At 66.4% G+C, this 53,571-nt stretch carries 55 protein-coding genes and 1 tRNA gene (1 of these 56 running past the window's edge); 44 read left to right on the top strand and 12 right to left on the bottom strand.

What is annotated here, in order from left to right; translation table 11 throughout:
• Positions 1–147: 147 nt before the first annotated feature.
• Positions 148–1,074 (bottom strand): IS110 family RNA-guided transposase, encoded by a 927-nt coding sequence (locus AAIO73_RS03570; RefSeq protein WP_345876282.1) that lies wholly within the window; start codon positions 1,072–1,074, stop codon positions 148–150.
• A 227-nt stretch (positions 1,075–1,301) separates the two neighbouring features.
• Between AAIO73_RS03570 and AAIO73_RS03565 the strand changes: the two genes are divergently transcribed.
• Genes AAIO73_RS03565 through AAIO73_RS03555 form a run of 3 tightly spaced genes read left to right on the top strand, consistent with a single transcriptional unit; the run spans position 1,302 to position 3,213 of the window.
• Positions 1,302–2,045, top strand: a complete 744-nt coding sequence (locus tag AAIO73_RS03565; RefSeq protein ID WP_345876280.1) for a hypothetical protein — start codon at positions 1,302–1,304, stop codon at positions 2,043–2,045.
• Positions 2,042–2,614 (top strand): papain-like cysteine protease family protein, encoded by a 573-nt coding sequence (locus tag AAIO73_RS03560; protein WP_345876279.1) that lies wholly within the window; start codon positions 2,042–2,044, stop codon positions 2,612–2,614. Before AAIO73_RS03565 ends, AAIO73_RS03560 begins: the two co-directional genes overlap by 4 nt.
• Positions 2,614–3,213 (top strand): hypothetical protein, encoded by a 600-nt coding sequence (locus tag AAIO73_RS03555; RefSeq protein WP_345876278.1) that lies wholly within the window; start codon positions 2,614–2,616, stop codon positions 3,211–3,213. The genes AAIO73_RS03560 and AAIO73_RS03555 overlap by 1 nt, the downstream gene beginning before the upstream one ends.
• 12 nt (positions 3,214–3,225) lie before the next feature.
• Here the strand turns inward: AAIO73_RS03555 and AAIO73_RS03550 are convergent, their stop codons facing one another.
• From AAIO73_RS03550 to recJ, 4 genes are all read right to left on the bottom strand, one after another.
• The gene (locus tag AAIO73_RS03550; protein WP_345876277.1) at positions 3,226–3,456 is read right to left on the bottom strand and encodes a hypothetical protein; all 231 of its coding nucleotides are present in this window, start codon (positions 3,454–3,456) and stop codon (positions 3,226–3,228) included.
• Between the two features lie 54 nt (positions 3,457–3,510).
• Positions 3,511–5,328 carry a DUF6538 domain-containing protein gene (locus AAIO73_RS03545; protein ID WP_345876345.1) on the bottom strand — a complete coding sequence of 606 codons (1,818 nt, stop codon included), beginning with the start codon at positions 5,326–5,328 and terminating at the stop codon, positions 3,511–3,513.
• Positions 5,329–5,422: 94 nt separating this feature from the next.
• Positions 5,423–5,497, bottom strand: a tRNA-Glu gene (locus AAIO73_RS03540).
• A 65-nt stretch (positions 5,498–5,562) separates the two neighbouring features.
• Positions 5,563–7,326: a single-stranded-DNA-specific exonuclease RecJ gene (gene recJ / locus AAIO73_RS03535; RefSeq protein WP_345876275.1), complete on the bottom strand. Its 1,764-nt coding sequence runs from the start codon at positions 7,324–7,326 to the stop codon at positions 5,563–5,565.
• 88 nt (positions 7,327–7,414) lie between these two features.
• Between recJ and AAIO73_RS03530 the strand changes: the two genes are divergently transcribed.
• From AAIO73_RS03530 to ftsZ, 22 genes are all read left to right on the top strand, one after another.
• Positions 7,415–8,623: a trans-sulfuration enzyme family protein gene (locus tag AAIO73_RS03530; RefSeq protein WP_345876274.1), complete on the top strand. Its 1,209-nt coding sequence runs from the start codon at positions 7,415–7,417 to the stop codon at positions 8,621–8,623.
• Positions 8,620–9,018 (top strand): Co2+/Mg2+ efflux facilitator ApaG/CorD, encoded by a 399-nt coding sequence (gene apaG, locus AAIO73_RS03525; RefSeq protein WP_345876272.1) that lies wholly within the window; start codon positions 8,620–8,622, stop codon positions 9,016–9,018. Before AAIO73_RS03530 ends, apaG begins: the two co-directional genes overlap by 4 nt.
• Positions 9,015–9,806: a LysR family transcriptional regulator gene (locus AAIO73_RS03520; RefSeq protein ID WP_345876270.1), complete on the top strand. Its 792-nt coding sequence runs from the start codon at positions 9,015–9,017 to the stop codon at positions 9,804–9,806. The genes apaG and AAIO73_RS03520 overlap by 4 nt, the downstream gene beginning before the upstream one ends.
• Positions 9,807–9,890: 84 nt before the next feature.
• Positions 9,891–10,883, top strand: coding sequence for a cysteine synthase A (locus tag AAIO73_RS03515; protein WP_345876268.1), 993 nt, complete (start codon positions 9,891–9,893; stop codon positions 10,881–10,883).
• A gap of 11 nt (positions 10,884–10,894) precedes the next feature.
• Entirely contained in the window at positions 10,895–11,173 is a 279-nt protein-coding gene (locus tag AAIO73_RS03510; protein WP_242115868.1) for a hypothetical protein, read from the top strand.
• 357 nt (positions 11,174–11,530) lie between these two features.
• Positions 11,531–12,001, top strand: a complete 471-nt coding sequence (locus AAIO73_RS03505; RefSeq protein WP_345876266.1) for a division/cell wall cluster transcriptional repressor MraZ — start codon at positions 11,531–11,533, stop codon at positions 11,999–12,001.
• Positions 11,998–12,948 carry a 16S rRNA (cytosine(1402)-N(4))-methyltransferase RsmH gene (gene rsmH, locus AAIO73_RS03500; protein ID WP_345876264.1) on the top strand — a complete coding sequence of 317 codons (951 nt, stop codon included), beginning with the start codon at positions 11,998–12,000 and terminating at the stop codon, positions 12,946–12,948. The genes AAIO73_RS03505 and rsmH overlap by 4 nt, the downstream gene beginning before the upstream one ends.
• The gene (locus AAIO73_RS03495) at positions 12,921–13,529 is read left to right on the top strand and encodes a hypothetical protein (protein ID WP_345876263.1); all 609 of its coding nucleotides are present in this window, start codon (positions 12,921–12,923) and stop codon (positions 13,527–13,529) included. Before rsmH ends, AAIO73_RS03495 begins: the two co-directional genes overlap by 28 nt.
• The gene (locus AAIO73_RS03490; RefSeq protein WP_345876261.1) at positions 13,526–15,241 is read left to right on the top strand and encodes a peptidoglycan D,D-transpeptidase FtsI family protein; all 1,716 of its coding nucleotides are present in this window, start codon (positions 13,526–13,528) and stop codon (positions 15,239–15,241) included. The genes AAIO73_RS03495 and AAIO73_RS03490 overlap by 4 nt, the downstream gene beginning before the upstream one ends.
• Complete coding sequence (locus AAIO73_RS03485; RefSeq protein WP_345876260.1) at positions 15,238–16,653, top strand: UDP-N-acetylmuramoyl-L-alanyl-D-glutamate--2,6-diaminopimelate ligase; 1,416 nt, start codon at positions 15,238–15,240, stop codon at positions 16,651–16,653. The genes AAIO73_RS03490 and AAIO73_RS03485 overlap by 4 nt, the downstream gene beginning before the upstream one ends.
• The gene (locus AAIO73_RS03480; protein WP_345876258.1) at positions 16,637–18,031 is read left to right on the top strand and encodes a UDP-N-acetylmuramoyl-tripeptide--D-alanyl-D-alanine ligase; all 1,395 of its coding nucleotides are present in this window, start codon (positions 16,637–16,639) and stop codon (positions 18,029–18,031) included. The genes AAIO73_RS03485 and AAIO73_RS03480 overlap by 17 nt, the downstream gene beginning before the upstream one ends.
• Positions 18,031–19,101 (top strand): phospho-N-acetylmuramoyl-pentapeptide-transferase, encoded by a 1,071-nt coding sequence (gene mraY, locus AAIO73_RS03475; protein ID WP_345876256.1) that lies wholly within the window; start codon positions 18,031–18,033, stop codon positions 19,099–19,101. Before AAIO73_RS03480 ends, mraY begins: the two co-directional genes overlap by 1 nt.
• Positions 19,098–20,462 carry a UDP-N-acetylmuramoyl-L-alanine--D-glutamate ligase gene (gene murD / locus AAIO73_RS03470; RefSeq protein WP_345876254.1) on the top strand — a complete coding sequence of 455 codons (1,365 nt, stop codon included), beginning with the start codon at positions 19,098–19,100 and terminating at the stop codon, positions 20,460–20,462. Before mraY ends, murD begins: the two co-directional genes overlap by 4 nt.
• A complete protein-coding gene (locus tag AAIO73_RS03465) occupies positions 20,459–21,691 on the top strand; it encodes an FtsW/RodA/SpoVE family cell cycle protein (RefSeq protein WP_345876252.1) in 1,233 nt (410 codons plus the stop codon). Before murD ends, AAIO73_RS03465 begins: the two co-directional genes overlap by 4 nt.
• Positions 21,688–22,833, top strand: a complete 1,146-nt coding sequence (gene murG / locus AAIO73_RS03460; protein WP_345876250.1) for an undecaprenyldiphospho-muramoylpentapeptide beta-N-acetylglucosaminyltransferase — start codon at positions 21,688–21,690, stop codon at positions 22,831–22,833. Before AAIO73_RS03465 ends, murG begins: the two co-directional genes overlap by 4 nt.
• A complete protein-coding gene (murC, locus tag AAIO73_RS03455) occupies positions 22,830–24,236 on the top strand; it encodes a UDP-N-acetylmuramate--L-alanine ligase (protein WP_345876248.1) in 1,407 nt (468 codons plus the stop codon). The genes murG and murC overlap by 4 nt, the downstream gene beginning before the upstream one ends.
• The gene (locus AAIO73_RS03450; RefSeq protein WP_345876247.1) at positions 24,233–24,427 is read left to right on the top strand and encodes a hypothetical protein; all 195 of its coding nucleotides are present in this window, start codon (positions 24,233–24,235) and stop codon (positions 24,425–24,427) included. The genes murC and AAIO73_RS03450 overlap by 4 nt, the downstream gene beginning before the upstream one ends.
• 2 nt (positions 24,428–24,429) lie before the next feature.
• Positions 24,430–25,305, top strand: coding sequence for a UDP-N-acetylmuramate dehydrogenase (gene murB / locus AAIO73_RS03445; RefSeq protein WP_345876343.1), 876 nt, complete (start codon positions 24,430–24,432; stop codon positions 25,303–25,305).
• 181 nt (positions 25,306–25,486) lie between these two features.
• Positions 25,487–26,410, top strand: coding sequence for a D-alanine--D-alanine ligase (locus tag AAIO73_RS03440; RefSeq protein WP_345876246.1), 924 nt, complete (start codon positions 25,487–25,489; stop codon positions 26,408–26,410).
• Positions 26,407–27,336 (top strand): cell division protein FtsQ/DivIB, encoded by a 930-nt coding sequence (locus tag AAIO73_RS03435; protein ID WP_345876243.1) that lies wholly within the window; start codon positions 26,407–26,409, stop codon positions 27,334–27,336. Before AAIO73_RS03440 ends, AAIO73_RS03435 begins: the two co-directional genes overlap by 4 nt.
• Positions 27,337–27,348: 12 nt before the next feature.
• Positions 27,349–28,608, top strand: coding sequence for a cell division protein FtsA (gene ftsA / locus AAIO73_RS03430; RefSeq protein ID WP_242115853.1), 1,260 nt, complete (start codon positions 27,349–27,351; stop codon positions 28,606–28,608).
• A 104-nt stretch (positions 28,609–28,712) separates the two neighbouring features.
• Positions 28,713–30,233: a cell division protein FtsZ gene (gene ftsZ, locus AAIO73_RS03425; protein WP_345876240.1), complete on the top strand. Its 1,521-nt coding sequence runs from the start codon at positions 28,713–28,715 to the stop codon at positions 30,231–30,233.
• Between the two features lie 203 nt (positions 30,234–30,436).
• On the opposite strand, the gene AAIO73_RS03420 is transcribed toward ftsZ, so the two are convergent.
• Entirely contained in the window at positions 30,437–30,562 is a 126-nt protein-coding gene (locus AAIO73_RS03420) for a hypothetical protein (protein ID WP_345876239.1), read from the bottom strand.
• 18 nt (positions 30,563–30,580) lie between these two features.
• On the opposite strand from AAIO73_RS03420, the gene AAIO73_RS03415 reads away from it, so the two are divergent.
• From AAIO73_RS03415 to tatC, 11 genes are all read left to right on the top strand, one after another.
• A complete protein-coding gene (locus AAIO73_RS03415) occupies positions 30,581–32,470 on the top strand; it encodes an SPOR domain-containing protein (RefSeq protein ID WP_345876238.1) in 1,890 nt (629 codons plus the stop codon).
• Entirely contained in the window at positions 32,467–33,627 is a 1,161-nt protein-coding gene (locus AAIO73_RS03410; RefSeq protein WP_345876236.1) for a deoxyguanosinetriphosphate triphosphohydrolase, read from the top strand. Before AAIO73_RS03415 ends, AAIO73_RS03410 begins: the two co-directional genes overlap by 4 nt.
• A gap of 73 nt (positions 33,628–33,700) precedes the next feature.
• Entirely contained in the window at positions 33,701–35,428 is a 1,728-nt protein-coding gene (gene argS, locus AAIO73_RS03405; protein ID WP_345876234.1) for an arginine--tRNA ligase, read from the top strand.
• The gene (locus AAIO73_RS03400) at positions 35,428–36,159 is read left to right on the top strand and encodes an SPOR domain-containing protein (RefSeq protein ID WP_345876232.1); all 732 of its coding nucleotides are present in this window, start codon (positions 35,428–35,430) and stop codon (positions 36,157–36,159) included. The genes argS and AAIO73_RS03400 overlap by 1 nt, the downstream gene beginning before the upstream one ends.
• 59 nt (positions 36,160–36,218) lie before the next feature.
• Positions 36,219–37,223 carry a beta-N-acetylhexosaminidase gene (gene nagZ / locus AAIO73_RS03395; protein WP_345876230.1) on the top strand — a complete coding sequence of 335 codons (1,005 nt, stop codon included), beginning with the start codon at positions 36,219–36,221 and terminating at the stop codon, positions 37,221–37,223.
• A gap of 29 nt (positions 37,224–37,252) precedes the next feature.
• Positions 37,253–37,720, top strand: coding sequence for a PAS domain-containing protein (locus tag AAIO73_RS03390; RefSeq protein ID WP_345876228.1), 468 nt, complete (start codon positions 37,253–37,255; stop codon positions 37,718–37,720).
• 33 nt (positions 37,721–37,753) lie between these two features.
• Entirely contained in the window at positions 37,754–38,485 is a 732-nt protein-coding gene (locus AAIO73_RS03385; RefSeq protein ID WP_345876226.1) for a segregation and condensation protein A, read from the top strand.
• Complete coding sequence (gene scpB, locus AAIO73_RS03380) at positions 38,482–39,048, top strand: SMC-Scp complex subunit ScpB (protein ID WP_345876224.1); 567 nt, start codon at positions 38,482–38,484, stop codon at positions 39,046–39,048. The genes AAIO73_RS03385 and scpB overlap by 4 nt, the downstream gene beginning before the upstream one ends.
• Positions 39,049–39,086: 38 nt before the next feature.
• A complete protein-coding gene (locus tag AAIO73_RS03375; RefSeq protein ID WP_345876222.1) occupies positions 39,087–39,371 on the top strand; it encodes a twin-arginine translocase TatA/TatE family subunit in 285 nt (94 codons plus the stop codon).
• Between the two features lie 47 nt (positions 39,372–39,418).
• The gene (gene tatB / locus AAIO73_RS03370; protein WP_345876219.1) at positions 39,419–39,820 is read left to right on the top strand and encodes a Sec-independent protein translocase protein TatB; all 402 of its coding nucleotides are present in this window, start codon (positions 39,419–39,421) and stop codon (positions 39,818–39,820) included.
• Positions 39,817–40,593 carry a twin-arginine translocase subunit TatC gene (gene tatC / locus AAIO73_RS03365; protein ID WP_345876217.1) on the top strand — a complete coding sequence of 259 codons (777 nt, stop codon included), beginning with the start codon at positions 39,817–39,819 and terminating at the stop codon, positions 40,591–40,593. The genes tatB and tatC overlap by 4 nt, the downstream gene beginning before the upstream one ends.
• Before the next feature lie 270 nt (positions 40,594–40,863).
• Here tatC and AAIO73_RS03360 read toward each other — a convergent pair whose 3' ends face one another.
• From AAIO73_RS03360 to lipB, 4 genes are all read right to left on the bottom strand, one after another.
• Positions 40,864–40,998, bottom strand: coding sequence for an entericidin A/B family lipoprotein (locus tag AAIO73_RS03360; protein ID WP_056452423.1), 135 nt, complete (start codon positions 40,996–40,998; stop codon positions 40,864–40,866).
• 320 nt (positions 40,999–41,318) lie between these two features.
• Positions 41,319–41,993 (bottom strand): hypothetical protein, encoded by a 675-nt coding sequence (locus tag AAIO73_RS03355; protein WP_345876214.1) that lies wholly within the window; start codon positions 41,991–41,993, stop codon positions 41,319–41,321.
• A gap of 203 nt (positions 41,994–42,196) precedes the next feature.
• Positions 42,197–42,466, bottom strand: a complete 270-nt coding sequence (locus tag AAIO73_RS03350; protein WP_242115838.1) for a hypothetical protein — start codon at positions 42,464–42,466, stop codon at positions 42,197–42,199.
• A gap of 89 nt (positions 42,467–42,555) precedes the next feature.
• Complete coding sequence (gene lipB / locus AAIO73_RS03345) at positions 42,556–43,245, bottom strand: lipoyl(octanoyl) transferase LipB (protein ID WP_345876212.1); 690 nt, start codon at positions 43,243–43,245, stop codon at positions 42,556–42,558.
• A 60-nt stretch (positions 43,246–43,305) separates the two neighbouring features.
• Here lipB and AAIO73_RS03340 point away from each other — a divergent pair, with 60 nt between their 5' ends.
• Positions 43,306–44,142 carry a hypothetical protein gene (locus AAIO73_RS03340; RefSeq protein ID WP_345876210.1) on the top strand — a complete coding sequence of 279 codons (837 nt, stop codon included), beginning with the start codon at positions 43,306–43,308 and terminating at the stop codon, positions 44,140–44,142.
• Complete coding sequence (locus AAIO73_RS03335; protein ID WP_345876208.1) at positions 44,139–44,879, top strand: hypothetical protein; 741 nt, start codon at positions 44,139–44,141, stop codon at positions 44,877–44,879. Before AAIO73_RS03340 ends, AAIO73_RS03335 begins: the two co-directional genes overlap by 4 nt.
• Here the strand turns inward: AAIO73_RS03335 and AAIO73_RS03330 are convergent.
• Together AAIO73_RS03330 and hemF are read right to left on the bottom strand one after the other, a co-directional pair.
• Positions 44,852–45,445 (bottom strand): GNAT family N-acetyltransferase, encoded by a 594-nt coding sequence (locus AAIO73_RS03330; protein WP_345876207.1) that lies wholly within the window; start codon positions 45,443–45,445, stop codon positions 44,852–44,854. The two genes, AAIO73_RS03335 and AAIO73_RS03330, sit on opposite strands and share 28 nt — an antisense overlap.
• Positions 45,446–45,449: 4 nt before the next feature.
• Positions 45,450–46,292, bottom strand: a complete 843-nt coding sequence (gene hemF, locus AAIO73_RS03325) for an oxygen-dependent coproporphyrinogen oxidase (RefSeq protein ID WP_345876205.1) — start codon at positions 46,290–46,292, stop codon at positions 45,450–45,452.
• Between the two features lie 368 nt (positions 46,293–46,660).
• Here hemF and kduI point away from each other — a divergent pair, with 368 nt between their 5' ends.
• The 6 genes from kduI to AAIO73_RS03295 all read left to right on the top strand — a co-directional run.
• Complete coding sequence (gene kduI, locus AAIO73_RS03320) at positions 46,661–47,500, top strand: 5-dehydro-4-deoxy-D-glucuronate isomerase (RefSeq protein WP_345876203.1); 840 nt, start codon at positions 46,661–46,663, stop codon at positions 47,498–47,500.
• Positions 47,501–47,674: 174 nt separating this feature from the next.
• Entirely contained in the window at positions 47,675–48,430 is a 756-nt protein-coding gene (gene kduD, locus AAIO73_RS03315) for a 2-dehydro-3-deoxy-D-gluconate 5-dehydrogenase KduD (RefSeq protein ID WP_345876341.1), read from the top strand.
• Positions 48,427–49,428 carry a sugar kinase gene (locus AAIO73_RS03310; protein ID WP_345876201.1) on the top strand — a complete coding sequence of 334 codons (1,002 nt, stop codon included), beginning with the start codon at positions 48,427–48,429 and terminating at the stop codon, positions 49,426–49,428. The genes kduD and AAIO73_RS03310 overlap by 4 nt, the downstream gene beginning before the upstream one ends.
• Positions 49,429–49,500: 72 nt before the next feature.
• Entirely contained in the window at positions 49,501–52,089 is a 2,589-nt protein-coding gene (locus tag AAIO73_RS03305) for a PAS domain-containing protein (RefSeq protein ID WP_345876199.1), read from the top strand.
• Positions 52,086–53,279, top strand: a complete 1,194-nt coding sequence (locus tag AAIO73_RS03300; RefSeq protein ID WP_345876197.1) for an MFS transporter — start codon at positions 52,086–52,088, stop codon at positions 53,277–53,279. The genes AAIO73_RS03305 and AAIO73_RS03300 overlap by 4 nt, the downstream gene beginning before the upstream one ends.
• A 46-nt stretch (positions 53,280–53,325) precedes the next feature.
• On the top strand, positions 53,326–53,571 hold the 5' end (the start) of the coding sequence (locus AAIO73_RS03295; protein WP_345876196.1) for a metallophosphoesterase family protein. Its footprint extends 513 nt past the window's final position; 246 of the gene's 759 nt are visible here — the first part of the coding sequence; its start codon is at positions 53,326–53,328; the stop codon falls past the right edge of the window.

Raw genomic sequence — 53,571 nt, 5'->3', positions numbered from 1 at the left:
ACCACCGCGTCACGCTTGAACGCTTCGCTGAAATTCGCCTTCCCCATCATCGCCTCCTGTCCTCGAAATTAGGATCGAAGGCGTCCAGAAATCTAGGGGCTACTCAAAGTGGCAAAATTCTGAACGACTCAGGGGCAACTGTGATGTTCATGCGAGAGCGATAGGCTGTCGCTTTCGGATCATGGCGTTGAGGATGACGAGGAGTTGCCGTGCGACGGCGATGAGGATCGTCTTGGGCGCTTTGCTTTTGGCGCGCATCCTGTCGCGCATGGCGGTGAGGACGGGGATGCGTCGTGAAGCGTTGAGGGCGGCGATGTAGAGGGCTTCGCGAACCTTTCGCCGCCCACCCCATATGCGTCTGGCACCGCGCCATGTCCCACTTTCGCGGGCATGCGGGGCGAGGCCTGCGAGGGAAGCGATCTTGCGACGGCAGAGCGTACCGAGCTCGGGGAGTTCACCGAGCAGAGTGGCGAGGACGGTGGGTCCGATACCAGGAACGGCGGTCAGGAGCCGGGCCTGTTCGGACAGGGCCTGATCCTGAGCGATGAAGCCTGCGATCTGTCGTTCGAGATCGGCAATCTGCTGGCCGAGCAGAGTGATCATAGCTTCGATGGCTTGGGCGATTTCGGGCTGACCTGCGCTGTGGCGATGGAGCTTTTCGGCTTTGCGCATGTCGACCAACTGCCTGCGACGGCGCAAGAAATCGGCCAGGCGCGAACGGGCTGGGCTGAGTGGGATGGTAGCGGGCAGGTCCAGCGCCGCGCCCATCTGCGCCAGGACACGGGCATCGACGCGATCGGTCTTGGCCAGCGTACCGGTGGCTCTGGCAAACTCGCGGGCTTGGCGCGGATTGACGCGTGAAAAGGGATGGCCACGTGTCGCCAGCGCAGCAATCAGGTCGCCGTCGCAGCCGCTGGTAGCCTCGAAGACGAGGCGGATGTCGTGGTCGAGCGTGTCGAGCCAGGTGGTGATGGCATCTGGTGTATTGGCGATCTGCCCGATCCGACCTGATGGCAGTTCGCAGATGTCGATAAGGGCACGCGAAAGGTCGCAGCCGATGACGGCCTGTGGCATGGGTAAGGCTCCTGTCCATGTCGTGCGGGATCGGTAGTTCCAAGCAACTGTTCAGGGTTGTGACCAACGCGGAAGGGACCCTTGCTCCCTATCGGGCTCCAGACCCTCGGGGGGGACGGGCTCCCTTCCGCAACCTCTTCATACCAGCATCACATCAGACAGGGGGGGAAGTCGGTATGAAATTTTCGAGCCTTTTGCCTGCGGTTCTCCTTTCGGGATGTGCCGGCGTGTCGTTCAATCAGCTTAATCCGGACCTTTCGGCCAAGAACGCACCGGAAGGAGCAGTCTATTATCTTCCCAAACCCGTTCTGCTTGTGAGCGTCGATCCGAAGGCCGCAGGCGGCGAAAGCAATCCCGGACAGCCAGGTGTGCTGCCAGCGCCGGCTGCGCCAGCGGCGCCGCCTGCCGGCCCGCCGCGCCATGCACCTGCTGCGCCGCCGCCGGCGCCGGGCCCGGCAGGCGGTTGGGGTGGTGGTCAGGTCGGCGGTGCCGATGACGCCACTAAGTCTAAGGATAGCGCCGCCGCGCCCGCGGCGGACGGCTCCGATCAAAGCTATTCGGTTGCCGTGCCGGGCTACACGCTCAAGCTCATCTATCTGCCGGATCGTTCTCGGCCGATGCGCCTCTCGGTCCATGCCGGCTTCGGCACGGCGAGCTTGAAGCCGACGCTTCAGAATGGATGGATGTTGACCGGGTTCGATGCGGCTGCCGACAGCAAGGCTTCCGAACTCCTTGCCTCTGTGGCGCAACTGGTAACAGCCGCCAAGGGGCCTGCTGCCGCCGCAGAAGCGTCGACCAAGGGCGGCGGGGCCGGCGGTAGAGGCGAAGCGGCCGACAGCGGCATTCTACGTCCGGGCCTCTACGACTTCAAATATGGTGATAAGGGTCAGTTGGTCGGTCTCTGTCCGCTCACCTATTTCACGAGCCGCGGCCCGATCACCCCGAGTGAAGCGCCGGAAGTCTGCAAATGAAGCCATTGCAGGCTAGTTTCCCTAACCGCCAGATTGGGGCTTTACGGGAGGTCCACCCTTTTGCGGCGCCGATCGCAGTCGATTTCGTCGTCGAATCTCAAGGCCACATGACCAATTGGTGCTGGGCGGCCGTGACGTCCAGCATCTCGCGCTACTATCCGGCACCGCCGGGCAAAAGCCAGTGTGAGGTCGCGCGCATGGAGGTTGGCGCCCAGCTCCATGTTGATTGCTGCGTGTCGCCGGGCGCATGTGACGTGACATGGTATCTGGATCTTCCACTGCAGCACGTCGGCCATTTCCACGCGCGCGCTGGTAGCTGGGTGCAGCCCGCCGCGGTCGCGGCAGAGCTGCAAGCGCATAACCCGTTGCCTGTACGCGTAGAGTGGCGCAGCGGCGGCAGTCACTTTCTCGCTATCTACGGGATGCAGGACCTCGGTGGTGGCACTTTCCAACTCTGGCTGACCGATTCGATCTTCGGTGTCAGCTCCATATCCGGTGTGGCATTCGTCAATGGCGGCTACCAAGCAGCGGGCGGGCGTTGGGCTGACAGCTACTCGGTGAAACCCTGATGACGATCCAATCTGAAACCTTTGATGGCGATCTTCCGGGCCTTGCCGAAGCCCTGTCGTCAGCCCTGCCGGCGATCGCCCCAAATCGGCTCGTTGCCTTTGCCGAGGAGGCCGAGCCAACCCTGATTGGCCCCTTCGCCGCCTATTCCGCCGATCCGCGCACATTTGTGGAAAACGGCGAGGCCGAGCGCGGTGGCTGGCGCGGGCTGGTGATGCACGCCGAGGCACCGCTTGCCGTCGTAGATGTCCATCTCGGGGAGGAAGCGGGGCCTTCTTACGGGTTTCGTGGCTCCGAACCGGCCGAGGCGCTTGCTGAGGCGCTCGCTGTCGCCCAACGGTATGAGGATGGCGAGACAGTCAATCGCGTGCGCTGGCTTACCCTGCCAGAAATCTACGTCACCGCACTCTGGCTGACCGGCCCTGCCAACCTCTTTATTACGACGCGGATGGGGTCCGCCGAGCGGCCTCCGATCGAGGTGGTCGGTGCGGAAGACTTTCTGGGGCGTGTGCGTGCGTTGATCGCATTGACCGCCCGGAACGATGTCCGGCCGGCGGAAGAAACGGGATCGGTCCGTTCCGGCATGCGCGCGCGCGACTGAGCTTCTCTCAAGCTAGATCTGATTGATCTGCGGTGGCCGCATCGACGGCGGCGCGCTGCTGGGCCAACTGCGCGGATGAGCCCTCTCGGACTGCTTTCCAAACTTGGGGCGGCGAAGGTTAGGCGCACCGGTGCAGATCTGCTCAATGATTCGTAAATGACGGGTTTTTGCCATAGCTGCCGTACTGGCGCAGGTCTTGGAACGGCTCCAGTTGGTCGGTAGCCGCCGCTCATTGTCGTCCATCAGGGCGGGATACATATCATGCAGCACGTGAAGTTTGAATCGCCGCGCTGGTCCTCATGTCATTGTTCGGCCCGTTGCGATCACCGGTTGCCAATCGACCGAAGGGTACTGAATCTTCTCTACAGCGTGGCGGAGTACTGTCATTGCGGCACCGCGCCCATACAGCGTGCTGACGGATCCATCTGCATGGCCGAAGAGCAGATCGACGATTTCCCTTAAAACCTTGCCCCGCACGGCGCGCTTCCCGGTGTGGCGAAACGAGTAGAACACCAGTTCCGGATCGGACAGGCCGATTGCATCAAGGAAATCGTTCAGCACCCGCGACAGGCGCTGTGTCCGGCTGCCATAGGCATTGGATTCGAGTTCGGGAAACAGCCATTCCGCGCCTTCCGCTCGGCGCGCGTTCACCATATCGAGGAAGCCCGCTTCAAGCAGCGTCGAATGCAAGGGGATGTCCCGCTTGGCGCTGGCGGTCTTCATCCGCTTGGCTGGCCCCTCTTGCTCCTGGCGGACGCGCAGACGATCGGGTTCGATGGCAATGTATGGGATGCCATCGTCGGTCTTGATGTTGCCCGGCCGCAGTTTGCCCAGTTCTTCGAGGCGGCAACCGGTGAATGCGGCGAGCATTAGAACCCAGAACAGCGTTCGCGGCGCTACCCCGTCACGTTCAGGCAGAGGAGCGTTAAAGATTCTTGCCATATCCTCCGGCTCGAACGGGAGGCGCGGATCCTGCAAATAGTTTGTTGGCAAGGATTTCACCGTCTTGGCAACATTGTCCTCGATGACCTCCATTTCCTCGACTGCGTGTTCGAGGGTCACCCTTATGGCTGAAAGTGCCTTATTGACGGTACCATTCGCTAGCTTCGGTAATCCCTCAGCTTCGGCTAATTCGACCTGTTCTAACAAGGGGAGCGCGGTAACCTTCTTCTTTGCCCGACTGGGAAGTCCGGAACAGGTGCGGCGATAGGCGCGTACCATCGATGCCGTGATCTGATCGACGGGTGGGTCGTCATGAAGCTGGACGAACCGATTCACGGCGGTTCGCCACTCGTCGACGAGTTTGGCGTCGCGCGGCTCGAACTTTGCCCAAGCTTCATAGACCTGGCTGATGGTCGGCACCGTCTTGGCTGGCGGTGTCGGCAGCTGTGGTTCGTTCGCGAGTTGGGAGAGCGCGGGGACGACCGCCCCGGAGCCTGTCACAAGTACCGAGGGTGGTAGGATGCGGCTCCGTGCGGGATCGATGCTGAGGGCGCAGGCGGCGCAGAGCCTGTCGAGGTAAGCGCGACCAATTGCCTCATAGAGTTCCGGCGCCAGCGGCAAGCTGAGGGCGTTCGCGGAGGCCACCGCTGCGATCAGCCACTCGATCGGATCGAGGGTGGGGAGGGTGGCAACCCGCTGTAGCGTCTCCAGCCAGGGCAGGGGCATGAAGTCGGGCACCGCATTCAACATGGCGGTTCGGCTTGCATGATCCCGCAGATCATCAAGGCCCGGCGGCACGCCGAAGTCGTAGCGGGCACCGGGCGCATGGTCGATCAGGCCGTTGGCATATTCGAATGCCCCGAGCTCGAGCGCGGCGAGCTTCTGCGCCACGCCGCGGAGTTGCTCGTCCGACTCTCCGTCGAGAAAATCGTCGACCATCACACGTGCCGAGCGGAGATGCCGGCTGGCCAAGGCGCGACGGGCGGCGGCAAGCTTCTGCTCATAGATCACGGCATGCGGATGGTAGCGCTGACGGGCTTCGTCGGGATCGCGGGTCTCGAGGGTGCGCTTATACTCGCTCGAGGCGCCATCGAAGAACGGTCGCAGTGCGGCGGGGACGACCCGTCGGAAGTAGAAAATGCCGGTGCGAGGATCTTCGAAAGGGGTGGCCATACGGATCACTTTGTCGCATCCTTTGTACACAAGGATGGGTAAAGCGTCCATGAAGACCGCATACACCGCGCAAATCCGCCATTTTGGCGGGCGCTGGTGACCCCTACGGGAATCGAACCCGTGTTTCAGCCGTGAAAGGGCCGCGTCCTAACCGCTAGACGAAGGGGCCGTGAAGGCGTGGACGGGCTGTTAGGGGAGGGTTGGCGATCGGTCAACACACTTTTGCATTTTTTGTTAGTCGGCCCATGCCATGTCGTCGATGTGGAGTTCGGCGGCGGGGCGACTGCCCCAGTCGTCGAGCTTTGCCCGGCCCGCCAGCCAGACGCGGCGGTGCGCGGGGGCGCCGAGCAATGCTGCACCGAGATCGGTCTCCGCCTGACGAAACGCCACGCCCTTGAAGCGCCGTCCATCGTCGCCGGTCAGGATCGCGCGGACATGGCCGTTCCCGACGATGTCCGCCTTCACGATCCGCACCGGCCCGGCGGCGACGCGAGGCGAGGGCCAGCCCATGCCATAGGGGCCGCCGGCCTCCAGCGCCTCGATCAGCGAGGGGCTGACCCCGCCCGGCGCCAGAACCGCATCGACCAGCAATGCGCGGTCTTCGCGCGCCTTTTCGACCGCATCCGCCATTCGTTCGTGCAGAAAATCGGCAAGCGCGGGGATCGCCGTCTCTGCCACCGTCACCCCCGCGGCCGCCGCATGGCCGCCACCTGCGCTCAACAGCCCCAGTTCCTTCGCCGCCAAGATCGTCGCACCCATGTCGACACCGGGGATCGACCGGCCCGATCCCTTGCCGACGCCATGTTCGTCGACGGCGATGACCAGCACCGGCCGGCCGAGCTTTTCCTTGAGCCGCCCGGCGACGATGCCGATGACGCCCGGATGCCAGCCGCGTCCCGACACGACCACGCAGCCGCGCGATTCCTGCGCGCGCGCCGACAAATCGGCCTCGGCCTGCACATCGCCCTCGATCGCGCGGCGTTCCTCGTTCAGCCGGTCGAGTTCGAGGGCGAGCGTGCGCGCCTCCTCCGGGTCCTGTGTCGTCAGCAGGCGGACGCCCAGATCCGATTTGCCGACGCGTCCGCCGGCATTGATGCGCGGTCCCAGCGCGAAGCCGAGATCGGTACAGGTCGGCGCACGGGTCAGGCGCGACGCCTCGATCAGCGCGGTAAGGCCGATATTGCGCCGCCCGGCCATCACTTTCAGCCCCTGCGCGACGAACGCCCGGTTCAATCCGCGCAATTGCGCGACATCGGCGACGGTGCCCAGCGCTACAAGGTCGAGCAGGTCGAGCAGGCGGGGTTCGGCGCGGGATGCGAAAAAGCCCCGCGCGCGCAGGGTGCGTAGCAGCGCCGCCCCGAGCAGAAAGGCGACCCCGACCGCCGCGAGATGCCCATGCGCCGCGCCTTCGCCTTCATCCAGGCGGTTCGGGTTCACCACCGCCAGCGCCGGCGGCAACTGCGTCGTACATTGGTGATGGTCGACCACCAGCACATCGACCCCGGCCCCTTGCGCGGCGGCTAGCGCGTCGAACGCCTGCGCGCCGCAATCGACCGTGACGATCAGCGTAGCACCTTCGCCTGCGAGCCGCAGCATCGCCGGGGCATTCGGGCCGTAGCCCTCGGTTTGCCGATCGGGGATATAGGGGCGGGCGCTCAGGCCCAGATCGCGCAACAGCCGCACCATTAGCGCCGCCGAGGTTGCGCCATCGACGTCGTAATCGCCGAAGATCGCGACCGGTTCGCCCGCCATCACCGCGTCGGCGAGGCGTTCGGCGGCGCGGTCCATGTCGCGGAAAATCGACGGGTCGGGCATGAACTGGCGGATGCTGGGCGCCTTGTGCGCGTCCAGACCTTCGCGGGGACAGCCGCGTGCCAGCAGGATACGGGTGACGAGGTCGTCGGCGACGAACCCTTCGTCGCACACATCGCCCTCCAGCCCCCGCCAGCGCCACGGCTGGCCGAGGATGGAGCGATGCACATTGAGTACGGAACGCATCGCCGCGATGTACTCTGTGCTGCCAAGGCGGTCCAGCGGGGCGCATCCCCTCTGGAAATTCTCCGCCCGAGCGCGCAAAGACCCACGCATGAAGCGCAAGACCGGACAAGACCGCAGCATCACCGCCAACTGGCGCCCCGCAACGCAGGCCGTGCGCGGCGGCACCGCGCGCAGCGAATATGGCGAAACGTCGGAGGCGCTGTTCCTTACTTCGGGCTATGCCTATGATTGCGCCGGGGACGCCGCGGCGCGCTTTGCCGGCGAACAGGTCGGCATGACCTATTCGCGGTTGCAGAACCCGACGGTCGAGATGCTTGAGGAGCGCATTGCTCTGCTCGAAAGGGCCGAAGCGTGCCGGACGATGGCGACCGGCATGGCGGCGATGACCGCCGCGCTGCTGTGCCAGTTGTCAGCGGGCGACCATCTGGTCGGCGGGCGCGCCGCCTTCGGGTCGTGTCGCTGGCTGACCGATACGCTGCTGCCGAAATTCGGCATCGAAACCGATGTCGTCGACGCACGCGATACGCAGGCATTCATCGACGCCAGCCGCCCGAACACGAAGGTCTGGTTCTTTGAGACGCCTGCCAATCCGACGATGGACGTCGCCGACTTGACCGCGATCTGCGCGGCGGCGCGCGAGCGGGGTATCGTCACCGTCGTCGACAACGCCTTTGCCAGCCCGGCGCTGCAACGGCCGATGGAGTTCGGCGCCGACGTCGTCGCCTATAGCGCGACCAAGCTGATGGAAGGGCAGGGGCGCGTGCTCGCCGGCGCGGTGTGCGGGACGAAGGCGTTCATCGACGACGTTCTGTTGCCCTTTACCCGCAACACCGGGCCGACGCTCAGCGCGTTCAACGCTTGGGTCGTCCTGAAAGGGCTGGAGACGCTCGACCTGCGCGTCATGCGCCAGTCGGAAAATGCGCTGAAGGTCGCAAGCTTCCTCGAAGGTCGCGTGCCGAAGATCAACGCGCCGGGTCTTCCCAGCCATCCGCAGCACGACCTCTGCATGCGGCAGATGAAGATGGCGGGGCCGATCTTCTCGTTCGAACTTGATGGCGGGCGTGTCCAGGCGCACGGGCTGCTCGATGCGCTGCAACTCATCGATATTTCGAACAATATTGGCGACTCGCGGTCGCTGATGACGCATCCTGCCTCCACCACCCATTCGGGCGTGGCCGAAGAGAAGCGGATCGAGATGGGCATTTCGGAGGGCATGATCCGCATCAATGTGGGTCTGGAGGATGCCGACGACCTGATCGCCGATCTGGATCAGGCGTTGCGGGCGGTCGCCCTATGAAGGCGCTGTTCCCGCACGAGGCGACGACCGCCGGCATCGCGGTGCGGGTATCGGCGACCTATCTGCCCGAACAGTCACAGCCCGCACAGGGCCGCTGGTTCTGGGCCTATCATATCCGGATCGAAAATGGATCGGATCGCACCGTCCAGCTGCTGACCCGCCACTGGATCATCACCGACGGACGCGGCGAACGACATAGCGTGGAGGGCGAGGGCGTGATCGGCGAGTTGCCGGTGATCGAACCGGGTGGCAGCTTCGACTATGTGTCCGGCTGTCCGCTGTCGACCTCCAGCGGGGCGATGCAGGGCAGCTATCATATGCTCGCCGATGATGGCGATACGTTCGACGTGGCGATTCCGCGCTTCGTGCTGCTGGCACCGGCGGTCGGCGCATGAAGCGGACGCATCTTCCGCTCAACGGCCTGCGCGTGCTCGACGCCGCCGCGCGGCACTTGTCATTCACCCGCGCCGCCGATGAACTGGCGGTGACCCCGGCGGCGGTCGGGCAACAGGTCCGCGCGCTGGAGGATACGCTGGGCGTGGTGCTGTTCCGGCGCACTACCCGCGGCCTCGAACTCACGCCCGAGGGTGAGGCGGGGCTGGCCGCACTGCGCGGCGGGTTCCTGCAGTTCGAGGAGGCGGTCCGTGCGATGCAGGCGGGCCAGTCGTCCAAGTCGCTGACCATCGCCGCGCCGCGCGATTTAACCCAGAAATGGCTGCTGCCGCGGCTATCTCGGATCGCGACGAGCGACCCCGAGCTGCGCTTCGCACTCGTCGCGGCGGACGACGCGATCGACTTTACCGAGGCGAATCTCGATCTTGCCATCCGTTGGGGCGACGGGCCGGGCGCGCATGAGGGCGAGGCGCTCGAGTCGGACGGTATGGTCACGATCGAGCGGGCCGGTGGCGGCGCCGATACGCGGATAGGCTGGGCCGGGTGCGAGCCGGAGGATGCGTCGGCGCTCGTTCGAGTTGCCGATGCCGGTCTCGCCATCGACGCGGCGGCGGCGGGACTGGGGCGCGCGACCGTCCCCGAACTGCTGGCGCGCGGCGACATCGCCAGCGGACGGGTGACCGTAGTCGGCGAGCCGAAGGGCGGGCGGCAAGGCTATTGGCTGGTCGCGCCCTTGCCGCAATGGCGGCAGGCGAAGGTCAAGGCGCTGGTGGACGCGTTGGTGGGGTAGCCCCAAGCCACCATTGCCTGCGACCAATCCATTCTACGGCGCCGGGCGCTTGCCCCGGCGGGCGTCCCGCGCCATCTGGAACCTATGCATATCGCCTCCGACACGCTCGCCCTGATCGGCAACACTCCGCTCGTCCGTCTGAAAGGGCCGAGTGAGGCGGCGGGGGCGGAGATTTTCGCCAAGTGCGAATTCGCCAATCCTGGCGCCAGCGTGAAGGACCGCGCCGCGCTGTCGATCGTCGAGGATGCAGAAGCGCGTGGCCTCATCCAGCCGGGCGGGACGATCGTCGAGGGGACGGCGGGTAATACCGGCATCGGCCTCGCGCTGGTCGCCAACGCCAAGGGCTATCGGACGATCATCGTCATGCCCGAGACGCAGAGCCGCGAAAAGATGGACACGTTGCGGGCGCTCGGTGCGGAACTGGTCCTCGTCCCGGCCGCGCCCTATTCGAACCCCGGCCATTTCGTCCACACCAGCCGCCGGATCGCCGAGGAAACGCCGAACGCGATCTGGGCCAACCAGTTCGACAACATCGCCAACCGTCGCGCGCACATCACGGGCACCGCCGCCGAGATCTGGGAGCAGATGGGCGGGCGGATCGATGGCTTTACCTGCGCGGCCGGGACCGGCGGAACGCTGGCCGGGGTCGGGCTGGGCCTTAAGGAAAAGGACGATTCGGTCACCATCGCGCTGACCGATCCCCACGGCGCGGCGCTGTACGACTACTATGCCTGCGGTGAGCTGCGGTCGGAAGGATCGTCGGTCGCGGAGGGAATCGGGCAGGGACGGATTACCGCCAATCTAGATGGCGCGCCGGTCGATACGCAGTTCCGCGTGTCGGACGCGGAAGGCATGGTCTGGGTCCGCCGCCTGCTGGCCGAGGAAGGGCTGTGCCTTGGTCTGTCGTCGGGCATCAACGTTGCCGGTGCGGTGCTGCTGGCGCGGAAATTGGGGCCGGGCAGCCGCGTGGTGACGATCTTGTGCGATACCGGGTTTCGCTACCTTTCGACGCTGTACAATCCCGAATGGTTAACGGCGAAGGGCTTGGCGGTCGACAGCGCGGGGACTTCGGCGTAACAAGCCTCCGAATGTTGCCACGGTCGGATCAATCGCAACTGCTGCAACGCCTCCGCGTCGGGGCGACCGGTCTGGTGCTGGTCGTGCTGCTGATCGTGCTCGCCAGCGCGCTGTTCCGCTCGGCGATCGACGAGCCGCCGATTACCGAGGACGTTACCGCGGTCGATGAATCGGCCAATGTCGCGCTCGCCAACCTGACCGCCGGCAATCCCGACGAACCGCTCGCCGAGCTGGGCATCGCGCCCGGTACCGCGCCGGGCAACAACGCGACGTTCGCCGAAGCGCGATGATCGTGCCCGCGCGGCGCCGACTCCCTTAACGACGTCGCCCGGACCGCCTGACCGGCCCTTATCAGGTCTCCGATCCCGAGCCTGCCCATTCATTTCCGGCCCTGGTGGGGCGCGTTCCCATGGGCACACGCTGCGTTGCCTGCAATCATCAAGCGAACAAACAAAGTACAGCCCACAAACAGCCCGTCTGGTGGGGTAAAATCCCACTCTCACCCAACTTCTCCCATTGTGACCCATGTGTAGTTTTGGTACCTCTCGAACCGTCACAGGGGGCAGGTCCTGGGATCGTCGAACTTTCTCGCGCGGCGCGTATTTGCCGGGCGCGACGCTTCTCCTGCGTGACCAAACAGGGGCGATGTGTCGGACAGGGAACTCTACCTGAGCTACGGGCTACAGGCAGTCGACGCGAAGGGTCGCGTCGCAGTGCCTGCCAAGCTGCGCTCGGTGCTGGAGAAGAATGCCGACTCCCGCGAACTGCTGATCAAGCGCCACGGCAAGCATGTCTGCCTGAGCGCGTTCGACACCGCATGGCCCAAGATCCTGTATTTGCGCCGGCCGCAGGGCAGCGACGAGGATGGCGACACCGACTATAACGTCGCGGGCAAGGCGTTCGGTAACCTCGAATCGGCGCCGTTCGACAGCGCCGGTCGCTTCGTGCTGCCGACTTTTTACCGGCGCCGGGCGAAGATCGACAAATGGGCGTTCTTCCATGGGCGCGGCGACACCTTCAACATCTGGGACCCGTTCACCCTGATCGCCGACGAAGAGATCGATGCCGACACGCGCGAGCTGTGCGCCTTCCTGATGGAAGAGAAGGGGCTGCAATGACCGCCGCTCCGCATATCCCGGTCCTGCTGACCGAAGCGGTCGCGGCACTCGCGATCCAGCCCGGCGAAACCCATGTCGACGCGACGTTCGGCGCGGGCGGCTATACGCGTGCCATGCTCGCCGCGGGCGCGCGGGTGATCGCGTTCGACCGCGACCCGACCGCGCATGCCGCCGCCACGCCGCTGCTCGACGAGGCGGGCGACCGGTTGTTGCTGATCGAAGCGCCTTTTTCGGCGATGGCGGGCGAATTGGCGGCGCGCGGCATTGACGCGGTCGACGGGGTCGTCATGGATATCGGCGTGTCCTCGATGCAGCTCGATCAGGCCGATCGCGGCTTTTCCTTTCAATCGGATGGCCCGCTCGACATGCGGATGAGCCGGGAAGGCATGACGGCGGCCGAATGGCTCAACACCGCCGACGAGGCCGAGATTTCGGACGTGCTCGACCGCTATGGCGAGGAACCGCGCCATCGCCGCGTCGCGAACTTCATCGTCGGTGCGCGGCCGTTGTCGCGCACTGGCGAGCTGGCGGCGGTGGTGCGTCGCGCGCTCGGCCATCGCCCGCATGAAAAAAAGGACCCGGCGACCCGCGCGTTCCAGGCGATTCGCATCCACCTGAACGACGAACTGGGCGAACTGACCGCCGGGCTGGATGCGGCCGAGCGTGTGTTGCGCCCGGGCGGGCGGCTGTCGGTGGTTAGTTTTCACAGCCTCGAGGACCGGATCGTCAAGCGGTTCCTGCGCGAGCGCGGTGGCGCGATGCCCGCCGGTTCGCGCCACCGCCCGGTGGTGGTGCAGGGACCGGCGGCCAGTTTCGGCAGCATCGCCAAGGCGGCGCGGCCAGGTGACGAAGAAGTGACGATCAACCCGCGCGCGCGTTCGGCGACGTTGCGTGCGGCCATTCGCACGGCGTCCGCGCCGTGGAGTTCGAACGGGAGTGCGATGTGATGGGTGCGTTCGGGTTCGGGACGTTGGGCAAGCTGGTGGCGATCGGCGTGATGGCGCCCGCCTTCTACCTCGTCATTTCGCAGGGGGCAGCGGAGCGCGGCCGGGTCGAGGCGGTCGAGCGATCGATCGTACAGGCGCGCAAGGATATCCGGGCGCTTGAAACCGAATTCGACACCCGCGCCAACATGGCGCAGCTCGAGCGCTGGAACGGCGACGTGCTGGCGCTCGCCGCACCGCGCGCCGAACAATATGTCGGCGGTGAACATCAACTGGCGTCGCTGCCCGGCCGGACCGAGGGCGGCAATGTCGCGCTCGCCTATGTCGTGCCGAGCGCGCCGATGGAACTCGCACCCCCGACGCCCGAACCCGCGCTTGCCGCCGCTGCACCCGCCGCCGCCCCGACGCCGGTGAAGGCCGAAGCCGCCCGTGCCGCCAAGCCGGTCGGTCCGGTCCAAACGGCTAAGGCCGACGTGATCCCGGCCAAGGCACGGGCGGTGGCGATGCTCGACCGAACCCTGCTAAGCGATGCGACCATGGCCGATCTGGCCCGTTCCGCCCGCAAGGAAGCCGCCCGCCCGTGATCGTCGTCGTCGCCCCGCCGCTCAACCAGCAGCGTGCCGACGGCGCGCGCCATACGCTGGTGAACATCGCCCATTACCGGCTGATGGTGCTGATGCTGCTGTTCGCGGCAGGGGTGGCGGCGATCCTCGTGCGGCTGATGCTGCTGGGCGTCATGGCCGAACCGCGCTCTGCCATTGCGGCGGAATCGGCGCTGGTTCCGTTGCGCGGCGATCTGGTCGACCGCAACGGCGCGCCGCTGGCCCGCACCATCGATGCATGGTCGATCGCGGTGCGCCCGGACAAGGTGATCGGCGACAAGCGGCAACTGGCCGAACAACTCGCTGCGCTGATGCCCGATCACGACGCGGGCTATTATTACGCGCAGCTCAATCTCGATCGCAGCTTCGTCTACCTGCGCCGCCGCGCGCTGCCCGAACTGGTGCAGGCGGTGAATGCGCTGGGCGAACCGGGCATCGCGCTCGGGCGCGAACCCGAACGCCTCTATCCGCAGAGCGCGATGGCGGCGCATGCGCTCGGCTATCTCGACATGGACGGTCGCGGCGTGCGCGGCATGGAGAAGTTCCTGAACACGCGGCTGGTCGACCCGGCCGAGCGTGGGCGTCCGGTGGCGCTCAGCCTCGACACGCGGGTGCAGGCGGCGCTGGAAAGCGAACTCGCCAATGCGATGGCGGTATTCCAGGCACGCGGCGCGGGCGGCATCGTCCTCGACAGCGATACCGGCGAAGTCATCGCCATGACCTCGCTGCCGACCTTCAATCCCAACCACGTCACCGCCAACACCGGTCAGATGAATACGGTGACGCAGGGCGTGTACGAACTGGGGTCGGCGTTCAAGCCGCTGACCATGGCCGCCGCGCTCGACGACGGCGTCGTGCCGTCGCTGTCGAAGCGATATGATGCGACCGAGCCGCTGCGCGTCGCCGGTTTTCGCATCCGCGACGATCACGCGCAGAAGCGCTGGATGAACGTGCCCGAGATCCTCGTCCATTCGTCGAACATTGGCACTGCCCGCATCGCCGACGAAATGGGCCAGGCGCGGATGGAAAAGCTGTTCCGGGCGCTGCACTTCGACGCGGCACCCGATTTGGAGGTCGAAAAGTCACGCCCCATCTGGCCGCATTACTGGGGGCGGACGACGACGATGACCACCGCCTTTGGTCACGGCATTGCGGTTACCCCGCTGCACCTCGCCAGCGCCTATGCAGCGCTGGTCAATGGCGGCATTTGGCGTCCGGCGACGCTGATGAAGCTGAAGCCGGGACAGGCCCCCGCCGGCCGCCGTGTGTTTTCAGAGGCGACCAGCGCCAAGATGCGCGCGTTGCTGCGGCTGATCGTTACCGACGGCACCGGCCGCAAGGCGGAGGCCCCCGGTTTTCGCGTCGGTGGCAAGACTGGCACCGCCGAAACCGTCGGCGCCGGCGGCGGCTATTCGAAGAAGGTCAACGTATCCACCTTCGCCGCGGTCTTCCCGATGGATCGCCCGCGCTATGTCGTGATCGCGATGCTCGACAGTCCCAAGGGGACGAAGGAAACCTTCGGCTTCACCAGCGCGGCATGGACCGCCGCCCCGGTCGTCAGCCGGGTCATCTCTCGCACCGGACCATTGTTGGGGGTGATTCCCGACGCCAATGCCGATATCGACGTCACCGGATTGCGCGGGCTGCTATGGCGCGCGCCGGGTGATGCGAAGAAGCTGGCGAACGTGGAATGAAATTGGGAACGATTACCGGCGGTGACGAACCGCAGATCGTCACGGGGTTTGCGATCGACCATCGCAAGGTTGCGCCGGGTACCGTCTTCGGCGCGTTCGAAGGGGCGCGGGTCAATGGCGAGGACTTTATCCCCGCCGCCATCGCTGCCGGGGCGATCGCCATCGTCGCTCGCCCCGAAGCGGTGGTCGAGGGCGCGGTTCACATTACCGCCCGCGATCCGCGCGAGGCATTCGCCCGCGCCGCCGCACAATTCTTCGCACCGTTCCCGCCGACCTGCGTCGCTGTCACCGGCACCAATGGCAAGACCAGCACCGTCGAAATGGTGCGGCAGCTTTGGCGGATGCAGGGGCATCATGCCGCGTCGATCGGCACGTTGGGCGTCACCACCGCCGACGAACGCGTCACGACCGGGCTGACTACGCCCGACATCGTCACCTTCCTGTCGAACGTCGCCGGGTTGGCGCGCGAAGGCGTGACCCATGTCGCGTTCGAGGCGTCGAGCCACGGCCTATCGCAATATCGCACCGAAGGGCTGCCGGTCCGCGCCGCCGCCTTCACCAATCTGAGCCGCGATCACCTCGACTATCATGGCGACATGGCGACCTATTTGACTGCCAAGTTGCGGCTGTTCGCCGAAATGCTGGCCGATGACGGCACGGCGGTGGTGTGGGTCGACGATCCCCATGCCGATCGGGTGATCGATCTGGCGCGGGTCCGCGGCAACACGCTCATCACCGTCGGCGAACATGGCGACACGCTGCGCCTGACCGGGCGGGAGCCGAGCCTGCTGGGACAGGTGCTGACGATCGAGGCGGAGGGGCAGGCGCACAAGGTGCAGTTGCCGCTGATCGGTGCCTATCAGGCGGCGAACGCGCTGACCGCGGCTGGCCTCGTACTGGCGACCGGCGGAACGCTCGCCGCGACGCTGGCCGGGCTGGCGCGGTTGCAGCCGGTGCGCGGGCGGCTGGAGCGGGCGGTGATCCTGCCCAATGGCGCGCCGGTCTATGTCGACTATGCCCATACCCCCGACGCACTGGAGGCCGCGATCGCAGCGCTTCGTCCGCATGCCGATGGGCGGCTGATCGTCGTGTTCGGCGCAGGCGGCGACCGCGACACCGGCAAGCGCGCGCCGATGGGTGAAGTGGTCGCGACCCATGCCGATGTCGCGATCGTCACCGACGACAATTCCCGCACCGAAGATGCCGCGACCATTCGTGCGCAGGTGTTGGAAGGCGCGCCGAACGCGACCGAGATCGGCGACCGCCGCGCCGCGATCCGTGCGGCGTGCGACATGGCGCAGGCCGGCGACATAGTGCTGATCGCGGGCAAGGGGCATGAACAGGGTCAGATCGTCGGCGACATGATTCTGCCCTTCGACGACGTGCAGGTGGCGCGTGACTGTGCGGGCTGATGGTGCCGGTCCGCTCTGGACCTCGGCCGCGATCGCCGCTGCGACCGGGGGTGTCGCTTCCGCCGATTTCCAAGCGGACGGCGTAGCCTTCGACAGTCGTGAGGTAGGCCCCGGCGACCTGTTCGTCGCGCTGTCGGGCGAAGCGACCGATGGCCATCGTTTCGTCGCCCAGGCGTTTGCGCAAGGGGCGGCAGGGGCGCTGGTGTCGCAACCGGTCGACGGGCCGCACGTGCTGGTGCCCGACACCATCGTCGCACTCAATCAGCTTGCCCATGCCGCCCGCGCGCGCGTCGCCGGGCGGATCATCGGCGTGACCGGATCGGTCGGCAAGACCGGCACCAAGGAGGCGTTGTTCGCCGCGCTCGACCGCGTTACCTTCGGTCAAGCGCATCGATCGGTCAAAAGCTATAACAACCATACCGGCGTGCCGCTCAGCCTGTCGCGGATGCCGGCGGCGACGCGCGCGGCGGTGCTCGAAATGGGCATGAACCATGCGGGCGAGCTGTCGAAGCTGACGCGGCTGGTCCGGCCCGATATCGCGATCATCACCACCATCGCCCCCGCCCATACCGAATTCTTCACCGGCGAAGATGCGATCGCCCGCGCCAAGGGCGAGATTTTCGAAGGGCTGACCCCCGGCGGCGTCGCCATCGTGCCGTATGACAGTCCGCATCGCGACACGCTGATCGCCGCCGCGCAGCCCTATGCCGGCCGCATCGTCACCTTCGGCCTGCGCGACGGGGCCGATGTCCGCGCGATCGAGCATGTCCGCCTGTCGAGCGGCGACAGCTTCGTCACCGCGCGGCTGGGTGACCGCGAGGTGAGCTATACGCTCGCCCCGCCCGGCGAACATTGGGTCGCCAATTCACTGGCGGTGATGGCGGCGGTCGATGCGATCGGCGGCGATCTTGGCGTCGCGGGTCTTGCGCTCGCCGATCTCGACGGCCTGGCCGGGCGCGGCGCACGGCGGCGGATCAAGGTCGGCGACGGCGAGGCGCTGGTCATCGACGAAAGCTACAACGCCAATCCCGCCTCGATGCGCGCGACGTTGAAGGTGCTGGCCGCCGAACGTGCCGAACGCCGTGTCGCGGTGCTGGGTGAAATGCGCGAGCTGGGCGAATCGTCCGACGCCTATCACGCCGCGCTGGCGGTCCCCATCGACGAAGCGGGCGTTTCGCGCGCCATATTGGTGGGGGAAGGGATGCGGCCCCTGGCCAAGGCGCTTGAGGGGCGCGTCGAAACCGTCCATGTGCCCGACGCCGCCGCCGCCACGCGGGTCCTGTCGGACCTGCTGTCGCCGGGCGATGCGGTACTCGTGAAGGGATCGAACGGGGTGGGGCTGGCGCGGGTCGTCGCCGACCTGTGGGGCCAGGACTGATGTTGTACGAAATTGCCGAATATCTCGGCTTTCCCGGTGTGCTGAACCTGTTCCGTTACCTGTCGTTCCGCACCGGTGCGGCGACGGCGACGGCGCTGTTCCTCGGCCTCATCATCGGTCCGCGCTTCATCGGCTGGTTGCGCGTACGCCAGGGCAAGGGCCAGCCGATCCGCCTCGACGGACCGCAGACGCACCTCGCCAAGCGCGGCACGCCGACCATGGGCGGGCTGATGATCCTGACCTCGCTCACCACCTCGGTGCTGCTGTGGATGGACCTTGCCAATCCGTTCGTCTGGGCGTGCCTGTTCGTGACGCTCGGCTTTGCGGCGATCGGTTTCCTCGACGATTATGACAAGGTGCGGAAAGCGAGCACCGCCGGCGTATCGGGTCGGGTCCGGCTGCTGCTCGAATTCCTCATCGCCGGCGTCGCGAGCTGGATCATTATCCAACAGACCGGCACGATGCTGTACGTACCGTTCTTCTCGGGCGTCGCGATCGATCTGGGGCCGTTCTACGTCATCTTCGCCGCATTCACGATCGTCGCGTTCGGCAATGCGGTGAACCTGACCGACGGGCTGGATGGTCTCGCCACCATGCCGGTCATCATCGCCTCGGTCGCGCTGATGCTGATCGTCTACATGGTCGGCAATGCCAAGTTCGCCGCCTATCTCGGCATCCCGCACGTGCTGGGGGCAGGCGACCTCGCGCTGTTCTGCGGCGCGATCGTGGGGGCGGGGCTGGCGTTCCTGTGGTACAACGCCCCCCCGGCGGCGGTGTTCATGGGCGATACCGGCAGCCTCGCGCTGGGCGGCGCGCTGGGGGCGATCGCGGTGTCGTCGCATCACGAAATCGTGCTGGCGATCATCGGCGGTCTGTTCGTCGTTGAGGCACTGAGTGTCATCATCCAGGTGTTCTGGTACAAGCGCACCGGCAAGCGCATCTTCCGCATGGCGCCGATCCACCATCATTTCGAACAGCTCGGCTGGGCCGAGGCGACGGTCGTGATCCGCTTCTGGATCATCGCCTTCGTGCTGGCGTTGGCCGGCCTCTCGACACTGAAACTGCGGTGATTGTCGCCACCGCCTGGGCGGGGAAGAGGTTCGCGGTGCTGGGGCTGGCGCGCTCCGGCGCGGCGACGGTGCGCGCGCTGCTCGCCAGTGGGGCGGAAGTTGTCGCGTGGGACGGTGATGAAGCAAAGCGCGACGCCCTGTCTCCCTCTCCCCGCTCGCGGGGAGAGGGGACTTCTTCTCCTACGGCAGCGCTTGCCACACCCCCTCTCCCAACCCTCTCCCCCATGGGGGAGAGGGCTTTGGTGTTGGCCGATCCGATGACCTTGGACGCTGTCGAGGTCTACGAACTGGACGGCATCGTCGTGTCACCCGGCGTACCGCTGAATCGCCACCCGATCGCCCAGTACGCCGGCGGTGTGGCCATCATCGGCGACATCGAACTCTTCGCTCAGGCCCGTGTCGACCTCCCTGCGCACCAGGTCGTCGGCATCACCGGCACCAACGGCAAGTCGACCACCACCGCGCTGATCCACCACATCCTTGAACAGGCCGGCGTCCCGACCCGCATGGGCGGCAATATCGGCCTTCCGATCCTTGCGCAGGACCCGTTGCCCGCGGGCGGCGTCTATGTCCTCGAACTGTCGAGCTACCAAATCGATCTGACGACCAGCCTCGATTGCGACGTCGCGGTGCTGCTCAACATCACCCCTGACCATCTCGACCGCTATGCCGGTTTCGAAGCCTATGCAGCGTCGAAGGCGCGCCTGTTCGCGATGCAGTCGCCCGGCAAAGCCGCGATCGTCGGCACGGGCGACGCGACCTCGACCGCCATCGCCGACACCCTGCCACACGCCACCCGCCTCGCCGTGCCCGCCGATGCGCCCGCCTATGGCCCCGCGCTCGCCGGCCCGCATAATGCCCAGAACGCGCTGGCCGCCATTGCGGTGTGCGAAGCGCTCGGCCTCGACGCCGACACCATCCGCGCCGGCTTGCAAAGCTACCGCGCGCTCCCCCACCGCATGGCGCACGTCGCCGACGTGAACGGCGTCGCCTATGTCGACGACAGCAAGGCGACCAACCCCGATTCAACCGCGCCGGCGCTCAACGCGTTCGGTCGCATCCACTGGATCGTCGGCGGCCTCGCCAAGTCCGACGACCTCAATGCCTGCCGCCCGGGCTTCGCCAATGTCGTGCGCGCCTATACCATTGGCACCGCCGCGACACGTTTTGCGGAGCTGCTCGCCCCCGACATGCCCGTGGAGAACACCGGCACCCTCGACGCAGCGGTCCGCGCCGCCGCCGCCAACGCGCAACCCGGCGATACGGTGCTGTTGTCGCCCGCCTGCGCATCATTCGACCAGTTCAGCGATTTCGAAGCGCGCGGCCGCGCCTTCGCAGCAGCGGTGGAGGCTTTGCGATGACCGATATCGGACGCGGGCGGGACGTTCGCGCGCTGCGGCAGCGGGTTGAAACGATCCAGGGGCGCAGCGCCCGCTCGCCGATCGGCGCATGGTTTCGCGAAGTCGACCGGGTGCTGCTGCTGATCGCGATGGTGTTGATCGCGATCGGGCTGGTCGCGGTCGCCGCTGCGTCGCCTGCCTCGGCGGTGCGCTATTCGGGCGGCGACGTCACTGTGCCGCCGATGATGTATTTCTGGCGACAGGCGGGGTGGATCGCCTTCTCCTTCCCGGTGATGATCGCGGTATCGATGTTGCCGGTCACCTTTGCCCGGCGGCTGTGTCTGCTCGGCACCGCGCTGCTGGTGCTGGCATTGATGGTTACCCCGTTCTTGGGCGTCGAGGCGAACGGCGCTCGCCGCTGGGTCAGCCTTGGCATCGGTCAGTTCCAGCCGTCCGAGTTCCTGAAACCGATGTTCATCGTCACGACCGCGTGGCTGCTGTCGCTGCGCGCGAAGGACCCGCAACTGCCGATGCTGCTGGTCACCGGCGCGCTGACCGCGGTCATTGCCGGCTGCCTGATGCTCCAGCCCGATTTCGGCCAGACGGTGATCTTCTGCGGCGTGTGGGCGGCGCTGCTGATCGTCGCCGGCATTCCGGTGCGGACGATGGCGCTGCTAGGCGGGGCAGGGGTCGGGCTGGTCGCTGCCGCCTACACCTTTTACGGCACGGCGCGGGTCCGCATCGACGGCTTCCTGTTTCCCGATCCGGAGAGTGCCGCGACCGACAGCTATCAGGTCGACATGGCCCATGCCGTGCTGACCGCAGGCGGCGCGATCGGCACCGGTCCCGGCGGCGGGCGGGTGAAGTTCAAGCTTCCCGAAGCACATACCGACTATATCTTTGCCGTAGTGGGTGAGGAATTCGGCCTGATCGCCTGCGGCATCATCGCGCTGATCTTCCTTGCCATCGTCGTGCGCGTGTTCGTCCGCCTGCTCGATGAGGAAGACGCGTTCAAGCTGCTCGCCGCCGCCGGCCTGGCGGTACAGTTCGGGGCGCAGGCGCTCATCAACATGGCGGTCAATGTCGGCATCGCCCCGTCAAAGGGGATGACGCTGCCGTTCATCTCCTATGGTGGGTCGTCGATGATCGCGCTGTCGATCGGCATGGGACTGCTGCTCGCTTTCACCCGCCGGAACCCGTATCTGACCCGCTCACCCTATGGCCAGCAGCGCTGGAGCGGAGCGAAATGAGCAAACATTATGTCCTCGCCGCCGGGGGCACCGGGGGACATATGGTCCCGGCAGCGGCGCTTGCGGTCGAACTGACCCGGCGCGGCCACCGCGTCGCGCTGGTCAGCGACGAACGCGGCGTGCGCTTTCCCGACCTGTTCGATGGTATCCAGACACACGTCCTGCCCGCCGGGCGGTTGAGCGGCGGACCGATCGGCTGGCTAAAGGCCGGTCGACAGATGCTGGCCGGGCGGTCGATGGCGATCGAACTGTACAGGACGTTCCGCCCCGCCGCCGTGATCGGCTTCGGCGGCTATCCGGCACTGCCGGCACTGCTCGCCGCCTTCGCGCAGAAGGTGCCGACGATCGTCCACGAACAGAATGCCGTGCTCGGCCGGGTCAACCGGCTGGTCGCGGGCAGCGTCGATGCCATCGCCACCAGCTATGAAGCGGTCGATCGGCTGAAGGACAAGCATGTTCCCAAGACGCATCTGGTCGGCAATCCAGTGCGTGACAGCGTCCTCACCCTGCGGGATCGACCCTATCCGCATCTCGATGCCGAGGGGATTTTCCGCGTGCTGGTCACCGGCGGAAGCCAGGGGGCGAGCGTGCTCAGCCAGGTCGTGCCCGACGGACTCGCGCTGCTTCCCGTCGCGTTCCGCCGCCGGATGCAGGTGACGCATCAGGCGCGGATCGAGGATATCGACGCGGTGCGCGCCAAATATGCCGAGCATGGCATTCCGGCGGAGATCGCGACCTATCTGCCCGACCTGCCCGACCGGCTGGCATGGGCGCATGTCGTGATCGCGCGGGCAGGGGCGTCGACCATCGCCGAACTGACGGCGGCGGGCCGTCCCGCGATCCTCGTGCCGCTGCCCGGCGCGACCGACGATCATCAGACCGCGAATTGCCGCGAGATCGTGTCGGCCGGCGGCGCGCGTGCGATCGCCCAGTCGCAATTTACCCCTGCGGAATCGGCCAAGCAGATTCAGAAGCTCGGCCTCGATCCCGCCGCGCTCGCCAATGCGGCGGCGCGTGCGCGTAGTTGCGGGCGGCCGTTCGCGGTGCGCGACATGGCCGATCTGGTCGAAAGCATCGACGCACCAAAGGCGAAAGTGGGCAAGGTCGCCCCCGCCAAACGACAGAAGGAAGCATTTGCGTGAAGGGTGTCGCGACCGATATCGGTACGATCCATTTTGTCGGCATCGGCGGCATCGGCATGTCGGGCATTGCCGAGGTGATGCACAATCTCGGCTATAAGGTGCAGGGATCGGACGTGGCCGAGGGCTATGTCGTCGATGGCCTGCGCGCGCGCGGCATCGACGTGCATATCGGCCATAAGGCGGAGAATGTGGAGGGCGTGGCGGTCGTCGTCACCTCGACCGCGATCAAGCCCGGCAATCCCGAACGCGACCATGCGCTCGCCAGGCGCATTCCGGTGGTGCGCCGCGCGGAGATGCTCGCCGAACTGATGCGGCTGAAATCGACCGTCGCGGTCGCGGGGACGCATGGCAAGACGACCACGACCTCGCTGATTGCCGCGTTGCTCGATGCCGGTGGCGTCGATCCGACCGTCATCAACGGCGGCATCATCAACAGCTATGGTTCGAACGCACGACTGGGTGCGTCGGACTGGATGGTGGTCGAGGCGGACGAAAGCGACGGCAGCTTCCTGCGCTTGGACGGCACGATCGCGGTCGTCACCAATATCGACCCCGAACATCTCGACCATTATGGCAGCTTCGACCGGGCGAAGGACGCCTATGTCGAGTTCATCGAGAATGTGCCTTTCTATGGCGCGGCGGTGCTCTGCCTCGACCATCCCGAGGTTCAGGCGCTGATCCCGCGCATCCGCGATCGCCGCATCGTCACCTATGGCTTTGCCGCCCAGGCGGACGTGCGCGGCGTCGAGGTGACGGCGGGCCGCGACGGCAACCGGTTCGACTGTGTGGTGCGCGACCGCGATGGGCAGACGCGGACGATCGCCGGCATCCACCTGCCGATGGCGGGCCGCCACAATGTTCAGAACGCGCTGGCGGCGATCGCCGTCGCGGTCGAACTGGGCCTAGACGACGCGACCATCGCGCAGGGCTTTGCGAAGTTCGGCGGCGTCAAGCGCCGCTTTACCCGCGTCGGCGAGGTCGCGGGCATGACCGTGATCGACGATTACGGTCACCACCCGGTCGAAATCCGCGCCGTCCTGTCCGCCGCACGCGAAGCGACCGGCGGGCGAGTGATCGCCGTCGTCCAGCCGCACCGCTATTCGCGGCTTGGCGCGTTGATGGATGAGTTTGCGCAGGCGTTCAACGATGCCGACGCGGTCCATGTCCTGCCTGTCTACGCCGCCGGTGAAACTGCGGTCGACGGCGTCAGCGCCGAGGCTTTGGTCGACGGCATCCGCCTGCGCGGCCACCGTTCGGCACAGGTCGCCGCCGACAAGGACGCGCTCGCCACCGCGCTCGCGTCGCAAGGGGAGGACGGCGACCTGATCGTCTGCCTCGGCGCGGGCGACATCACCAAGATCGCCGCCGGCCTGCCCGCCGCGATCGAAGCGAAGCTGGCATGAGCGACTGGTTCTCCACCGCGATCGAGATGCAGCGCGAGATCCTGCGCGCGCAGCAGGCACAGCTCGATGCCGCCAAGAAGCTGCTCGACACCGCCGAACAGCGCGACCTGACCGAGGTCGGCAAGCAGGTCGCCGATGCGCAGGCCGAGGCTTGGACCGCATGGGCGCGCTTCTGGGGCGTTGGCAAATGAACATGCCGCCGGTCCGCGGCCGGCTGACCCCGAACGCACCGCTTGCCCCCCTCGTCTGGTTCAAGGCGGGCGGTGTGGCGCAGTGGCTGTTCGAGCCAGCCGACACGGATGATCTTTGCGACTTCCTCCGCGTGCTCGATCCAGCGGTGCCGGTCATGGGGCTGGGGCTCGGCTCCAACCTGATCGTCCGCGAGGGCGGCGTGCCCGGTGTCGTCGTGCGTCTCGGCAAGCCCTTCGCGAAGGTCGCCGCCGACGGCCTGACCCTCACATGCGGCGGCGGAGCGAGCGGTATCCTCGTCTCCTCGACCGCCCGCGATGCCGCAATCGCCGGCGTCGAATTCCTGCGCTCGATCCCCGGCACGGTCGGCGGCTTTGTCCGCATGAACGGCGGCGCCTATGGCCGCGAGGTGGCCGATGTGTTGGTCGACGCACAGGTCGTGACCCGCGACGGCACACTGACGACGCTTGGAAAAGCCGACCTCAACTATCGCTACCGCCACAGCGACCTGCCCGCAGGCGCAATCGTCGTCTCTGCCACCTTCCGCGGCGAAGCGGGCGATCCGGCGGCGATCCAGGCCGAAATGGACCGCATCGCCGCGGCCCGCGAAGCCTCGCAGCCGCTGCGCTCCAAGACCGGCGGATCGACCTTCAAGAACCCGGACGGGCACAAGGCATGGACGCTGGTCGACGCCGCCGGCTGCCGGGGGCTGCGCAAGGGCGATGCGCAGGTGTCGGAAAAGCACTGCAATTTCCTGCTCAACACCGGCAACGCCACCAGCGCCGATATCGAGGCGCTGGGCGAGGAAGTGCGGGCGAAGGTGCTTGCCGCCTCGGGCGTGACGCTCGAATGGGAAATCCAGCGGGTGGGGGTGGCGTGATGGGCCGGTTCCACCCAACCCCCAACCCGTTCGCTTCGAGCGGAGGTTCGAGCGCAGTCGAGAACCGCAGTCGAGAAGGCCGCGCCTGGGGTAACCCGTTCCCGACGGACGCTTCTCGACTTTGCTCGAAGCTGCTCGAACCGAACGGGTTTGTGATCGAAACGACAAAGGAACCGACCGCGTGACCGACCCCCTGCACATCGTCGTCCTCATGGGTGGCTGGTCGTCGGAACGCGAAGTCTCGCTCATGTCCGGCAACGGCGTGGCGACTGCGCTCGAATCGCTCGGCCACCGTGTCACCCGCATCGATATGGACCGCAACATCGCCGCGCGCCTGACCGAAGCGAAGCCCGACCTCGTCTTCAATGCACTGCACGGCTCGCCGGGCGAGGACGGCACGGTACAGGGCATGATGGACCTGATGGGCCTGCGCTACACGCATAGCGGCCTCGCCACCTCGGTCATCGCGATCGACAAGGTGCTGACCAAGCACGCGCTCGTCCCCGCGGGTGTCCCCATGCCCGGCGGCCGCATCGTCAAGACCGCCGAACTCTACGAACGCGACCCCCTGCCGCGGCCCTATGTCCTCAAACCCGTCAGCGAAGGATCCTCGGTCGGCGTCGCCATCGTCACCGACGACAGCAACTATGGCAATCCGATCGCCGCCGACGCCAAAGGCCCGTGGCAGGAATTCGACGAACTCCTCGCCGAACCCTTTATCCGTGGCCGCGAACTGACCACCGCCGTCCTCGGCGACCGCGCGCTCGGCGTCACCGAATTGAAGCCGAAAAGCGGCTTCTACGATTACGACAGCAAGTACACCGACGGCCTGACCGAGCATGTCTGCCCCGCCGACATTCCCGACGATATCGCGCAGGCGTGCATGGCCTATGCTGTCACCGCGCACCGCGTGCTGGGGTGCAAGGGGGCGTCGCGCACCGACTTCCGCTGGGACGACACGCAGGGCAGCGACGGCCTGTTCGTCCTTGAAACCAATACCCAGCCCGGCATGACCCCGCTCAGCCTCGTTCCCGAACAGGCGCGCCATGTCGGCATGAGCTACGAACAACTCGTCGGCTGGATCGTGGAAGAGGCGATGCGATGACCCAGACCGGCAAGCGCGTCGTCCAGACCCGCACCGTCAAGGCAAAGCGCCGCGTCCAGCAGAAGCGCCCGGTCCGCGCGTCGGTTCTCGATCAGGCGGTCGCGGCGCTGCCCGGCGGTGCCGCCACCGCCCGCCGCATCGTCGGCTGGAGCCTGACCGCCGGCGCCGGCGCGATCGTCATCGCACTCGCCAACTGGTTCGGCCTGTTCGGCATGGTCGGCGTGGCCGCTGCCGAAGCGGTCGGTTCGGCGGGCTTTCGTGTCGAACAGATCGAGGTGACCGGTCTGAAGCGCATGGACGCGACCTCGGTCTATGCCGTCGCGCTCGATCAGCGGTCGCGGGCGATGCCGCTGGTCGATCTCGACGCCACGCGACAGAAGCTGCTCGGCTATGGCTGGATCGCCGACGCCCGCGTCTCGCGCCGCCTGCCCGATACGCTGGTCGTCGACGTCGTCGAACGCGATCCGGCGGCGGTGTGGCAGAACAAGGGGCAGCTGATGCTGATCGACGAGGGCGGCGTGCTCCTCGACGGCGTACAGCCCAACCGCATGCCGCGCCTGCCGCTGGTGATCGGCGATGGCGCCAATGCGCAGGAACCGGCCTATCGCAAGCTGATGGCCGCCGCGCCGGCGCTCAAACCGGTGGTGAAGGCGGCGGTGTGGGTCGGCAATCGCCGCTGGGACATCTTGTTCCAGACCGGCGAGCGGCTGGTCCTGCCTGAAGGGGACGCCGAATCGGCAAAGGCACTGGTCAAGTTCGCGCAACTCGACGGCACGCTCGGCCTGCTCGGCAAGGGCTATGACCGGTTCGACCTGCGCGATCCGACCAAGCTGGTCGTGCGGATGAAGCATGCGACACCGAACGAGGTCGAGGATGACGGGTCGGATAATCAGGCGGCGGCGGCACCGCTGACCGACGCCGACTGAACAGGGGGGCATATGGCGAAGACGGCACCGGAAGGAATCATCACCGCGCTCGACATCGGTACGTCGAAAGTGTCGGCATTGATCGCGCGCGCCGACGATAGCGGCGAACTGACCGTGCTCGGCACCGGCCAGCGCGAAAGCCGGGGCGTCAAGCGCGGCTATATCGCAGATATGAAGGCGACCGAGACGGCGGTCCGCGAGGCGGTCGAACAGGCCGAACGCATTGCCGGCTTCAACATCGAGGATGTGTGGGTCAGCTTCTCGGCGGGCGGGCTGGTGTCCGATATCGTCAAGCTGGAGGTCGATCTGGGCGGCCACCGCGTTGAACAGTCGGATATCGATGCGCTGCTGAAGGCCGGTCGCAACGCCATCGATCCGGGACAGCGCATGGTGCTGCACGCGCAACCGATGCGCTACACGCTCGACGGCCTTGGCGGGGTGAAGGAGCCGAAGGGGTTGCACGCCGATCGCCTCGGCGTCGAGATCCATGTCGTCGCCACCGAAGGCTCGCCGGTCCGCAATCTCGACCTGTGCGTCCGTTCGGCACATCTCGAAACCAAATCGATCGTTGCCGCCCCGGTCGCCACCGGATTGGCGTGTCTGTCGGAGGAGGAGCGCGAACTGGGCGTCGCATTGGTCGAAATCGGTGCCGGGATCACCAACGTCTCGGTCTTTGCCAATGGCGTGCTGACCGGCCTCGCTTCGATCGCGATGGGTGCCAGCGACATTACCGACGACGTCGCCTCCGCCTTCGGTACCAACCGCGCACAGGCCGAACGGCTGAAATGCTTCTACGGATCGGCCAACATGTCCCCGCGCGACAATCACGACATGATCGAGGTTGCACCGGTCCGTGCCGAAGAGGATTCGGAGGGAACGCGTATCACCCGCGCGCAGCTCATCACCACCATCCGCCAGCGGCTGGAGCGGCTGGTCGGAGAGATCGGCAAGGAACTGCGCCGATTGAACTTCGACGATCCGGTGGGGCGACAGGTTGTGCTGACCGGGGGCGGGGCCGAACTGAAGGGGATTGCCGACTATGCGCAACAGGCGCTGGGCCGCCCGGTCCGCGTCGGTCGTGCGCGCGGGCTGACCGCGCTGCCGGAGGCGCATTCCGGTCCGGGCTTTGCCACGCTCGCCGGGCTCGCCATGTTCGCCGCGTCGAACCCGGTGGATTTGCGTGCGTTACAACCGACGCAGCAAATGGTATCGCGTCCCAGCACGGGGGCGCTGTTCCAACGGCTGCTGACGGCATTTCGCGCCAACTATTGACTTTTTATTACCATCGGGCCGCGGGGGACTAGGATCGCCTCGCCGCTTGATGCACAACGGCATGGTAATTGTGCCCGGTGCCGGCCGGGACAGGGAGACCGAGTATGAGCATCGAATTTCTGGCACCCGACGTGGATGAACTGACCCCGCGCATTACCGTGATCGGGGTCGGCGGTGCCGGCGGCAACGCGATCGCGAACATGATCCGTGCCGAGGTGCAGGGGGTTGAGTTCCTCGTCGCCAACACCGACGCGCAGGCGCTGAAACAGTCGTCGGCGCCGCAGCGTATCCAGCTTGGCGCCAAGATCACCCAGGGCCTGGGTGCCGGCAGCCGTCCGGAAATCGGCCGCGCCGCTGCCGAGGAAACGATCGAGCAGGTCCAGAAGAGCCTCGAAGGCGCGCATATGTGCTTCATCGCTGCCGGCATGGGCGGCGGCACCGGCACCGGTGCGGCCCCGGTGATTGCGAAGGCTGCGCGCGAGATGGGCATCCTGACCGTCGGCGTCGTGACCCGTCCGTTCGCGTTCGAGGGCAAGCGCCGCGCGAAGTCGGCCGAGGCCGGCATCGAGGAACTGCAGAAATATGTCGATACGCTGATCGTCATCCCGAACCAGAATCTGTTCCTGATCGCGAACGCCAATACGACCTTCAAACAGGCCTTCGAGATGGCCGACGAAGTGTTGCAGCAGGGCGTGCGCGGCATCACCGACCTGATGGTCATGCCGGGCCTCATCAACCTCGACTTCGCCGACGTCCGTTCGGTGATGCAGGAGATGGGCAAGGCGATGATGGGCACCGGCGAGGCCGAAGGTGACAATCGCGCGATCGAGGCGGCGCAGCAGGCGATCGCGAATCCGCTGCTCGACGGCGTGTCGCTGAACGGTGCCAAGGGCGTGATCGTGTCGATCACCGGTGGCGACGACATGCGCCTGCTCGAAGTGGACGAAGCCGCGAACCACATCCGCGAACTCGTCGACGACGACGCCAACATCATCTGGGGTTCGGCATTCAACAGCGAACTGGAAGGCAAGATCCGCGTCTCGGTCGTCGCGACCGGCATCGAGGACGAGGCTCCGTCGCAGGCGCAGCCCGCGCCGGCTCAGCCCGAACCGACCCGCGCCTTCTCGTTCAACGCGCCGCGTCGTCCGGCCGCTGCCGCGCCGGTAGCGCCGAGCGGTGCCGCCGCCGACCATCTGCAGGAAGCACCCGCGCCCGCGCCGATGGAGCGTTTTCCGCAAGGCGTGAGCCAGCCGTCGGTGTCGGAACGGATCGTCCCGCATTCGACCTATGACGCGCCCCAGCACATGCCGCCGCAGGCACCGGTGCAACCTTCGCACGCCGATGAGGACGAACTGGTGCTTGGTGCCGAGGCCGCGGCACCTGCGCCCACGCCGACCCCGGCGAGCGATTTCGGTGCCTCGTCCAGCGAAGGCCGCCGCCGCTGGCTGACCCCGGACACCCCCGCCGAACCGGCCCCGCGCGAGGAAGCGGCACCCACGCGCAAGCCCGGCGGCACGCTGTTCGAACGCATGGCCAATGCCGGCCGCGCCCCCGCACGCGGCACCGACGATGGCAAGGAACCGCTGGACATCCCGCGCTTCCTCCACCGCCAGAACAACCAGTAACCCCACCGCCCCGCGACCGGCATCGCGGGGCAAAGGTCCGTGAGGGGCGCGCGACGGTGCTCCTTCCAAAACTCTCCCCGCCCCGCGGGGAGGGGGACCATCCGAAGGATGGTGGAGGGGGATCGCCTCAAACGACACACCCGACACTTTCCTACACCCAAAAACCCTGCCACCCTCACGAGCCGCCGCGCTCGACCGGCCACTTACGAACCCGGCTCGAAAACGTCGATACGTGTAACCTTCGTCACCTTCGCCGCCCGTTCGTCGCCACGACCACTCGCTTCGTCGCCGACCCCGCCCAACCGCCATTCCCGGTTCAGCCCCGACATGGTGTAGCGAAGCCACCCATGACCCGATTCCCGCTCCTGTCCGCGACCGCCCTGCTGCTCGCCACCGCCGCCCCGCTCCCCGTCGCGGCGCAGTCCGGCGCGATCGTCCAGTCCGTGACGACCCCCAACGCCGACCGCCTGTCCGAACAGATGCGCATCCTGGGTCGCAGTCCCAACGACGTATCGGCGCTGATCGAGGCCGGGCGTCTCAGCGGCAAGCTCGGCGACACCGACGCAGCGATGCAGTTCCTCGCCCGCGCCGAAAAGGTTGCGCCCAGCGATCCCCGCATCCGCGCCGCTCGCGCAGTCGCGCTGGTGGGCATGGAGCGGCCGGGGGAGGCACTCGCCCTGTTCGCCTCGGCCGAACGCGCCGGGGTGGCGATGACGCCCTATCTGGCGGAACGCGGCCTCGCCTACGACCTGCTCGGACAGGGCACACTGGCGCAGGCCGATTACCGGCAAGCGCTGCGGGCAGGGGAGGATGACGAGGTCACCCGCCGCCTCGCGCTGTCGCTCGGCATCGACGGTAATCTGGCGGAGGCGACGAAAGTACTGAACCCGCTGCTCGTACAGAACGACCGCGCCGCATGGCGGGTGCGCGCTTTCACGCTTGCGATGTCGGGCGACGCAGCGGGCGCGGACAAGATCACCGCCAGCATGCTGCCGGGCTTTGCCGCCAGCCTTTCGCCCTTTTTCCGCCGCCTGCCGCAACTGGCGGGGGCAGACCGTGCCTTCGCAGTGCATTTCGGCCGTCTGGCGCCTACGCCCGAACGGATCGCCGACGCCCGACTCGCGCCGTCCTTCCCCGCACCGGTTCGCGCGACCGCCCCGGTAGCAGTCGCCGCCGCGACACCGGCGCCCACTCCCGTCCGCCAGCCCAGCGCCGCCGAACGCCGCCGTCAGGCTGCCGCCGAACAGGCGCGCAGCACGGCGGAGGCGCAGGCGCGGCAACTGGCGCAGGCTCGTGCCGACGAGACCGCCCGCCGCGAATCCCTGGCCCGCCTGAACGCCGAACGGGCGGCACAGGCGCAGCGCGAACGCGATGCGCAGCAACTCGCCGCCCAACAGGCCGAACAGGCGCGCATTGCCGAGGCGACCCGGCTGGAGGCCGAACGCGTCGCCGCGCGGCAGGCCGAGGAACGCCGTGTCGCTGCCGCCGCACTTGCCGAACGCGACCGGCAGGCACAGGCTGCGCGCCCGCCGGTCCAGGTCGCCGCCGCGCCGGTGCCGGTCACCGTCGTCAACCGTCCGGCAGCAACGTCGCCAGCGACGCCGACCGTTTCCACCGCCGCTGCGACCGTCGCCACTCGTCGCGAATCGAACGACGACGTCCTCGCCCGCATCATCCGCAACCTCGACATTCCGGCCTCCGAACTCGGCGTCGGTCCGCCGCCGCCACCTGCCGCACCCGCCACCAGCACGACCTTCGCCGCCGACGCCGAAGCGGCGCGCCGTGCCGCCGCCAAGCGCGAAGCCGACGAACGCGCGGTCGAGCTCGCCAAGGCAGCCGAGGCGAAGAAGCTCGCCGCCGCTCGCGCAGCCGCTGCCAAAAAGGCTGCCGATGCGAAGAAGCTGGCCGACGAGAAAAAGGCCGAAGCGGCCGAAGCGGCGAAGCTCGCCGCCGCGAAGCGCGCCGACCCCGAACGCCACTGGGTACAGGTGGCCGGCGGCGCGAACGTCGCAGGGCTTCCCGCCGCCTGGGCAGTGATGGCCGGGAAGGCTCCCGCGCTGAAGGGTCGGCAGGCATGGACCACGCCGCTGCGTGCGACCAATCGCCTGCTGACCGGTCCGTTCAAGACCGATGACGAGGCGCAGGCGTTCGTCAACACGCTACGCAAATCGGGGGTGCAGGCCTTCGCGTTCACTAGCGAGGTCGGGCAAAAGGTCGCGCGAGTACCGATCAAGTGACCGCGTCCTACGCCGCGAACCCGCACGCGCATGGGGGCCGACTGCACCCGGAACCGGGCGACGCGACCCGTGGTCCACGCGACGCGTTCCAGCGCGATCGCGATCGGGTCATTCATTCGATCAGCTTCCGTCGCCTGCGCCACAAGACGCAGGTGTTCATGGCGCCCGATGGTGATCATTTTCGCGTCCGGCTGACCCACAGCCTCGAAGTCGCGCAGATCGGCCGTGCCGTCGCCCGTACGCTGGGGCTGAACGAGGATCTGACCGAGGCGCTGTGCCTCGCCCATGATATCGGCCATCCGCCCTTCGGCCATGCCGGGGAGGATGCGCTGGAGGCGGCGATGGCTGCGCATGGCGGCTTCGATCATAATGGCCAGACGCTGCGGACGCTGACCTGGCTCGACAGTCCCTATCCGCGCTGGCGGGGGCTGAACCTGACCTGGGACACGTTGGAGGGGCTGGCCAAGCATAACGGCCCGATCCCGACGCCCGGCTGGGCCTTGGCGCAGGCGGACGCGGCCCATGGTCTCCGACTGAACGAGTGGCCCTCGCTCGAGGCGCAGATCGCGGCGATCGCCGACGATATCGCCTATGACAATCACGACATCGACGATGGCCTGCGCGCCGGTTTGCTGACGCTCGACCAGTTGCTTGGCGTACCGTTCGTCGCGGCCGGATGGGACGCCGTGCGCAAGCGCTTTCCCGACGTGGCGCCCGAACGGCTGGTCGGCGAACTCACCCGGTCGCAGATCGGGGCGATGGTCAACGACCTGATCGCCGAGACGCAGCGCCGCGTCGCCGCCGCCGGTGTCGAGACCGTCGCCGATGTCCGCAGCGCCGGCCAGTGCCTCGCCCATTTTTCCCCCGAAATGGCGGAGCAGGAGCGGGTGCTGAAGCGCTTCATGTACGCCAATCTCTATCATCACCCGCGACAATTGGCGGCGGCGGACATGGCGGGGCGGGTGGTGTCGGGACTGTTCGCCGCCTATCACGACGATCCGCGGGCGATGCACGACGGCTGGCATACGACGTTGCCCGAGGCCGAACCCGATCGTAGCCGCCACATCGCCGATTTCATCGCTGGCATGACCGATCGCTATGCCGTGCGTTGCTATCGCGAAATCGTCGGCCCGATCGACCTGCCCGAGGGGTTCTGACCGCATAGCAGCTTTTGCCTAAGTCGACCCTTTCGGCTAAGCGGCGCGGTTCCACCAATCGACCGGAACCGCCATGACGCTGTACCCCCGTTTCTTCGCCCATCTCGAACGCGCGCTCGATACGCTCGTCGCACGCGGCGACCTGCCGGCGGGACTGGAGCGACGCGCGATCACGGTCGAGCCGCCGCGCGACACGAGCCATGGGGATCTGTCGACCAACGCAGCGATGGTGCTGGCCAAGCCTGCGAAAACCAATCCGCGCGCGCTGGCCGAATTGCTCGTCGCCGAACTGGCGGGTTTGCCAGAGGTCGCCGCAGCGTCGGTCGCCGGACCAGGCTTCATCAACCTGACGCTGACGGATGCGACATGGCGCGGTGAGTTGACCGCGATTGCCGAGGCCGGCGACGACTATGGCCGTTCGCAGGCGGGGGCCGAGACGGTCGTGAACATCGAATATGTTTCGGCCAACCCGACCGGCCCGATGCATATGGGCCATTGCCGCGGCGCCGTGGTCGGCGATGCGCTCGCCAGCTTGCTCGAATGGAACGGCGCGCGGGTCATCCGCGAATATTATGTCAATGATGCCGGCGGTCAGGTCGCCGTCCTCGCCCGCTCGGTGCACCTGCGCTACCGCGAGGCGCTGGGCGAGACGGTGAGCATCCCGGAGGGCCTGTATCCCGGCGACTATCTGGTGCCGGTCGGGCAGGCGCTCGCCGCCGAGTTCGGCGACCAGTATGTGAATGCGCCGGAAGAAGAATGGCTGGTCCTGTTCCGCACCCGCGCTGTCTCGGCGATGCTCGCCATGATAAAGACCGATCTGAAACTGCTCGGCATCGAACATGACGTCTTCTCCTCCGAAGCCGAATTGCAGGCCGCGAAGAAGCCCGAAGCCGCCGAGGCATGGCTGCGTGCCCGCGACCTCGTCTATGACGGTGTCCTCGAAGCGCCGAAGGGCGAGACGCCCGAGGATTGGGAACCGGTCGAGCTGCCGCTGTTCCGCTCGACGAAGTTCGGCGACGATCAGGACCGCCCGATCAAGAAGTCGGACGGCAGCTGGACCTATTTCGGTGCCGATCTCGCCTATCATTTCCAGAAGGCCGAGGGCGTTGACCAGCTGATCGATATCTGGGGCGCAGACCATGCCGGTACCGTCAAGCGGATCGTTGCGGCGGTGCAGGCACTGACCGAGGGCAAGACCCGCTTCGACGTCAAGCTGGTGCAGATGGTGCGGCTGCTGCGTGGCGGCGAGCCGGTCAAGATGTCGAAGCGCGCCGGCAATTTCGTGACGCTCGCCGATGTCGTGAACGAAGTTGGCAAGGACGTCGTCCGGTTCACCATGCTGACCCGCAAGGCCGATGCGCAGATGGACTTCGACTTCGCCAAGGTGGTTGAAGCGTCGAAGGACAATCCGGTCTTCTACGTCCAATATGCCCATGCCCGCGTGCATTCGCTGGCGCGGCGTGCGGCGGAGGCGGGAATTGCCGTTGCCGACGATGCCGACCTGTCCCGTCTCGATACGGTCGAACTGGCGCTGGTGAAGCGTGCGGCGCAGTTTCCGCGTATGGTGGAAAGCGCGGCGGCGGTCCGCGAGCCGCACCGCATTGCCTTCTACCTCTATGACCTCGCTGCGGAATTTCACGCGGCGTGGAATCTGGGCAACGACGACCCGTCGCGCCGCTATCTTCAGCCCGACGATCCCGCGCTGACACAGGCACGGCTTTTCCTTGCGCGCGCGATCGGGCAGATTATTCGCAACGGCCTTGCTATCATGGGGGTCGAGGCGGTTAAGGAGATGAAATAATGGCGGATCCGATCGCGTCCGGCGATCCCGACCACGAACGTCTGCCATGGCTGGAAAGCGCCGATCCGGAACCGGATGCGCCGCGTCCGGTGTGGCGGACGGTCCTGCTGGTGCTGATCGGGTTGCTGATGGTGGCCGCGATCGTCTTTGCCCTGTTGCGCCAGCGCGATGCGCCGACCGCCAGCGGTACCGGCGACCTGATCGCCGCGCCGAACGAACCGTACAAGACGCGGGCCGAGGGTAGCGACGGGATGCAGGTGACCGGCGACAGCGACACCGCCATCGCTACCAGCGAAGGGGCGACCGGCGGCAACGCCTCGGTCAATCTGAACGCCGTGCCCGAGGCACCGGTGCAAGGCAGCGCCGCCGCGCCGGCCGCCGCCCCGGCGAACAGCGGTACCGGGCGTGTCGCCACGGCAGTGCCGACGACCACGCAGCGGCTCGAGGCCCGCGCCCCGGCGGCTGCCGCGCCTGCGCCGACGGCGGCGGGGGCCGGCGGTTCGGTGGTGCAGCTGGGCTCGTTCCCGAGCGAAGCGGTCGCCAACACCGCATGGAACCAGTTGTCGCGCCGTTTCGGCTATCTCGCCCCGCTCGGTAAATCGGTGCAGGTCGCGGAGGTGAAGGGCAAGACCGTCTATCGCCTGCGCGTCAACGCCGGCAGCGCCAACCAGGCATCGGACTTGTGCGGCAAGCTGAAACTGGCCGGCGAGAATTGCTTTATCGCGCGATAAGATAGTCTGATGATTCGGGTCGGTTGTCGTGCCGGGCTGGCTGCGCTAGCCCGGCGCATATGAAGCCTGTGATCTTTGGCCTGTCCGGCCCGACGCTGACCGCCGACGAAGCCGCATTGTTTCGCGAAGCCGATCCGCTCGGCTATATCCTGTTCGGTCGCAACTGCGTCGACCGCGGTCAGATGCGCGCGCTGACCGACGCGTTGCGCGATCTGTCGGGGCGGGCCGATGTGCCGATACTGATCGATCAGGAGGGCGGGCGCGTCGCGCGGATGCGCGCTCCCGAATGGCCCGCCTTTCCCGCTCCCGCCGTCTTCGCTGGCCTGTACGATCGCGCACCGTCGTCAGCGATAGCGGCGGCCAAGGCGAACGGGCAGGCGATCGGCACGATGCTGGCGGAGGTTGGCGTGACCGTCGATGCGCTGCCGCTGCTCGACGTGGCGCAACCCGATATGACCGGCGCGATCGGCGACCGCAGCTATGGTGCCGATCCGATGCAGGTCGCCGCCCTCGGTCGCGCGACGCTCGACGGGCTGGCGGCGGCGGGTGTGGTCGGCATCGTCAAGCATATGCCGGGTCATGGTCGGGCACGGGTCGACAGTCATCACGAACTGCCCCGCGTCGATGCGTCGGACGCCGAACTGGCAATCGACCTGCAACCCTTCGTCACGCTCGCCCACGCACCGATGGCGATGACCGCGCATGTCGTCTTCTCGGCATGGGACGCGGACCGCCCCGCCACGCTGTCGCCGACCGTAATCCGCGAGATCATCCGCGAGCGGATCGGCTTCGACGGCCTGTTGATGACCGACGATATCGACATGAAGGCTTTGTCTGGCACGCCGGCGGAAAAAGCCGCGGCTGCGATCGCTGCCGGATGCGACGTCGTGCTCGATTGCTGGGCTCGTATGGCCGAGATGACGGCCATCGCCGACCGTCTCGATGCTATCGCCCCCAAGTCGCGGGCGCGACTCGATCAGGCGATGGCGGGCGCAGGCCTTGGGTCGGAGGTGCCGTTCGCCGAACTGGTCGCCAAGCGCGATGAGTTACTGGCACTTGCCTGAAACCGTCCAGCATTAACCTTTCCCTAACCATGATTGCCGCAGTCGTGCCGCGGTTTCAGGGGGGAAGAACGTTGCTGTCGACCGAGCCGCTGCCGCTGCAGCATAGCTGGCCGTTGTTCGAAGCCGGCGTTCGCCTGCCGCTCGGCGCGGTGCATGACCTGACCGTTCCGCTCGCGGCGCCCACGTTTCGCTGCGACCTCGGCCGCGACTGCCTGTACTGGTCCGACGGCATCTTCGCGCTCTACGGCCTGCCGGTCGGGCGCACGCCCGGACGCACACTGGTGCAGTCGTTGTTCGATGACGAGATCCGGCGAAAGCTGGAACGGCTTGCCGCCTATGCGATCAAGCACCGGCGCGGCGTGACCGTCGACGCCGAACTGCGCCCGCTCGACGTCGCCCGCCGCTGGCTGCGGATCACCGCCGTGCCCGATCCGGCCGCGCACGGGCGACCGATCCTCTACGGCCCGCAGAGCGACGTGACGCACGAATATCGGTGACGGCCCCGGCATCGCGCGGATAGGGTCGCGACCATGGAACCCGATGCGCCGGTACTGACGATCGAACTGGACGGATGGGAAGGTCCGCTCGACCTGCTGCTGGCACTTGCCCGTACGCAGAAGGTCGACCTGCGGCGCATATCGATCCTCGCGCTGGCCGAGCAATATCTGCGCTGGATCGATCGCGCGGCGGCGTTGCGGCTCGAACTGGCGGCTGACTGGCTGGTGATGGCGGCATGGCTTGCCTATCTGAAATCGGCGCTGCTGCTTCCGCGCGAGCCGGACATGGATCCCGACCCCGAAGAGCTGGCGCTGCGCCTGCAACTGCGGCTCGAACGGCTCAATGCGATGCGCGAGGCGGGTGCTCGGCTGCTGGCTCGCGACCGGATCGGGCGGGACGTCTTTACCCGCGGTGATCCAGAAGGGTTGCACGTCGTCCGGAAGGCGCGTTGGGATGCCAGCCTCTACGAGCTGATCGGCGCCTATGGCCGGGTCAGCGCGCGGATTCGGCCAGTTTTGCATGTCGTACGACACCGCCCGGTAATGACGCTCGAGGTAGCGATCGCGCGGGTCGAGACGATGCTTGGTACGGCCATCGACTGGACCCTGATCGGCGATTTCCTGCCGGCTGATGCCGACGAACGCTTCCGTCGCTCGGCACTTGCTTCGACCTTTCTTGCGGCACTGGAACTGGCGCGACAGGGCAGGGTGGCGATCCGGCAGGATGCGCCGTTCGGACCGATCGAACTACGGCCGGTCGCATGACCGATCCGTTCGTGCGCGCCGTGGAAGCGGTGCTGTTCGCCAGCGAGACGCCGCTGACCGCCACGATGATCGCCGCTTATGTCGGTGACGGCGATGTTCGCGCCGCGCTGGCAACCATTCAGGCCGACCATGCCGGGCGCGGCTTCGGACTGGTTCGGCGCGGCGAGCATTGGCATTTCGAGACCGCGCCGGACCTTGCGCACTTCCTGCGCCGCGACCGCGACGAATCGCGCAAACTGTCGCGGGCGGCGATCGAGACGCTGGCGATCATCGCCTATCACGAGCCTGCCACCCGCGCGGATATCGAATCGATCCGCGGCGTACAGATATCGAAGGGGACGATCGACGTGTTGCTCGCCGCCGGCTGGGTCCGTCCGGCCGGGCGGCGCGAGGTGCCCGGACGTCCGCTGACGTACGCAACGACGCCGGCATTCCTCGACCATTTCGGGCTGAAAAGCCGCCGCGATCTGCCCGGTATCGACGATCTGCGCGCCGCCGGCTTGCTCGAACCAATCGACGATGCTTTTGCAACCATGCTGGAAAGCGGCGACGATAGCGACTAAGTGAGCCGGAACGATCCGTTTCGTGTGGAGTGTGGACGATGGGTGGTCTTAGCATTTGGCACTGGCTTATCGTCGGCGTCCTGGTCCTGTTGCTGTTCGGCAAGGGGCGTTTTTCCGACATGATGGGCGATGTGGCGAAGGGGCTGAAAAGCTTCAAAAAGGGTATGGCCGAGGATGACGAGGTGCCGCCGCCGCCGGCGCGCCCGCGTGAACGGTTGGAACAGCGTCCGGTCGACGATCGCTACGATCACGATCCGGCCCCGCGCGATCCGGCGTATCGCGACGTTTCGCGCGACACCGACCGTCCGCACGGCGACCGCTGATTTCCTGCCAACCGGCGGGCCGCGTGCCCGCCTGAACCCGAGCGCCGATGTTCGATATCGCACCTACCGAATTGATGGTCGTCGCGCTGGTCGCGCTGGTCGTCATCGGCCCCAAGGACTTGCCCAAGGCGATGCGTTTCGTCGGCCACTGGGTCGGCAAGGCGCGCGGTGTCGCGCGTCAGTTCCGCTCGGGCTTTGACACCATGGTCCGCGAGGCCGAACTGGCCGAGATGGAAAAGAAATGGGCGGAGGAGAACGCGCGGATCATGCGTGAGCATCCGACGACGGATACGCCCGTTCATCCGGTCGACGCGCCGTCCCCGCCGCCGCCGGTTCATGATCCGGTATCGCCGGAGGAACCAGCCGCGCCGGTGATGGTCGAGCGCCCCGAACTACGCGAAGGTCCCCTTGATCAGCCGCCGGCCGCCGACGGTAAGGCAGCGTCATGAACGATATCGACGACAGCCAGGCACCCCTGCTGGATCACTTGATCGAGTTGCGCCGCCGCTTGCTTTACTCGGTGGTTGCGGTCGTCATCTGCTTCGGCGCGTGCTTCTATTTTTCCGAACAGATTCTGACGTTTCTGGTAAAGCCGCTGCTCGCCGCCGGGCAGAAGCGCGTCATCTTCACGCAGATTTTCGAGGCGTTCTTCGTACAGATCAAGGTTGCGTTCTTCGCGGCGATGATGCTCGCCTTCCCGGTGATCGCCAACCAGCTGTGGCAGTTCGTCGCACCCGGCCTGTACCGCAACGAAAAGCGCGCGCTGTTCCCGTTCCTGCTTGCGACGCCGATCCTGTTCATCGCTGGTGCCGCACTCGCCTACTATGTGACCATCCCGGTGGCGCTGCATTTCCTGCTCGGCTATCAGGGTAATCTCGGCGGGGTGCAGCAGGAGGCGCTGCCCTCGGTCGAGAATTACCTTTCGTTCGTGATGCAGTTCCTGTTCGCGTTCGGCCTCGCCTTCCTGTTACCAGTGCTTCTGATGCTGCTGGAACTGGCAGGGATCGTTACCCGCAAGCAACTGGTCGGCGCGCGCCGCTATGCAGTCGTCGCTGCTTTCGCCATCGCTGCGGTAGCGACACCGCCGGATATCGGGTCGCAGTTCCTGCTCGCGGTGCCGCTAATCCTCCTCTACGAACTGGCGCTGATAGCGATCTGGTTTACCGAGAAGCGGCGCGCGAAGCGCGATCCCGATGCTGCCGGCGAAGAAGAGACCGCCTGACACGGCGTCTCTTAGTGGCATGTGGTCGAGTGCCGCTGCCATAAGCCGATCCTCCCTGCCGGACCGGACGTCATCGCAGCGCAGCCTGGAATCGCCCGGTGACGCCGTGGGGCGGAAACCGTAACAGGTTCGCCATTTGTCGCAGCGACGTTTACGGTGCGGGCTTTCAAGAGCGAAGCCTGCCGCGACGACCGGCGGCGGACACACCGAAGCAAGGAAAAGGCGGCCCGGATCGGATCCGAACCGCCCCCACGACTTCGCGCGCAGGACCTACTTGGAATCCTTGGCAGCGCCTGCCACTGCGTCGCCCGCCGACGACACGTCGCGGCCAACGCCTTCGACCGTGTTGCACGCGCTGATCGCAAGGGCACCCGCGACCACGGCCAGGCTTAGAAACTTACGCATATTGATCTCCGACTAGAAGGCGGGACGACCCGCTGTCCGAGGGAATGCCTGATGCAGGACTTCGTTCCGGAAGAGCAACGCATTGGGTTCATGCATAAAAAGCAACCCGCCGGCTTTCACCGACGGGTCACCTGAGTTGAAACCAGAATATGGGCCCGGCGATGCTACCGGGGGGGGAGGGTCTGCACCAACCGGGCCCTTTTCGTGGATAGCGAGAGCGGGGGGGGCATAAATTCGCTATCCGAAGATCATAACGGCATGCCTGATGCTTGGTTCCGGCCGATGTCCGCCTTTTTTTGCAATTCGTATCCGGTTTGAGATCAGGCCGGGTACGCCCCGCACCGCTTCACCTGCCACAGGCCCTTGCGCCAACACTTCTTGTTGTCGAACTGATACAACCGGGCGGGGCGGGCATAATAGGGTAGGGCACGGGTGAATTGCTGTTCACCATACGCCACCAACGAGTTGCGCATCTTGCGCATACGTAGCTCGGCGAACTCGCCCAGATAGCCGCGCGGAACGAAGATCGCTTCCTGCCCGATCTCGTTCGCCGCTTGGCAGAAGCTCAACTGCGCCGATACGGTCGAGAAGCTCGAATAGACGCGGGTACCGAACTGGTCGAGCGCGGTCTGACCGGCCTTGGTCGAACCGGCGGTGCGGATGAAATATTTGCCGAGCGCGTCATAGCTTTGCTTCAGTTCGTCGGCATGATCGAACAGCAACGCGTTGTAGTTATGCAGCGTGAGCAGCGTGGGTTCGAACTGGCATTGCAGCGCGGCGACGTTCAGCCCCGAACGCAGGTTCCACAGCACGGCGGCACGCCGCTCGGCAGGCGTAGCGCCGGGCAGGGCTTGGGTTGCGACGCCGGGTTCCTCGCCGGTGACGCGCGCGCCTTCCATATCGACGGGCTTGAGAAAAAATTGTGCCGACGCGGGGGTGGCCGCGACGGTCAGGGCGGCGGCAGCGGCCAGGACCAGGGTACGCACTACGCTCATCTCTTCCTTTCACGGCGTCTCAACGCCTTGGGCAAGCGCGATGGTTAGGCAGTTTTGCGCATCGACCCAAGCCTGATTTTGCGATCCCCACCACGTTTCGCCGCACGGGTGCGTAACGATCCGCGCGCCGGCATCGCTTCCAATGAAAAGGGGCCGCCCGGTCGCCCGGACGGCCCCTTCGCCAGAATAGCCGAAACGGCTGATTACATGGCGTTGGTCATGCCGGCTTCGTTCGACATCATCATGTCGTTCGACATCATGGTGTCGTTCGACATCATCATGGTGTCGTTGCCCATCGCGCCGTCGACAGCGGTCATGTTGTCCGACATCGTGCCGTCCATCATGTCGGTCGAGTTCAGGTCGGTGACGGTCGCGTTGTCAGCGGTGGTTTCGGTGTTGCCGCCGCAAGCCGACAGCGCCAGCGCCGCGCCGGCAACGATCGAACCGGTCAGAATCTTCGAGAATGCACGCATGGTAAGCTCCCTAAGCTGTGGAGTAGGCGGCTTTCTTATGCCGTTAATACCCAATCCGCGCTGGACATTAGTCGAACGACCCGTCCCCCTCAAGCCTCGTTTTGCGCGCTGGCGTACAAGGCGTTCAGGAAGGCGGGGAAACCGTCTGCCAACGCCCGATCAAAGTCGGTGGCATCGACCGGTTTGCCAAGGGCCTTCGCGCTCGTAACCGGATATTCGGCGATACCACACGGGATAATCCCACCGAAATGTGTCAGATCCGGGGCGAGATTGACGGAAAATCCATGCAGGGTCGTCCATCGGCGCACCCGGACGCCGATCGCGCCGATCTTCGCCTCGGTGCCGCCGTCGCTGGTCCAGATGCCGATCCGTTCGGGAACGGCATAGGCGTGGATGTCGAACTGCCCGAGCGCGCCGATCACCCAAGATTCAACGGCATGCACGAAGCGTCGCACGTCGCGGCCCCGCCGGGTCAGGTCGAGCATCAGATACCCGATCCGCTGACCCGGCCCGTGATAGGTATAGCGTCCGCCCCGTCCGGCGGCGTGGACCGGGAAGCGGGTGTCGAGCAGTTCGGCGGGGTCGGCGCTGGTGCCGGCGGTGTAGAGCGGCGGATGTTCAAGCAGCCAAATCAGTTCGTCGGCGCTGCGATCGGCGATCGCGGTCGCGCGCGCCTCCATTTCGGCGAGCGCGGCGGGGTATTCGATTCGGCCGGGCGAGCGGCGCCATTCGATCTGCTGTTCGATCGCGATCGGCGGAACGGTAGGATTGCTGGCCATTTTCATTCGGAAAGAGGAGGGGTAGAGCGTCCTTCGGACATATGGGGAGCGAGCGCAACGATGGTGAGTGTCGGAACAGTGTGGGATCGCGCGGTCGATTTCGTCCGCGACCATCTGGGCGCGGTGATGCCGGTCCTGCTCGTCACCCAGTTCGCCGCCCCGGCGATCAGCGGCAGCCTGGCGGGCGTGCGTGCCGATGCGACCGGCGGCACCGCCATGGGGCTGGGACTGTTGTCGGTGGCGACGACGATCCTGTCGCTATGGGGTGCGCTGTATCTGGTCGGATTCGCGGCGCAGCCGACCGGTCGCGAGGATCGGTACGCGGCGATGCGCATCGCGAAGAACCGCTTCTTGCCGTTGATCGGGATCAGCATCGTCGTACTGGTCGCGCTCGGCATCCTCGCGCTGCCCGGCATCCTGCTCGCGGTGGCGAGCGGGATCGATTTCACTGCCATCGCTAGTGGCAGCACGATGCAGCCCTCTGAATTGGGCAAGCTGGGATCGGCGCTGCTGTATTTCCTAGCGTTCGCCATCTTCATCCTATGGCTGTCGGCGCGGTTGCTGCCGATCAATGCGGTCGTCGCCATGGAGCGGCGCGGGCTGGGCGCCTTTGGTCGCGCCTTCGCACTGACGCGCGGCCTGATGTGGAAGCTGATCGGCCTGATCCTGCTCTATGCGATCGTTGCCGGGATCGCGGTGTCGGCGGCGCAGTTCGTGTTCGGCGCGGTCGCCGCGCTGATCTTCGGCGACAGCGGCGGGCTATCGATTGCGGCCGTTGGCGGTTCCGTCGCGGTTGCGGCGGTCAGCGCGGTGCTGGCGCTGTATCAGTCGGCATTCATCGGCAAGCTGTATCGCGCCGTGATCGGCGAACAGGACGACGTGGCCGTTTTCGCATGAGGATCGATATCGGTGCGGCGCTGCGGGAAGCGGTCGCGATCTGGCGGCGCGACCGCGAGGTCGTCGTCGCGGTCGCCGGCCTGTTCTTCTTTCTACCCAATCTGGCACTGTCGCTGCTGCTGACCGCCGCCAAGCCACAGGTATCGGTCGATCCGGCGACGGCGGACGACGGTGCGCTGCTGGCGGCACTGCAGGCGCAGCTGGTCGAGAACGCACCCTGGCTGGCGATGCAGGCACTTGCCGAACTGATCGGCATCGCAGTGCTGCTCGCCTTGTTGCTCGATCCGGCCCGGCCGACCGTTGGCGAAGCGCTGCGATCGGTATTCCGCCGTCTTCCGGTGCTGGTCGCGGCAACGCTGCTGGTCAATGCCGCAAAGCTGGGCGGGTTGCTTCTGCTGGTGCTGCCAGCCCTCTACGTGATCGGCCGGGTGTTCGTGGTGATGCCGGTATTGATGGCTGAACCCCAGCGGCGCTTCGGCGACGCGATGGGCCGCGCCCTTGCGCTGACGCAAGGGCATGTGATGCAATTGCTGTCGCTGTCGGCAATGCTCTATTTCGGGGGACAGCTTGTCGCGCTGCTGCTGACCAGCACCGCCGGCGCGGTGTCGCGCAGCGGCGGCAATCCGGTAACGATGGCGATGCTCGCCACCGCCATCGCCTTTGTCGGGGCGGCGATGTCGACAGCGTTCGCGCTGGTCCGCGCGACAGTCTATCGACGGCTGGCGAGCAGGGGATAATGCGGCGCGGCGTCCGCGGGAAGCACGCCGATGCTGCGCGGATCGACGAAAGTCTCGATCGTCCGCTGATACGGCACGAAGCCCGAGCGTCGATAGAAGCCGAGCGCGCCGGGATGGTCGAGCGTGCAGGTATGCACCCACACCCGCCGCACGTCCTTGCCCCATGCCAGCGCCAGCGCATGCGCCATCAGCCAGCGGCCATGGCCCTGTCCGGCCAGTTCGGGGATCAGCCCGACATAGGACAATTCGCACTCGCCCGGCTTGCGGTCGTCGAGCTCGAGCATCCCGACCTCGATCCCCGCGCGGTCGACCACGGCCCAGATGCGGACGGCGTCGTCATGAATGATTGCGGTCAGCGTCGCATCCGCCATCACCAGCCGCGAAAACCACAGCCACGGCCCGCCGATCCGGCGGAACAGTGCGCGATAGCGCTCGATCCCCGGCTTCTCCCACCGTACCAGCCGCAAGGGCGACGCCGGCAGCGGGGCCGGGCGCGGCCGTTCGAGCATTTCCAGCGAGGTGACGATCGTCGCCACTTCGTCGGGCTTCACCGGAATCAGCCCCATCGCGTCAGCTCCACGTCGCCAGTGGCGGAAGGCTCATCAAGATCGCATCGATGTTGCCGCCGGTCTTCAACCCGAACAGCGTTCCCCGGTCATAGACAAGGTTGAATTCGGCATAGCGCCCCCGCCATTCGAGCTGACGGGCGCGGTCGGCATCGTCAAACGGCATCGCCATGCGCCGCCGGACCAGCTGCGGATAAATCGACAGAAACGCCTCGCCGACATCACGGGTGAATGCAAAGTCGTCGTCCCAATCGGTCGACAGGTGATCGTAGAAGATGCCGCCGACGCCGCGATGCACGCCCCGGTGGGGTATGTAGAAATAATCGTCGGCCCACTGCTTGAACCGCGGATAATACGCCGGATCATGCGCGTTACACGCTGCCTGCATCGCAGCATGAAAGTCGGCCGTGTCTTCCGCATAGGGTATGGGCGGGTTGAGATCCGCGCCCCCACCGAACCATCGCTTCGTCGTCACGAGGAAGCGGGTGTTCATATGGACTGCCGGGACATGCGGATTGGCCATGTGCGCGACGAGGCTGATTCCGGTCGCGAAGAAACGCGGGTCTTCCGCTGCGCCGTGGATCGACTTGGCGAAGTCGCCTTCGAACGTGCCGCCGACCGTCGAGACATTGACCCCGACCTTTTCGAACACCTTGCCCTTCATCACCCCGCGCACGCCGCCGCCGCCGGGCGCGCCCGACGGATCGATGCGGTCCCATGGCGTGTAGGCGAAGGTCGCGTCGGATCCGGCCTCGCGCTCAATCGCCTCGAACGACGCGCAGATGCGGTCGCGCAGCGATTCGAACCAGCTACGGGCGGATTGTTGTTGAAGGTCGAGCGGTTGCATCGCCGCGCTTTGCCGGGCGGGGCGGCTGGGAGCAAGAGGACGGAATGTCTCAATCGGTCGAGGCACGTACACACAGCCTGCACGGAACCGAGAAACCGGTGTCATTAACACGGTAAGCACGGCCGGCGGGCGCGATCTTGGCCCAAAATAGTCCGCATAACGAACGGATGCATCATATTGCGGAACGAACGTTGCTTGATCCGGGCCACGCCGCCGGGCCGGAATATGACGCGAATCCGCCATTCCTGTATCGTAAAAACCGGTCGACGCGGCCAGCCAAGGGGGGTAGGACGGGTGCAACCGATGCGAACCGCCGGACCTGTCAGCAGCCGACGGGCGCTGATACCGGTTACCTGATGGAGAGAGTCATGTTCGACCGCACCTATTACGCGACCCACCCCGACATGATGGAATGCGTATCGAACGAGGAACTGCGCGACCGGTATCTGATCGACGGGCTGTTCCGCGAAGGCGAATGCGTCCTCAACTACACCCATGCCGACCGCTTCGTAATCGGTGGCGTCGCGGTCGGCGACGCGCCGGTCAAGCTGCCCGCGCAGACCGAACCGAAGTCGGCCGAGGGCCACCCGTTCCTCGAACGCCGCGAAATGGCGGTGGTCAATGTCGGCGAAGCCGAGGGCACGCTGACCGTCGATGGCGAGACGTTCACGCTCGGCAACAAGGACTGCGTCTATGTCACCATGGGCGCGACCGATGTCGAATTCGGCGGCAAGGGCGCGCGTTTCTACATCGCATCCTGCCCGGCGCATAAGGGCTTCACCACCCGCAAGCTCGGCATCGCCGATGCCAATGCACTCGACCGGGGTAGCCTCGAGGAATCGAACGAACGCACCATCTATCAGCTGGTAATCCCCGGCGTGTGCGATTCGGCGCAGCTGGTCATGGGTCTGACGGTCCTGAAGCCCGGCAGCGTGTGGAACACCATGCCGCCGCACATCCACGAACGTCGCAGCGAAATCTATTTCTACTTCGAACTGCCGACCGACAATGACAAGGTGTTCCATTACATGGGCGAGGGCGAAGCGATGCGCCATATCGTCATGGGCAACGAGGAAGCGGTCATTTCGCCGCCCTGGTCGGTGCATATGGGTTCGGGCACGCGCGCCTATGCCTTCATCTGGGCGATGGCAGGCGAGAACCAGGATTATACCGACATGAAAGTGCTCGACATCTGTCAGCTGGCGTAAGCGAAAGGTGCCGGGTTGCACCATATGGTCAGCCCGTTCCTACCGGACGTTATCCCAACGAAGGCTGGGATCTTCCCGTTGATAGTGTTCACCCGAAGCCGCACGAGGGCCGAGCCTTTGGTGGGGGCGATATCCTGACTGGTTTGCAACCCGCCGGGCGGAATACAAGGACCGATCATGAATCCTTTCGATCTTTCGGGCCGGGTCGCGGCCGTTACCGGCGCCAATACCGGCATCGGGCAGGCGATCGCGCTGGCGCTCGCCGCTGCCGGTGCCGATGTCGCGCTGATCGGGCGGACGCCCGCTACCGAGACAGCCGACAAGGCACGGGCGATGGGGCGCCGTGCGGAGATCGTCTCCGCCGACCTGTCGACCATCGCTCCGGTCGAAGGAGTCGTGTCACAGGTCGTCGACACGCTCGGCGGGCTCGACATTCTGGTCAATAACGCCGGCATCATCCGCCGCGCCGACAGCCTCGACTTTACCGAGGCGGACTGGGACGCAGTGATCGACACCAACCTCAAATCGGTGTTCTTCCTGTGCCAGTCGGCCGGTCGCCACATGGTGGCGCGGGGGCGGGGGAAGATCATCAACATCGCCTCGATGCTGACCTTCCAGGGCGGCGTTCGCGTGCCGAGCTATACCGCGTCCAAATCGGGGATTGGCGGCCTGACCAAGCTGCTGGCGAACGAATGGGCGGCAAAGGGCGTGAACGTCAACGCGATCGCGCCGGGCTATATCGCGACCAACAACACCGCCGCGTTGCAGGCCGACGAAACCCGCAATCGTCAGATTCTAGAACGCATTCCTGCCGGTCGCTGGGGTGCGGCCGACGATCTTGGCGGCGCAGCGGTATTTCTTGCCTCGCCGGCGTCCGACTATGTTAACGGCCATGTACTTGCGGTTGATGGGGGATGGCTGGCGCGATGATCCTGTGTTTTGGCGAATTGCTGCTACGGCTCAGCGCACCGGGGCGTGAACTGCTGATGCAGAGCCGCGGGTTCGACGTACAGGTCGGTGGCGCGGAGGCGAATGTCGCGGTCGGTCTCGCCAATCTCGGCCATGCTGCCGCCTTTGTCAGCGCGGTACCGGACAATCCGCTTGGGCGCGGTGCCGTCTCCGCCATTCGCGCCCAGGGCGTCGATTGTTCGCGCGTCGTCATGCGCGACGGTCGGATGGGACTATATTTCCTCAGCGTCGGTGCCGGCTTGCGTGCGTCCGATATCGTCTATGATCGCGCCGGTTCCAGCTTCGCGACCGCCCCAGCCACCACCTGGGACTGGGACCGGCTGCTCGACGGCTGCACTCGACTGCACCTGTCGGGCATCACGCCTGCGCTCGGGCCGGACAGCGCCGACGCGGCGATCGCCGCCGCCGAAGCGGCGCGCGCCCGCGGGCTGACCATCTCGTTCGACGGCAATTATCGCGCCCGGCTGTGGGAGGCATGGGACAGCGACCCGCGCGGCGTGCTGACGAAGCTGGTGAGTCTCGCCGACCTGTTGTTCGGCAACCACCGCGACGTGTCGCTGCTGCTCGGCCGCGACTTTTCGGGCGATGGCGAGGATCGCCGGCGTGAGGCGGCGATGGCGGCCTTCGCGGCCTTCCCCAACCTGAAGCATATTGCCTCGACGGCGCGCCATGTCGACGATGCCGACCACCATCGGCTGTCGGCACGGATCGATACGCCAGCAGCGGCGGTTCAGACCGACGAAATCATGATTTCGGGTATCGTCGACCGGATCGGCGGCGGCGACGCCTTTGCCAGCGGCGTGCTTCACGGCCTCATGTCGGGGGAGAGCGAGCAGGTCGCGGCCCAGTGGGGACTGGCGGTCGCCGCACTCAAACATTCGCTGCCCGGCGATTTTAGCTTGTTTCATCAATCCGATATCGATGCGTTTCTTGCCGGCGGACTGGACGTCCGGCGCTGATCCGACCATAGCTTATCGACAAGGGGGGGCGCGGCTGCGGAACGGCGGTTCGCGGACCACGTTTCTTGGACGATGCGAGGCGACGTGGATCAGGACGGGGGCAGCAGCCAGGCGGCACGGCGCAACGATCGTCGCATTGCCCTCGAAATCGCCGGCACCGACAGCGGCACCGATCCGTTCGTGGCAGCGGTCCGCGCGACGCGGATGCCGATGCTCATCACCAACCCGCGCCTGCCCGACAATCCGGTGGTGTTCGTCAACGACGCCTTTTGCCGCCTGACCGGCTATGACCGTGACTGGATCATCGGCCGCAACTGCCGTTTTCTGCAGGGCGAGGACACCGACCCTTCGACCGTCGCGCAGATTCGCGCGGCGGTGCAGGGCGAGCGATCGATCGAGATCGACATCCGCAACTATCGCCGCGACGGCACGTCCTTCTGGAACCGGCTGCTTTTGGCGCCGGTCCCAGACTCTGATGGCAAGCTCGCCTATTTCTTCGCCAGCCAGCTCGATGTCACTGCCGAACGCGACCGGGTCGATGGGCTGGAATCGAGCAACGCCGCGCTGCTTGCCGAACTCGCCGCGCGCTTCCGCGAACAGGAGGAGCGCGAGCGCGAGATGCTGTTCGCGCTGGAGGCGGGTCGGTTCGGCACCTGGGCATTCGACCGGACTACCCGCCAGTTGAGCATGTCAGCGATCTGCCGCACCAATTTCGGGTTCGACGCCGACTATCCGCCATCGCCCGCCGAAATCGCCGCTATTCTCCATCCCGACGATCGCGCCGCAGCATTGGCGGCGATCGAGGCGAGTCTGACGGGCGAGCCGCTGGAGATCGAGGTTCGCGTGTGCGTCCCCGGCGGCGAGACGCGCTGGATCGCCAGCCGTGGCCAGCCGACCCGCAATGCCGAGGGTGGGATCACCCGCCTGACCGGAGTGTCGATCGACGTCACCGTCTACAAACGGCTCGAAGGCATGCGCGCGGCGATGGCCGAGTTGAACGAGCTGCTGCGCCTGCTCGACGATCCGGTCGACATGACCACCGCCGCATCGCGCGTGATCGGTGAGGCGCTGGACGTCGACCGGGTCGGCTATGGCCTGGTCGATCGCGCGGCGGAAACGATCACCATCGAACGCGACTGGAACGCTCCCGGCGTGTCGTCCATCGCCGGGGTCCTGCAGTTCCGCGACTATGGCAGCTATATCGACGATCTGAAGCGCGGCGAGACGGCGGTGGTCGTCGATGCCCGCACCGATCCGCGCACCGCCGATACCGCCGGCCAGCTGGAACAGATCAACGCCCGCGCCTTCATCAACATGCCGCTGACCGAACTCGGTGGGCTGGTTGCGCTGCTTTACGTCAATCATGGCGAGCCGCGCGTGTGGCGCGACGACGAGATCGCGTTCGTCCGCGAAGTCGCCGAACGGACCCGCGCCGCGACCGAACGCCGCCGTGCCGAACGCGAACTGGCGGCGCTCGCCTCCTCGCTCGAGGAACAGGTCGTCGACCGGACGAGGGCGCTGGTGACGGCACAGGATGCGCTGCGCCAGAGTCAGAAGATGGAAGCGATCGGTCAGCTGACCGGCGGCGTCGCTCACGACTTCAACAATCTGCTGACGATCGTCCGTTCTTCGGTCGATCTGCTGCGCCAGCCCGCGCTCGTCCCCGAACGCCGCGAACGTTATCTGACTGCGATCAGCGACACCGTCGATCGCGCCGCCAAGCTGACCGGTCAGCTGCTCGCCTTTGCCCGCCGGTCGGCGCTTCAGCCCGAGACGTTCGACGCCAATCTGGCGGTCGACGCGCTCGGCGATATCGTGCGGACCCTTGCCGGGTCGCGGGTCGAGGTGACGATCGAGGCGAGCGGGGAGCCGGCCTTCGTCCATGCCGATCCAAATCAGTTCGACACGGCCATGGTCAACATGGCCGCCAATGCCCGCGACGCGATGCAGGGCGAGGGGGCGTTGACGCTGTCGGTCGCCTGTATCGACGGCATTCCCGCCGGTCCGACCGCGCCTGCCGTGCCGGGGTCGTTCGTCGCGGTCACCATCGCCGATAGCGGCAGCGGCATCGACGAGGAAACGCTGGGTCGCATTTTCGAACCCTTCTTCACGACCAAGGAACTGGGCAAAGGCACCGGCCTCGGGCTCAGCCAGGTGTTCGGCTTCGCCAAGCAATCGGGTGGCGAGGTGCGCGCGCGCAGCGTCCCGGGCGACACCCGGTTCATCTTGTACCTGCCGCGCGCCGCTTCCCCGGTCGGCGATGTCCCGACTGCGCGCAGCGATGCTGAACCCGGCGGCGGCAACGGGCTGCGGGTCCTGTTGGTCGAAGATAACGAAGCGGTCGGCACCACCACCACCCATGCGCTGGAGGCGCAGGGCTTCGTCACCATCCACGCGTCCGACGGTCAAGCCGCGCTCGACCGGCTGGCAGCCGATCCCGATGGCTTCGACGTCGTCTTTTCCGATGTGATGATGCCCGGGATCGGCGGTATGGAGTTGGCCGCACGGGTACGCGACGCCCACCCGCAGCTCCCGGTCCTGCTGACCAGCGGCTATAGCGATGTGATCGTCCGTCACGGCACCATGGGCTTCGACCTGCTGCACAAGCCCTATACCATCGGTCAGCTGGTCACCGCGCTGCGCCGGACCGCAGGGCGTTGACGTCGACCCCGGTCGGCATGCCGCGCGGCTTCGTCGCACTGTACACGCTCGCTTATTGCGGGCTGTTCGTCGCGTTCATGCCGTTCGTCTCGATCCTGTTGCAGGTGAAGGTGGCGGCGATCGATCCCGCCAATCGTGTGACCCTGTTGGGACAGGCGGTGCTGGGCGGCGCGTTGATCGCGAGCATCGCTAATATCGCCGCCGGCTGGCTGAGCGACATAGGCTGGCGTCGTAGCGGCAGCCGGCGCGCGCCGATCGCGCTCGGACTGGTGCTCATCGCCTTTGCCTTCGCGGCCGTCCATGCCGCTACCACGGCCCCCATGCTGCTCGCGGCGATCGCCTTTTGGCAGGTCGCGCTCAACCTGATGTTCGCGCCGATGGTCGCGGTCATGGCCGACGAAGTCCCCGATGGGGCCAAGGGGCGGCTGTCGGGCCTGCTCGGCATCTCGCATCCGATCGGCGTGCTTTCGGCCGCGGCGGTGACCGCGCCGGTCTTTGCCACCGAAGCCGCTCGGTTCACGGCCAATGTCGCGCTGGCGGTGGTAATGATCCTGCCCTTTCTGCTGTTCGCGCGCGAACGCGGTGCCGGCGGGACCCATGCCGAGGCCCCGACCGCGACCGCGCTCGCCCGCAGCGACCTCATTCGCGCCTGGCTCGCACGGCTGGCGATGCAGGTCGCGGGTAACGGCCTGACCGCCTACGCCTTTTTCCATTTCGCCGATCGCTGGCGGGGGCAGGGGGATGCCGCCGGACCGGTCGCACAGGCGATGGCGGTCGTGACCGGCGTGGTCGTTGTCGCCACCATCCTCGCCGGGCGCTGGTCCGATCGGGTCGGCGGGCGAAAGCCGTTTCTGGGCGGTGCCACCCTGTTGGTCGTCGTCGGCCTGATCGGCATGGCGCTGGCTCCCGGCTTTGCTGGCGCCGCGATCGGCTATGGCGTTACCCAGACCGGGCTGTCGATATTCCTCGCGCTACATTCGGCGCTGGCGATGCAGTTGCTGCCGTCGCCCGCCACGCGCGGACGCGATCTGGCGATCCTGAATTTGACCAACACCTTGCCGGCCTGCGTGCCGCCGTTGCTGGCTGCGCTGGTGCCGGCCGGGGCTGGGCTGGGAGCGGTGTTCGTCGCGCTGGCACTGGTCGCGGCAGCCGGCGGCCTGACTGCGCTCACCATCCGGTCGGAGCGCTAGGCTCCCTCGCGCGTTGGCTGCGTTCGAAGTGTTAGGGGAGCGCCCGATGATCCGTCTGTTCCATGTCAGCGACGTCCATTTCGGCGCGGAGGACAAGGCGGCGATCGCGTGGTTTGGCGAAGCGGTGAAGCGCGAACAGCCCGATGCGATCATCATGACCGGCGACCTGACGATGCGCGCCCGCTCCGCCGAGTTCGAGGCTGCCGCCGAATGGCTCGAAAGCCTCGGCCGCCCGGTCACGGTAGAGGTCGGCAACCATGATCTGCCACTCTACAATCTCTTCGCCCGCTTC

The organism is Sphingomonas epibiotica, from assembly GCF_039615155.1.
Classification (GTDB): Bacteria; Pseudomonadota; Alphaproteobacteria; order Sphingomonadales; family Sphingomonadaceae; genus Sphingomonas.
The sequence above is the reverse complement of the archived record's forward strand: the minus strand, read 5'-3'. Positions and strand labels throughout refer to the sequence as shown.

Bases quoted from the DNA above. Each gene is read 5' to 3' on its own strand.
- AAIO73_RS03570 (WP_345876282.1), bottom strand. From the start codon at position 1,074: ATGCCACAGGCCGTCATCGGCTGCGACCTTTCGCGTGCCCTTATCGAC.
- AAIO73_RS03560 (WP_345876279.1), top strand. From the start codon at position 2,042: ATGAAGCCATTGCAGGCTAGTTTCCCTAACCGCCAGATTGGGGCTTTA.
- AAIO73_RS03555 (WP_345876278.1), top strand. From the start codon at position 2,614: ATGACGATCCAATCTGAAACCTTTGATGGCGATCTTCCGGGCCTTGCC.
- AAIO73_RS03550 (WP_345876277.1), bottom strand. From the start codon at position 3,456: ATGGACGACAATGAGCGGCGGCTACCGACCAACTGGAGCCGTTCCAAG.
- AAIO73_RS03545 (WP_345876345.1), bottom strand. From the start codon at position 5,328: ATGGCCACCCCTTTCGAAGATCCTCGCACCGGCATTTTCTACTTCCGA.
- recJ (WP_345876275.1), bottom strand. From the start codon at position 7,326: ATGCGTTCCGTACTCAATGTGCATCGCTCCATCCTCGGCCAGCCGTGG.
- AAIO73_RS03530 (WP_345876274.1), top strand. From the start codon at position 7,415: ATGAAGCGCAAGACCGGACAAGACCGCAGCATCACCGCCAACTGGCGC.
- apaG (WP_345876272.1), top strand. From the start codon at position 8,620: ATGAAGGCGCTGTTCCCGCACGAGGCGACGACCGCCGGCATCGCGGTG.
- AAIO73_RS03520 (WP_345876270.1), top strand. From the start codon at position 9,015: ATGAAGCGGACGCATCTTCCGCTCAACGGCCTGCGCGTGCTCGACGCC.
- AAIO73_RS03515 (WP_345876268.1), top strand. From the start codon at position 9,891: ATGCATATCGCCTCCGACACGCTCGCCCTGATCGGCAACACTCCGCTC.
- AAIO73_RS03510 (WP_242115868.1), top strand. From the start codon at position 10,895: ATGTTGCCACGGTCGGATCAATCGCAACTGCTGCAACGCCTCCGCGTC.
- rsmH (WP_345876264.1), top strand. From the start codon at position 11,998: ATGACCGCCGCTCCGCATATCCCGGTCCTGCTGACCGAAGCGGTCGCG.
- AAIO73_RS03485 (WP_345876260.1), top strand. From the start codon at position 15,238: ATGAAATTGGGAACGATTACCGGCGGTGACGAACCGCAGATCGTCACG.
- mraY (WP_345876256.1), top strand. From the start codon at position 18,031: ATGTTGTACGAAATTGCCGAATATCTCGGCTTTCCCGGTGTGCTGAAC.
- AAIO73_RS03465 (WP_345876252.1), top strand. From the start codon at position 20,459: ATGACCGATATCGGACGCGGGCGGGACGTTCGCGCGCTGCGGCAGCGG.
- murG (WP_345876250.1), top strand. From the start codon at position 21,688: ATGAGCAAACATTATGTCCTCGCCGCCGGGGGCACCGGGGGACATATG.
- AAIO73_RS03450 (WP_345876247.1), top strand. From the start codon at position 24,233: ATGAGCGACTGGTTCTCCACCGCGATCGAGATGCAGCGCGAGATCCTG.
- murB (WP_345876343.1), top strand. From the start codon at position 24,430: ATGCCGCCGGTCCGCGGCCGGCTGACCCCGAACGCACCGCTTGCCCCC.
- AAIO73_RS03435 (WP_345876243.1), top strand. From the start codon at position 26,407: ATGACCCAGACCGGCAAGCGCGTCGTCCAGACCCGCACCGTCAAGGCA.
- ftsA (WP_242115853.1), top strand. From the start codon at position 27,349: ATGGCGAAGACGGCACCGGAAGGAATCATCACCGCGCTCGACATCGGT.
- ftsZ (WP_345876240.1), top strand. From the start codon at position 28,713: ATGAGCATCGAATTTCTGGCACCCGACGTGGATGAACTGACCCCGCGC.
- AAIO73_RS03420 (WP_345876239.1), bottom strand. From the start codon at position 30,562: ATGTCGGGGCTGAACCGGGAATGGCGGTTGGGCGGGGTCGGCGACGAA.
- AAIO73_RS03415 (WP_345876238.1), top strand. From the start codon at position 30,581: ATGACCCGATTCCCGCTCCTGTCCGCGACCGCCCTGCTGCTCGCCACC.
- argS (WP_345876234.1), top strand. From the start codon at position 33,701: ATGACGCTGTACCCCCGTTTCTTCGCCCATCTCGAACGCGCGCTCGAT.
- AAIO73_RS03400 (WP_345876232.1), top strand. From the start codon at position 35,428: ATGGCGGATCCGATCGCGTCCGGCGATCCCGACCACGAACGTCTGCCA.
- nagZ (WP_345876230.1), top strand. From the start codon at position 36,219: ATGAAGCCTGTGATCTTTGGCCTGTCCGGCCCGACGCTGACCGCCGAC.
- AAIO73_RS03390 (WP_345876228.1), top strand. From the start codon at position 37,253: ATGATTGCCGCAGTCGTGCCGCGGTTTCAGGGGGGAAGAACGTTGCTG.
- AAIO73_RS03385 (WP_345876226.1), top strand. From the start codon at position 37,754: ATGGAACCCGATGCGCCGGTACTGACGATCGAACTGGACGGATGGGAA.
- scpB (WP_345876224.1), top strand. From the start codon at position 38,482: ATGACCGATCCGTTCGTGCGCGCCGTGGAAGCGGTGCTGTTCGCCAGC.
- AAIO73_RS03375 (WP_345876222.1), top strand. From the start codon at position 39,087: ATGGGTGGTCTTAGCATTTGGCACTGGCTTATCGTCGGCGTCCTGGTC.
- tatB (WP_345876219.1), top strand. From the start codon at position 39,419: ATGTTCGATATCGCACCTACCGAATTGATGGTCGTCGCGCTGGTCGCG.
- tatC (WP_345876217.1), top strand. From the start codon at position 39,817: ATGAACGATATCGACGACAGCCAGGCACCCCTGCTGGATCACTTGATC.
- AAIO73_RS03360 (WP_056452423.1), bottom strand. From the start codon at position 40,998: ATGCGTAAGTTTCTAAGCCTGGCCGTGGTCGCGGGTGCCCTTGCGATC.
- AAIO73_RS03355 (WP_345876214.1), bottom strand. From the start codon at position 41,993: ATGAGCGTAGTGCGTACCCTGGTCCTGGCCGCTGCCGCCGCCCTGACC.
- AAIO73_RS03350 (WP_242115838.1), bottom strand. From the start codon at position 42,466: ATGCGTGCATTCTCGAAGATTCTGACCGGTTCGATCGTTGCCGGCGCG.
- lipB (WP_345876212.1), bottom strand. From the start codon at position 43,245: ATGGCCAGCAATCCTACCGTTCCGCCGATCGCGATCGAACAGCAGATC.
- AAIO73_RS03340 (WP_345876210.1), top strand. From the start codon at position 43,306: ATGGTGAGTGTCGGAACAGTGTGGGATCGCGCGGTCGATTTCGTCCGC.
- AAIO73_RS03335 (WP_345876208.1), top strand. From the start codon at position 44,139: ATGAGGATCGATATCGGTGCGGCGCTGCGGGAAGCGGTCGCGATCTGG.
- AAIO73_RS03330 (WP_345876207.1), bottom strand. From the start codon at position 45,445: ATGGGGCTGATTCCGGTGAAGCCCGACGAAGTGGCGACGATCGTCACC.
- hemF (WP_345876205.1), bottom strand. From the start codon at position 46,292: ATGCAACCGCTCGACCTTCAACAACAATCCGCCCGTAGCTGGTTCGAA.
- kduI (WP_345876203.1), top strand. From the start codon at position 46,661: ATGTTCGACCGCACCTATTACGCGACCCACCCCGACATGATGGAATGC.
- AAIO73_RS03310 (WP_345876201.1), top strand. From the start codon at position 48,427: ATGATCCTGTGTTTTGGCGAATTGCTGCTACGGCTCAGCGCACCGGGG.
- AAIO73_RS03305 (WP_345876199.1), top strand. From the start codon at position 49,501: ATGCGAGGCGACGTGGATCAGGACGGGGGCAGCAGCCAGGCGGCACGG.